General features: G+C 56.5%; 52 protein-coding genes (2 of these 52 only partly in view). 17 read left to right on the forward strand and 35 right to left on the reverse strand.

All coding sequences use genetic code 11. The annotated features are described in order from the left end of the window. Both potC and potD read left to right on the forward strand, forming a co-directional pair. On the forward strand, positions 1-632 hold the 3' portion of the coding sequence (gene potC, locus GY169_RS14475) for a spermidine/putrescine ABC transporter permease PotC (protein ID WP_065356315.1). The gene continues 160 nt to the left of window position 1, outside the view; only the last 632 of its 792 coding nucleotides appear in the window; the start codon falls outside the window, past its left edge; it ends in the stop codon at positions 630-632. A gap of 15 nt (positions 633-647) precedes the next feature. Then, positions 648-1,694, forward strand: a complete 1,047-nt coding sequence (potD, locus tag GY169_RS14480) for a spermidine/putrescine ABC transporter substrate-binding protein PotD (RefSeq protein WP_065356314.1) — start codon at positions 648-650, stop codon at positions 1,692-1,694. A 92-nt stretch (positions 1,695-1,786) separates the two neighbouring features. On the opposite strand, the gene cobB is transcribed toward potD, so the two are convergent. Genes cobB through lolC form a run of 5 tightly spaced genes read right to left on the reverse strand, consistent with a single transcriptional unit; the run spans position 1,787 to position 6,730 of the window. Then, positions 1,787-2,608 carry a Sir2 family NAD+-dependent deacetylase gene (gene cobB, locus GY169_RS14485; RefSeq protein WP_163448083.1) on the reverse strand — a complete coding sequence of 274 codons (822 nt, stop codon included), beginning with the start codon at positions 2,606-2,608 and terminating at the stop codon, positions 1,787-1,789. 12 nt (positions 2,609-2,620) lie between these two features. Next, positions 2,621-3,532: an N-acetylglucosamine kinase gene (gene nagK, locus GY169_RS14490; RefSeq protein WP_065356372.1), complete on the reverse strand. Its 912-nt coding sequence runs from the start codon at positions 3,530-3,532 to the stop codon at positions 2,621-2,623. A 60-nt stretch (positions 3,533-3,592) separates the two neighbouring features. After that, the gene (lolE, locus tag GY169_RS14495; protein ID WP_163448084.1) at positions 3,593-4,837 is read right to left on the reverse strand and encodes a lipoprotein-releasing ABC transporter permease subunit LolE; all 1,245 of its coding nucleotides are present in this window, start codon (positions 4,835-4,837) and stop codon (positions 3,593-3,595) included. Then, complete coding sequence (lolD, locus tag GY169_RS14500; RefSeq protein WP_064549182.1) at positions 4,837-5,538, reverse strand: lipoprotein-releasing ABC transporter ATP-binding protein LolD; 702 nt, start codon at positions 5,536-5,538, stop codon at positions 4,837-4,839. Before lolD ends, lolE begins: the two co-directional genes overlap by 1 nt. After that, entirely contained in the window at positions 5,531-6,730 is a 1,200-nt protein-coding gene (gene lolC / locus GY169_RS14505; protein ID WP_167576178.1) for a lipoprotein-releasing ABC transporter permease subunit LolC, read from the reverse strand. Before lolC ends, lolD begins: the two co-directional genes overlap by 8 nt. Before the next feature lie 174 nt (positions 6,731-6,904). Between lolC and GY169_RS14510 the strand changes: the two genes are divergently transcribed. Then, positions 6,905-7,522: a DUF2238 domain-containing protein gene (locus GY169_RS14510; RefSeq protein WP_167577312.1), complete on the forward strand. Its 618-nt coding sequence runs from the start codon at positions 6,905-6,907 to the stop codon at positions 7,520-7,522. 49 nt (positions 7,523-7,571) lie between these two features. On the opposite strand, the gene GY169_RS14515 is transcribed toward GY169_RS14510, so the two are convergent. The 3 genes from GY169_RS14515 to GY169_RS14525 all read right to left on the reverse strand — a co-directional run bounded on the left by GY169_RS14515 (position 7,572) and on the right by GY169_RS14525 (position 10,704). Next, positions 7,572-7,826, reverse strand: a complete 255-nt coding sequence (locus GY169_RS14515) for a SemiSWEET transporter (protein ID WP_163448086.1) — start codon at positions 7,824-7,826, stop codon at positions 7,572-7,574. Positions 7,827-7,828: 2 nt separating this feature from the next. Beyond that, on the reverse strand, positions 7,829-9,259 hold the full coding sequence (gene melB, locus GY169_RS14520; protein WP_167576179.1) for a melibiose:sodium transporter MelB: 1,431 nt from the start codon (positions 9,257-9,259) through the stop codon (positions 7,829-7,831). An 89-nt stretch (positions 9,260-9,348) separates the two neighbouring features. Next, positions 9,349-10,704, reverse strand: coding sequence for an alpha-glucosidase/alpha-galactosidase (locus tag GY169_RS14525; protein WP_167576180.1), 1,356 nt, complete (start codon positions 10,702-10,704; stop codon positions 9,349-9,351). Between the two features lie 269 nt (positions 10,705-10,973). Between GY169_RS14525 and melR the strand changes: the two genes are divergently transcribed. The 3 genes from melR to fhuE all read left to right on the forward strand — a co-directional run bounded on the left by melR (position 10,974) and on the right by fhuE (position 17,893). Continuing rightward, positions 10,974-11,900: a transcriptional regulator MelR gene (gene melR / locus GY169_RS14530; protein WP_163448089.1), complete on the forward strand. Its 927-nt coding sequence runs from the start codon at positions 10,974-10,976 to the stop codon at positions 11,898-11,900. Between the two features lie 117 nt (positions 11,901-12,017). Beyond that, positions 12,018-15,464: a transcription-repair coupling factor gene (gene mfd / locus GY169_RS14535; RefSeq protein ID WP_167576181.1), complete on the forward strand. Its 3,447-nt coding sequence runs from the start codon at positions 12,018-12,020 to the stop codon at positions 15,462-15,464. A gap of 251 nt (positions 15,465-15,715) precedes the next feature. After that, positions 15,716-17,893 carry a ferric-rhodotorulic acid/ferric-coprogen receptor FhuE gene (gene fhuE / locus GY169_RS14540; RefSeq protein WP_167576182.1) on the forward strand — a complete coding sequence of 726 codons (2,178 nt, stop codon included), beginning with the start codon at positions 15,716-15,718 and terminating at the stop codon, positions 17,891-17,893. Positions 17,894-18,095: 202 nt separating this feature from the next. On the opposite strand, the gene ptsG is transcribed toward fhuE, so the two are convergent. The 6 genes from ptsG to pabC form a co-directional block, all read right to left on the reverse strand. After that, entirely contained in the window at positions 18,096-19,529 is a 1,434-nt protein-coding gene (gene ptsG, locus GY169_RS14545) for a PTS glucose transporter subunit IIBC (RefSeq protein ID WP_064549167.1), read from the reverse strand. A gap of 302 nt (positions 19,530-19,831) precedes the next feature. Beyond that, positions 19,832-20,626 carry a metal-dependent hydrolase gene (locus GY169_RS14550; protein WP_065356304.1) on the reverse strand — a complete coding sequence of 265 codons (795 nt, stop codon included), beginning with the start codon at positions 20,624-20,626 and terminating at the stop codon, positions 19,832-19,834. Positions 20,627-20,636: 10 nt separating this feature from the next. Beyond that, positions 20,637-21,641: a DNA polymerase III subunit delta' gene (holB, locus tag GY169_RS14555; protein WP_167576183.1), complete on the reverse strand. Its 1,005-nt coding sequence runs from the start codon at positions 21,639-21,641 to the stop codon at positions 20,637-20,639. Beyond that, a complete protein-coding gene (gene tmk, locus GY169_RS14560) occupies positions 21,638-22,279 on the reverse strand; it encodes a dTMP kinase (protein ID WP_167576184.1) in 642 nt (213 codons plus the stop codon). Before tmk ends, holB begins: the two co-directional genes overlap by 4 nt. Beyond that, a complete protein-coding gene (yceG, locus tag GY169_RS14565) occupies positions 22,269-23,291 on the reverse strand; it encodes a cell division protein YceG (protein ID WP_163448095.1) in 1,023 nt (340 codons plus the stop codon). The genes tmk and yceG overlap by 11 nt, the downstream gene beginning before the upstream one ends. Position 23,292: 1 nt before the next feature. Further along, positions 23,293-24,102: an aminodeoxychorismate lyase gene (gene pabC / locus GY169_RS14570; RefSeq protein WP_167576185.1), complete on the reverse strand. Its 810-nt coding sequence runs from the start codon at positions 24,100-24,102 to the stop codon at positions 23,293-23,295. 557 nt (positions 24,103-24,659) lie between these two features. Here pabC and GY169_RS14575 point away from each other — a divergent pair. The 6 genes from GY169_RS14575 (at position 24,660) to GY169_RS14600 (ending at position 30,583) form a co-directional block, all read left to right on the forward strand. After that, on the forward strand, positions 24,660-25,208 hold the full coding sequence (locus tag GY169_RS14575) for a fimbrial protein (RefSeq protein WP_167576186.1): 549 nt from the start codon (positions 24,660-24,662) through the stop codon (positions 25,206-25,208). A gap of 79 nt (positions 25,209-25,287) precedes the next feature. Continuing rightward, positions 25,288-25,956, forward strand: a complete 669-nt coding sequence (locus GY169_RS14580; protein WP_167576187.1) for a molecular chaperone — start codon at positions 25,288-25,290, stop codon at positions 25,954-25,956. A 24-nt stretch (positions 25,957-25,980) separates the two neighbouring features. Continuing rightward, positions 25,981-28,518, forward strand: a complete 2,538-nt coding sequence (locus tag GY169_RS14585) for a fimbria/pilus outer membrane usher protein (protein ID WP_167576188.1) — start codon at positions 25,981-25,983, stop codon at positions 28,516-28,518. A 24-nt stretch (positions 28,519-28,542) separates the two neighbouring features. After that, a complete protein-coding gene (locus GY169_RS14590) occupies positions 28,543-29,511 on the forward strand; it encodes a fimbrial protein (RefSeq protein WP_223882103.1) in 969 nt (322 codons plus the stop codon). Between the two features lie 12 nt (positions 29,512-29,523). Beyond that, a complete protein-coding gene (locus tag GY169_RS14595) occupies positions 29,524-30,045 on the forward strand; it encodes a fimbrial protein (RefSeq protein WP_167576189.1) in 522 nt (173 codons plus the stop codon). 13 nt (positions 30,046-30,058) lie between these two features. After that, positions 30,059-30,583, forward strand: coding sequence for a fimbrial protein (locus GY169_RS14600; RefSeq protein WP_167576190.1), 525 nt, complete (start codon positions 30,059-30,061; stop codon positions 30,581-30,583). Positions 30,584-30,646: 63 nt separating this feature from the next. Here the strand turns inward: GY169_RS14600 and fabF are convergent, their stop codons facing one another. From fabF to yceD, 8 genes are all read right to left on the reverse strand, one after another. After that, positions 30,647-31,888 (reverse strand): beta-ketoacyl-ACP synthase II, encoded by a 1,242-nt coding sequence (fabF, locus tag GY169_RS14605; RefSeq protein WP_167576191.1) that lies wholly within the window; start codon positions 31,886-31,888, stop codon positions 30,647-30,649. An 88-nt stretch (positions 31,889-31,976) separates the two neighbouring features. Continuing rightward, a complete protein-coding gene (acpP, locus tag GY169_RS14610) occupies positions 31,977-32,213 on the reverse strand; it encodes an acyl carrier protein (RefSeq protein WP_000103754.1) in 237 nt (78 codons plus the stop codon). 209 nt (positions 32,214-32,422) lie between these two features. Next, positions 32,423-33,157, reverse strand: coding sequence for a 3-oxoacyl-ACP reductase FabG (fabG, locus tag GY169_RS14615; protein WP_064549143.1), 735 nt, complete (start codon positions 33,155-33,157; stop codon positions 32,423-32,425). An 11-nt stretch (positions 33,158-33,168) separates the two neighbouring features. After that, positions 33,169-34,098 carry an ACP S-malonyltransferase gene (gene fabD, locus GY169_RS14620; protein ID WP_163448098.1) on the reverse strand — a complete coding sequence of 310 codons (930 nt, stop codon included), beginning with the start codon at positions 34,096-34,098 and terminating at the stop codon, positions 33,169-33,171. A gap of 17 nt (positions 34,099-34,115) precedes the next feature. After that, the gene (locus tag GY169_RS14625) at positions 34,116-35,069 is read right to left on the reverse strand and encodes a beta-ketoacyl-ACP synthase III (RefSeq protein WP_163448099.1); all 954 of its coding nucleotides are present in this window, start codon (positions 35,067-35,069) and stop codon (positions 34,116-34,118) included. A 63-nt stretch (positions 35,070-35,132) separates the two neighbouring features. Beyond that, on the reverse strand, positions 35,133-36,188 hold the full coding sequence (gene plsX, locus GY169_RS14630) for a phosphate acyltransferase PlsX (RefSeq protein ID WP_163448100.1): 1,056 nt from the start codon (positions 36,186-36,188) through the stop codon (positions 35,133-35,135). 80 nt (positions 36,189-36,268) lie between these two features. Beyond that, positions 36,269-36,442 (reverse strand): 50S ribosomal protein L32, encoded by a 174-nt coding sequence (gene rpmF, locus GY169_RS14635; protein WP_064549135.1) that lies wholly within the window; start codon positions 36,440-36,442, stop codon positions 36,269-36,271. A gap of 16 nt (positions 36,443-36,458) precedes the next feature. Then, positions 36,459-36,980, reverse strand: a complete 522-nt coding sequence (gene yceD, locus GY169_RS14640; RefSeq protein WP_064549133.1) for a 23S rRNA accumulation protein YceD — start codon at positions 36,978-36,980, stop codon at positions 36,459-36,461. 142 nt (positions 36,981-37,122) lie between these two features. On the opposite strand from yceD, the gene GY169_RS14645 reads away from it, so the two are divergent. The 3 genes from GY169_RS14645 (at position 37,123) to GY169_RS14655 (ending at position 40,352) form a co-directional block, all read left to right on the forward strand. Next, entirely contained in the window at positions 37,123-37,707 is a 585-nt protein-coding gene (locus GY169_RS14645) for a Maf family protein (protein WP_167576192.1), read from the forward strand. A 190-nt stretch (positions 37,708-37,897) separates the two neighbouring features. Then, entirely contained in the window at positions 37,898-39,013 is a 1,116-nt protein-coding gene (locus tag GY169_RS14650; RefSeq protein ID WP_223882177.1) for a dienelactone hydrolase family protein, read from the forward strand. A gap of 106 nt (positions 39,014-39,119) precedes the next feature. After that, entirely contained in the window at positions 39,120-40,352 is a 1,233-nt protein-coding gene (locus GY169_RS14655; RefSeq protein WP_223882104.1) for an MFS transporter, read from the forward strand. A gap of 28 nt (positions 40,353-40,380) precedes the next feature. On the opposite strand, the gene rluC is transcribed toward GY169_RS14655, so the two are convergent. After that, on the reverse strand, positions 40,381-41,334 hold the full coding sequence (gene rluC, locus GY169_RS14660) for a 23S rRNA pseudouridine(955/2504/2580) synthase RluC (protein ID WP_167576194.1): 954 nt from the start codon (positions 41,332-41,334) through the stop codon (positions 40,381-40,383). A gap of 781 nt (positions 41,335-42,115) precedes the next feature. Here rluC and rne point away from each other — a divergent pair. Continuing rightward, positions 42,116-45,343 carry a ribonuclease E gene (rne, locus tag GY169_RS14665; RefSeq protein ID WP_167576195.1) on the forward strand — a complete coding sequence of 1,076 codons (3,228 nt, stop codon included), beginning with the start codon at positions 42,116-42,118 and terminating at the stop codon, positions 45,341-45,343. Positions 45,344-45,408: 65 nt separating this feature from the next. Here the strand turns inward: rne and GY169_RS14670 are convergent, their stop codons facing one another. Further along, positions 45,409-46,347 carry a LysR family transcriptional regulator gene (locus GY169_RS14670; RefSeq protein ID WP_167576196.1) on the reverse strand — a complete coding sequence of 313 codons (939 nt, stop codon included), beginning with the start codon at positions 46,345-46,347 and terminating at the stop codon, positions 45,409-45,411. Positions 46,348-46,455: 108 nt separating this feature from the next. On the opposite strand from GY169_RS14670, the gene GY169_RS14675 reads away from it, so the two are divergent. Beyond that, the gene (locus tag GY169_RS14675) at positions 46,456-47,670 is read left to right on the forward strand and encodes an MFS transporter (protein WP_163448106.1); all 1,215 of its coding nucleotides are present in this window, start codon (positions 46,456-46,458) and stop codon (positions 47,668-47,670) included. Positions 47,671-47,757: 87 nt separating this feature from the next. Here GY169_RS14675 and flgL read toward each other — a convergent pair whose 3' ends face one another. The 11 genes from flgL to flgB all read right to left on the reverse strand — a co-directional run. Further along, complete coding sequence (gene flgL, locus GY169_RS14680) at positions 47,758-48,693, reverse strand: flagellar hook-associated protein FlgL (protein ID WP_163448107.1); 936 nt, start codon at positions 48,691-48,693, stop codon at positions 47,758-47,760. Positions 48,694-48,707: 14 nt separating this feature from the next. Beyond that, positions 48,708-50,372: a flagellar hook-associated protein FlgK gene (gene flgK / locus GY169_RS14685; protein ID WP_167576197.1), complete on the reverse strand. Its 1,665-nt coding sequence runs from the start codon at positions 50,370-50,372 to the stop codon at positions 48,708-48,710. A gap of 63 nt (positions 50,373-50,435) precedes the next feature. After that, positions 50,436-51,386, reverse strand: a complete 951-nt coding sequence (flgJ, locus tag GY169_RS14690; protein ID WP_163448109.1) for a flagellar assembly peptidoglycan hydrolase FlgJ — start codon at positions 51,384-51,386, stop codon at positions 50,436-50,438. Continuing rightward, on the reverse strand, positions 51,386-52,483 hold the full coding sequence (locus GY169_RS14695; protein ID WP_163448110.1) for a flagellar basal body P-ring protein FlgI: 1,098 nt from the start codon (positions 52,481-52,483) through the stop codon (positions 51,386-51,388). The genes flgJ and GY169_RS14695 overlap by 1 nt, the downstream gene beginning before the upstream one ends. 11 nt (positions 52,484-52,494) lie before the next feature. Next, positions 52,495-53,193: a flagellar basal body L-ring protein FlgH gene (gene flgH / locus GY169_RS14700; RefSeq protein ID WP_167576198.1), complete on the reverse strand. Its 699-nt coding sequence runs from the start codon at positions 53,191-53,193 to the stop codon at positions 52,495-52,497. Positions 53,194-53,271: 78 nt separating this feature from the next. Further along, positions 53,272-54,054, reverse strand: a complete 783-nt coding sequence (gene flgG, locus GY169_RS14705; protein ID WP_035894201.1) for a flagellar basal-body rod protein FlgG — start codon at positions 54,052-54,054, stop codon at positions 53,272-53,274. An 8-nt stretch (positions 54,055-54,062) separates the two neighbouring features. Then, positions 54,063-54,818, reverse strand: a complete 756-nt coding sequence (locus tag GY169_RS14710; protein WP_163448112.1) for a flagellar basal body rod protein FlgF — start codon at positions 54,816-54,818, stop codon at positions 54,063-54,065. A gap of 18 nt (positions 54,819-54,836) precedes the next feature. Continuing rightward, the gene (gene flgE, locus GY169_RS14715; RefSeq protein WP_167576199.1) at positions 54,837-56,117 is read right to left on the reverse strand and encodes a flagellar hook protein FlgE; all 1,281 of its coding nucleotides are present in this window, start codon (positions 56,115-56,117) and stop codon (positions 54,837-54,839) included. Positions 56,118-56,144: 27 nt separating this feature from the next. Then, the gene (gene flgD, locus GY169_RS14720; RefSeq protein WP_163448114.1) at positions 56,145-56,840 is read right to left on the reverse strand and encodes a flagellar hook assembly protein FlgD; all 696 of its coding nucleotides are present in this window, start codon (positions 56,838-56,840) and stop codon (positions 56,145-56,147) included. Between the two features lie 12 nt (positions 56,841-56,852). After that, a complete protein-coding gene (gene flgC / locus GY169_RS14725; RefSeq protein WP_163448115.1) occupies positions 56,853-57,257 on the reverse strand; it encodes a flagellar basal body rod protein FlgC in 405 nt (134 codons plus the stop codon). A gap of 3 nt (positions 57,258-57,260) precedes the next feature. Continuing rightward, a protein-coding gene (gene flgB, locus GY169_RS14730) for a flagellar basal body rod protein FlgB (RefSeq protein ID WP_163448116.1) crosses the window boundary here: on the reverse strand, positions 57,261-57,671 show its 3' portion. It continues 3 nt past the right edge of the window; the window shows 411 of its 414 coding nt (coding positions 4-414); the start codon falls outside the window, past its right edge — the gene reads right to left on this strand; its stop codon occupies positions 57,261-57,263.

A 57,671-nucleotide genomic window follows, 5' to 3' on the forward strand; every position in this document is an offset into this window, starting at 1 on the left:
ACAGCCTGCTGCAGGCGGCCCAGCACTCGCTGACGATGGCGATTTTCTCCGCCACCGCCGCGACGCTTATTGGTTCGCTGACCGCTGTGGCGCTCTATCGCTACCGTTTCCGCGGTAAACCGTTTGTCAGCGGGATGCTGTTTGTGGTGATGATGTCGCCGGATATCGTCATGGCTATCTCCCTGCTGGTGCTGTTTATGCTGTTAGGGATCCAGCTCGGCTTCTGGTCGCTGCTGTTTTCACACATCACTTTCTGCCTGCCATTCGTGGTGGTCACCGTCTTCTCGCGCCTTAAAGGCTTTGACGTACGGATGCTGGAGGCGGCGAAAGATCTGGGGGCCAGCGAGTTGACCATTCTGCGCAAAATTATCCTGCCGCTGGCCATGCCGGCGGTCGCCGCGGGCTGGCTGCTGAGCTTCACCCTGTCGATGGATGACGTGGTGGTTTCGTCGTTCGTCACCGGGCCAGGCTACGAGATTCTGCCGCTGAAGATCTACTCGATGGTGAAGGTTGGCGTATCGCCGGAAGTGAACGCGCTGGCTACCATTCTGCTGGTTCTGTCGCTGGTGATGGTGATTGCCAGCCAGCTGATTGCACGTGATAAAACGAAGGGCCTGAAGGTCAGGCACTAACTCAGGGGACGTAAAATGATGAAATGGTCACGCCACCTGCTCGCGGCAGGTGCTTTAGCGCTCGGTATGAGCGCAGCCCACGCGGACGATAGCAAAACGCTGTACTTCTATAACTGGACGGAATATGTTCCGCCCGGACTGCTGGAACAGTTCACCAAAGAGACCGGCATTAAGGTTATCTATTCGACATACGAATCGAATGAAACCATGTACGCCAAGCTCAAGACCTATAAAGACGGCGCCTATGACCTGGTGGTACCGTCCACCTACTTTGTCGATAAAATGCGCAAAGAAGGGATGATTCAGAAGATCGATAAAACGCAGCTGAGCAACTTCAAAAATCTCGATCCGGAGATGCTCAATAAGCCGTTCGACCCGAATAACGACTATTCCATTCCGTACATCTGGGGTGCCACCGCCATTGGCGTCAACAGCGACGCGATTGACCCGAAAACCGTCACCAGCTGGGCCGATCTGTGGAAACCGGAATACAAAAGCAGCCTGCTGCTGACCGACGATGCTCGCGAAGTGTTCCAGATTGCGCTGCGCAAGCTGGGCTATTCCGGCAACACCACCGACCCGAAAGAGATTGAAGCGGCCTATAACGAGCTGAAAAAACTGATGCCAAACGTGGCCGCCTTCAACTCTGACAACCCGGCCAACCCGTATATGGAAGGCGAAGTGAATCTCGGCATGGTGTGGAACGGCTCGGCATTCGTCGCCCGTCAGGCAGGTACGCCGCTGGAAATCGTCTGGCCGAAAGAAGGCGGTATCTTCTGGATGGACAGTCTGGCGATTCCGGCCAACGCCAAAAACAAAGCGGGCGCGCTGAAGCTGATTAACTTCCTGCTGCGCCCGGACGTGGCCAAACAGGTTGCAGAAACCATCGGCTACCCGACGCCAAACCTGGCGGCGCGCAAGCTGCTGAGCCCGGAAGTGGCCAACGACAAGTCGCTCTACCCGGACGCAGAAACCGTGCAGAAAGGCGAGTGGCAGAACGATGTGGGCGCTGCCAGCACGCTGTACGAAGAGTATTATCAGAAGCTGAAGGCCGGACGTTAATCCCGCCACCCGGTTGAGCGAAGCGACACCGGGATAACGGCCACAAAAAAGCGGAGCCCAGGCTCCGCTTTTTCATTATCGACACCGCGAGATTACAGTTCTTTCAGCAGTTTCGCCACATACGCTGGCACCACTTCGCTCGCCAACCCGTAGTGCTTCTCTTCAAACTCACTGCCAACCTGGCTGGGTTCGAGGTTGAGTTCCACGGTATGAGCGCCGTGTAGCTTAGCCTCGTGGACGAAGCCAGCAGCCGGGTAAACGTGGCCTGACGTACCAATGGCGATAAAGATGTCGGCCATCGACAGCGCGAGATAGATATGGTCCATCTCAAACGGCATCTCGCCAAACCAGACGATATGCGGACGCAGCGGCGCCGGGAACTGGCAGCAGTGGCAGCGTTCGTCTACCGGCAAATCGCCCGGCCAGTCGAACACCTGGCCGCTTTGGGTGCAGCGCACCTTTAGCAGCTCACCATGCATGTGCAGCACGTTTTTGTTGCCCGCGCGCTCGTGCAGATTGTCGATGTTCTGCGTGACCAGCATAAAGTTCTCGCCGAGCGCCTCTTCCAGCCGGGCCAGCGCCAGGTGCGCCGCGTTAGGCGCAATCTCCGGCTGCTGGAGCTGACGGCGACGAGCGTTGTAAAAGCTCTGCACCAGCTCAGGATTACGCGCGAAGCCTTCCGGCGTCGCCACGTCCTCAACCTTATGCTCTTCCCATAGCCCATCGGCCGCCCGGAAAGTCCGAATCCCCGACTCTGCCGAAATCCCCGCGCCGGTTAACACCAACACTCTTGGTTTATCCATCTCTTCTGGCATCACCCTGTCCGTGAAAAAAATCCGCTGGCGCAGACGCTGGCGCAGCTGACGTTTATTCCGACGAAAACGGCTCAATCGATGTAAGCGGCGCGACTGCATATCTACTCCATGTTAGTTGGTCAGATGAAGGAACGCAGCGCCGCGCATCCCCCCTGCATCACCGTGGCGTGCGCGTTCAATGCGCGGCGTGCGGGCTACAGGCAGTAAATGACGCGGTAAGCGGTGCGCAAGTCCATCGGCGATCGCTGAAAAATTTGATAACCCACCGCCGAGCACCAGCAGATCCGGGTCGACAATGGTCAGTATATTCCCCAGGCACACGGCAAGCAGATCCAGATAAAGCTCAACGTGCTCGCGCGCCCTTTCGTCTCCCTGCTGCCAGAGGGCAACAATTTCCGGCGAGGTCAGCGGCTGCTGGTAGACATGGTTGTACAGCCACGCAAACCCACGACCGGATAAATAGTTTTCGATACAGCCGAGCTGGCCGCAGCCGCAGCGCACCAGCGGGAAATCACGCCCCACCACTTCCAGCGCGTCGACCGGCAGGCGAATATGACCAAACTCGCCGGTAATATAACTGTGACCGGTAATCGATTTACCGTTCAGCACGATACCGCCACCGACGCCGGTGCCAAGAATCAAGCCCATCACCAGCGGGTACTGGGTAAACTCATCGTCCCAGGCCTCGGAGATGGCAAAACAGTTAGCGTCGTTATCCAGACGCACGTCGCGGTCGAGCAAACGGCTAAGATCCGCACGGAGCGGTCGACCGGTCGCCGCCGGGACGTTCGCCGCATACAGCGTGCCGTCTTCGGTTTCCGGCATACCGGGAATGCCGATACCCACAGTGCCACGGCAGTTAAAACGTGCGTCGGCTTCCGCCACCAGCCCGGTTACCGCTTCAAGGAAGCTTTCATAGCTCTCTTTCGGCGTCGGGATACGTTTTTCCCATTGAAGCTGGCGCGATGAATCAAATACGCCCAGCGCGATTTTGCTGCCGCCAATGTCAAATCCATAATGCATCATTGTTCATTCCTCTAACTGACGCACGCAGCAGCAACGCCGCGCGGTCAGGACGTCAAATTACTGGCCACTCAGCACCCTCGCAGGGTCGATACGGCTGGCGCGGCGGGCGGGATACCAGCTTGCCAGCAGACTCAGCAACAGTGCCGTGACCAGCACATAAACGACATCCAGCCAGTGCAGTTCAGACGGCAGGAAGTCGATAAAATAGATGTCACCCGATAAGAATTGATGACCAATAATCTTTTCAATCACCTTAATAATGTCGGTGAGGTACAGCGAAGCGAACACGCCGATAACCACACCACAAAGACTGCCCAACAGGCCAGCCAATAAACCATACCACACGAAAATTGCGCGAATCAGCCCGTCTTTGGCACCCAATGTGCGCAGGACCGCAATATCGCTACTTTTATCTTTCACCGCCATCACTAACGTCGACACGATGTTAAAACAGGCCACGCCGATCACCAGCACCATCGCCAGATACATAATCGCGCGGATCATCTGAATGTCGCGATACATATAGCCGTAGGTGCCAATCCAGCTCTTGATATAGACGTAGTTATTGGTGACCTCGCCCGCGTCGCGCACCAGCTTGTTGGCGTTGAACACGTCGTTCACTTTAATGGCGATACCGGTGATGCTTTCTCCCATATCCAGATACTGCTGGGCATCCTGCATCGGAATCATGGCGAAGCTGTGGTCAAGCTGACCGCTCAACTGAAGAATACCGATGACGTGCAGGCGCACGCGTTTCGGTTGCAGCAGCTTATGCTCGGGGTTCGAGTTGGGGATCATGATCGACACCCAGTCTCCGGCTTTCACCTTCAGCGCATCGGCGACGCCTTTGCCGAGGATAATTTGCTGCTCTCCGGCCTTAAAATTCGCCCAGGCATTCGCCTGAACAAAGCGCGGCAGAGCGCTCAGTTTACTCTCTTGCTGCGGATCGACGCCTTTGACCTGAATGGCGCGCAGATTGCTACCGCTCTCCACCAGGCCGGTAAAGTTGATGTACGGTGCCGCGGCCTCAATGCCTTTCACGGCTTCAACTTTCGGCAGTACGTTTTGCCAGTGGTTCCACGGCGGGTTGACCGCTTCGATTTCGCCGTGCGGCACCACCGCAAGAATGCGGTTGTTCAGCTCGCGCTCGAAGCCGTTCATCGCGCTCAGGCCGACGATCAGCACCGCCACGCCCAGCGCAATCCCCACGGTGGAGATAACCGAAATCAGCGACACCATGCCGCTGCGCCGACGCCCGCGGCTAAAGCGCAGGCCAATCAGTAACGACAGCGAAGGAGCCATTAATGTGCTCCCATCAGGGTAAGTTGGTCGCTCAGGTGACCGTCGCGCATTTCCAACTGACGCCCCATGCGTTTCGCCAGCTGCAGATCGTGAGTAACCACCAGGAAGGCCGTTCCCTGCGACTGGTTCAGCTCGCCGAGCAGTTTAAAAATGCTGTCGGCGTTTTTGGCATCGAGGTTACCGGTGGGTTCATCCGCCAGCACCAGGCGCGGGTTATTGACCAGCGCACGGGCAATCGCCACGCGCTGGCGCTCGCCGCCGGACAGCTCCGACGGACGGTGATTCGCACGGTGGGCCAGCCCGACCGCTTTCAGCATCTCCAGCGCGCGCGAGTTGATCTCAGCGGCTTTCTTTTTGCCAATCAGCAGCGGCATCGCCACGTTTTCCAGCGCGGTAAAGTCCGGCAGCAGGTGGTGGAACTGGTAGATAAATCCAAGCTTCTGGTTACGCAGCTCGGCCTTCGCTGCCGAAGAGAGCTTGCTCATCGGCTGGCCGCTGAAAATGACGTCGCCGCTGGTTGGCGTATCCAGCCCGCCCAGCAGGTGCAGCAGCGTACTTTTCCCGGAACCCGAGGTACCGACGATAGCCATCATTTCACCCTCGCCCACGCTGAAGCTAACGTTGTGCAGCACGTCAGTCTGCACCGAGCCTTCCTGATAGCGTTTGCACAGGTTGTCGCATTGCAACAGGATCTTATTCATAACGTAAAGCCTCAGCGGGTTGAGTGGCGGCAGCGCGCCAGGAAGGGTACAGCGTTGACAGCAGCGCCAGGGCCATCGCCACCAGCGCAATCACGATAACCTGCAGCGGCTCGATGGCAACCGGCAACGCCGCACCGTCGAGGAACGCGCCGATAATCGGCATTAAATTATTGAGCTGGCTGGCGAGCAGCACGCCCAGCAGCGCGCCAAGCACCGCGCCGATGATGCCCGCACTGGCCCCCTGCACCATAAAGACGGTGAGGATTTGCCGCGGCGTCAGCCCCTGCGTTTGCAGAATCGCCACTTCGCCCTGCTTCTCCATCACCATCAGCCCCAGCGAGGTGATGATGTTAAACGCGGCGACCGCGACGATCAGGCTCAACAGCAGCCCCATCATGTTTTTTTCCATGCGCACGGCCTGGAATAGCTCGCCTTTACGCTCGCGCCAGTCCTGCCATTTGGTGCCTTCCGGCAGCGTTTGCTGGCTGAGGGTGTCGACCTGCAGCGGTTTATCCAGCCACAGACGCCAGCCGGTAATGTTGCCCTGCGGATAGAGCATCAGACGCGAGGCATCCTGAATATTGACCAGCATCTGATAGCCATCGACTTCGCTGTTGGCGGCGAAGGTGCCAATCACCGTGAACAAGCGCTGGCTCGGCAGACGCCCCATCGGGGTGAACTGGCTGGCAGACGGCACCATCACGCGGATTTGATCGCCGCGATTGACGCCTAACTGGCCCGCCAGTTGCTCGCCAAGAATCACGTTGTATTTCCCGGCGGTGAGATCGGTTTGCTTGACGTTCACCAGATACGGCGTCAGCGGATCTTTTTGCGCCGGGTCAATACCCAGCATGACGCCCACCGAGACGCTACGCGCGCTTTGCAGCACCACATCGCCGGTGGTCAGCGGTGCAATACGGGCCACGCCCTGGAGCTTCACGCTCGCTTCCGGGATTTTTTGCGGATTCAGGGAACCCTGTTCAGCGCTCAGAATGGCCTGCGGCATCAGCCCCAGAATGTTGTTTTGCAGCTCGCGTTCAAAGCCGTTCATCACCGAAAGGACGGTGACCAGCGCCATCACGCCAAGCGTAATGCCGATTGTCGACAGCCAGGAAACAAAGCGACCGAAGCGGTCCGCTGCTCGCCCACGCATGTAGCGCAGGCCGATAAATAGTGCGACAGGTTGATACATGTAATCCGTCTGGTTGCTGATAGCAGAAGCACGAGTATATAAGCGAAAGCAGGATGGGTAAATGACTGAACCGTAAGCGCAAGGCTGACAATTCATCACAAGGGAATACGAATGTTGAAATTTTCAGCGACACGGTCAATAGTGATGTTTTCCATAACTCTTCGCGAAAGCCTGATGAACCGCACCGTTAACCCTCTGATATTGCGCACGGGGGCGCTGCTGCTAGCCCTCTTTCTGGTTTACACCGGCGTTAACGCCGCTGAAAAAGTGACCTGGCTGATGGAGGTCACGCCGGTGATTATCATCGTCCCGTTGCTGCTTTTCACCGCCCACCGTTATCCACTCACCCCGCTGCTTTACGCGCTGATTTTCTGTCACGCCATTATTTTGATGGTCGGCGGTCAGTATACCTACGCTAAGGTGCCCATCGGCTTTGATGTCCAGCAATGGTTTAACCTGAGCCGCAACCCTTATGACAAGCTCGGCCACTTTTTCCAGGGCCTGGTACCTGCGCTGGCGGCACGCGAAATTCTGCTGCGCGGGAGTATCGTCAAAGGTCCTAAAATGCTGGCATTTCTGGTGTGCTGCGTGGCGCTGGCCATTAGCGCCACCTACGAGCTGATTGAATGGTGGGCCGCCTTGGCGATGGGGCAAGGCGCGGATGATTTCCTCGGTACTCAAGGCGACCCGTGGGATACACAATCGGATATGTTCTGCGCCCTGCTGGGCGCGCTGACCACGGTGCTGCTGCTTGCTCGCTGGCATAACCGACAGTTAAACGCGGACAGATGACACCAATGCCGATCCGGCCTACAGGATGGCTCCTGCAGGCCGGTTTTCCCTACCCTCGACGCAGCTTAATGACAAGGATTGGCATCGCGAACACCAGCGTCAGAAAATTCGCCATGCTCACGGCCTTGTCTTCAATCATCAAACCGTAAACCAGCCACATCACCAGCCCGCAGACAAACATCACGTACATCAGACCCGAAATACCCTGGGTGTTGCGAGTGACAATAACCTTAATGGCCTGCGGCAAAAAAGAGAGCGTGGTGAGACAGGCTGCCAGATAGCCAATCCATGATGTCCATTCCATGATTACGCCTTTACATCCCGTACAACGCTCGCCACTGGGGCTGGATTGTCCAGCGCCACGGCAGGCGATGGCGTTTTGCGATACTTATCCAACAGGTGAATCTGAATTTTCCGCAAGGCATCGCCATTCAGGCGGTAATAACGGAAATAGAGCACCAGCGTCATGATGAAAAACAGTGCTGGTAACGCAATCATAATAAACTGCATGCCCTGAACGGTTTGCGCCGACTGCACCACATTTGGGGTATAGCCGATGATGCCCAACACCACGGCGATAAAGAAAGCCGCAAATGCCGAACCGCCCTTCACCACCATCGTCTGCACCGAGTAAGCAATACTTTCGCAGCGAACGTTGAGCTTGTACTCGCCATAGTCGACGGTATCCGCCACCATGATGACCTGCAGAACCCAGAACAGCGCGGTTCCCACGTTAAGGAACACTCCGGCCACGATAATCAGCGGCGCGTTGTGATATCCCGCCAGCGCCATCGCAAACAGCCCGATGCAGCTGATCACCGGCAGAATTGACGCCCCGGCCCACAGTACGCGTCTCGACAGCGCGTTCACCAGCCTCGGGAAGAGAATCAGAGTGAGTAAATTCGCCGCGCCCGCGTAGGAAAGGTAGTACGGGAACAGTGCCGCATCACCAATCACGTAGGTGAAGTAGTAAATCGCAAAGCCAGTAATGATGTTAGAGGCAATGTTGTAAGCCAGCGCCATCCCCAACAGGCAGGAGAGCTGATCGTTTTTGTAAATCAGCGCCACAATCCCTTTTAACGTCAGACGAGCACTATCGGAAGCCGCGTCGCTGTCGGAGGAGAAAACTTCGTGCACGTTGCGCAGCGTGACAACGGTCGAGACGATAAAGAAAGCAATCAGCACCAGCGTAAACATCTGGAAACCAAACCCACGATCCGCGCCGCCGACGGCGTCCACAAACGGTAGCGTAATGCCTGCCGTGACAAATCCGGCCAGGCTGGCGAAGAAACGCGGATACGGAACCAGTTGTTCGCGTTCGCGCTTATCAAGGGTAATCGTCGGCACCAGCGACCAGAAAGGAATATCCATAATGGTGTAGGTCATTCCCCACAGGATATAGGTGACGCAGACAAAAACGACCTGCGCGGTGCCTTCAAACAGATGAGCGCTGAACAGTAAAAATAGAATCAGCGAGTTCGCAAGCGTACCGATAAGGATCCACGGTTTGAATTTGCCCCATCGCGTTCGCGTGGCGTTCACTATCCATCCCATGATGGGGTCGTTAATCGCATCCCAGATACGCGCCACAAGGAACAGCGTGCCCACCAGGCCAACCGACAGCCCGACGACGTCGGTGTAGTAATACATCAGATACATATAAACAATGCCGATGGCGAAATCTTTACCAAACGCACCGAATCCGTAACTGAGTTTTGTTGTCAGAGAGATGCTCATAGGGTACCGGGTCACTGTTACCAGTGCCCGCCTTCTGTTATTAGCGAGAGGTAAAGCGCCGGATACTTTGCCCGGCGCCGTCATTTTTTTTAGCGGTGCAACCAGGCTGGCAACCAGTCGCCGTGGGCGGTAATCAGGTCATCCACCAGCGCATAGATTTCGTCGATGCCCAGTACGGCTGCGGTATGCGGATCCATCATCGCCGCGTGATAAACACGATCGCGATTTTCCGTCAGAATGGCCTCCGTCAGCAGCGTCTGCACGTTAATATTGGTCTGCATCATCGCCGCAAGGTGCGCGGGAATCGCCCCCACTTTTGTCGGCTGAATGCCGTTCGCATCGACCAGGCAAGCAACCTCCACGCAGCTGCCCTGCGGCAGGTTATCAATCAGACCGTCGTTACGTACGTTGCCATAAATAACGCTCGGCTCGCCGGTCCACAGCGCGTTCATGATGGTGCTGGCATACTCTCTCGACGGTTTAATATCAATACGTTCAGCGGTTTTGTACTCTTCCAGCTCCTTATGCCAGTTTGCCAGCTGTTCAACGCAACGTTTCGGGTATTCGTCCAGCGGTACCTTGTAGCGTTCGATCAGATCTTCGCGTCCGGGCTTAATAAACCACGGTGTATATTCGGCGAAATGCTCGGACGATTCGGTGACGAAGTAGCCCAGCTTTTTGAACATTTCATAGCGCACGATGTTCTGGCAGCGCGTATTGCCATGAATATTTGGCTTCGGGGCCTCGCCTGCGGCATAGGCAGCCAGCAGTTCCGGGTAGAGATTGACGTACTCGCCGTCGGCGTTTTTGCGTTCCAGTTCAAGATAGAACGCCATGTGGTTAATACCGGCGCAGCGATAACGCAACGAAGCGGGATCAATACCGAGATCGCGAGCCAGTTCTTCCGCCGTTCCTTGTACCGAATGGCACAGCCCCACCTGTTTGATGTGCGGGTAGCGAGCGTACATTGCCCAGGTGTTCATCGCCATCGGGTTAACGTAGTTAAGCATGGTGGCATTCGGGCAGAGTTCGCTCATGTCCTCACAAATTTGCCAGAGATGCGGGATGGTCCGCAGCGCGCGCATAATGCCGCCAGGCCCAAGCGTATCGGCGATGGTTTGTTCCAGCCCGTGGCGTTTACACACCTCGAAGTCGGTCACGGTACAGGGTTCATAGCCGCCAATCTGGAAGGCGACGACCACAAAGTCCGCGCCCTGCAATGCCGCGCGCTGGTCGGTATGACAGGTAATATGGCCAGATGCTCCGGCCGAATCCATCAGCTTGCGCACCACAATGTGCGACTCTTCCAGCCGCGTGGCATCGATATCCATCAGCGCAATATGCGCCGACTTCAATGCTTCACGATGAAAAACATCGCCGAGGATATTTTTGACAAAAATCGTCGACCCGGCGCCGATAAAAGTAATTTTTGGTGCTGTCATCATGACTCTCCAGAACAATAAGTGGACAAGAACATGGTGGCATGCGGTACTCGGGAAAACTTCCACCTTCCGCGATGAGCATTCCCATAAACTCAGATCGGCGACCGGGCAGCGGGTGATCTGAGCTTTTGGGAATAAATGAGCGCAAAAGCAGAGTATACGGCCTGAATTAGCGGTTACTATTAGACTAAGCGATGGGTTTTACAGCCGACTTCCCGGTTGTTAACTCCCCGCTCTGACGTCATTCTGATAAATCAGGAAATGGAGCCGCCATGAGCAACGAGCCAATCCCACTTCTTCCGCCCGACCCGCACATGTGCAATGGCGATGAAAAACAGACCCGTAGCCCACTCTCACTCTATTCGGAATACCAGCGTCTTGATGTTGAACTCCGTCCACCGCACGCCATGCCCGCCAGCCACTGGCACGGACAGGTCGAGGTGAACGTGCCATTTGATGGTGACGTCGAATACCTGATCAACAATGAAGTCGTGCAGATAAAACAAGGGCATATCACCCTCTTCTGGGCCTGTACGCCGCACCAGCTCACCCGTCCGGGACATTGTCAGCAGATGGCGATTTTCAGCCTCCCTATGCATTTGTTCCTCTCCTGGCCGCTGGACCGCGAACTGGTCAACTACGTCACCCATGGCATGGTGATAAAGTCGCTCGCCACTCAGCAGCTGAGCGCCTTTGAAGTGACCCGCTGGCAGCAGGAGCTTGCCAGCCCGAATGAACAGATTCGTCAGTTGGCCATCGATGAGATAGCCCTGATGCTTAAGCGTTTTAGCCTCTCCGGCTGGCAGCCTATCCTGCTGAATAAAACCTCACGCACGCACAAAAACAGCGTCTCGCGCCACGCGCAGTTTTACGTCAGCCAGATGCTTGGTTTTATTGCCGATAACTATGATCAGGCGTTAACCATCAATGACGTCGCGGAACATGTGAAGCTGAATGCCAACTACGCGATGGGCATTTTCCAGCGCGTCATGCAGCTCACCTTAAAGCAGTACATTACGGCGATGCGCATCAACCACGTCCGCGCGCTGTTGAGCGATACGGATAAAACCATCATTGACGTTGCCATGACCGCGGGTTTTCGCTCCAGCAGCCGTTTTTACAGCACCTTCAGCAAATTGGTCGGCATGTCGCCACAGCAGTACCGCAAGCTCAGCCAGCAGAAGCGGCAAATGATCTGAAACGCGCCTTCCCCGCATTTTCAGCGGTTGCACTCCGGCCACCATCACGGATAATAAGTACAGCAAATTTATATTATTACCGTGGAAATACGGCCTTCTGGAGAACGTGCGCTGACTATGCCTGAACTTGCCCGTTATGCCCTACCGACAAAACCCGGCGACCAGCGCCTGCTTGGCGAACTGACCGGCGCGGCCTGCGCGACATTGGTGGCGGATATCGCCGAGCGTCATGCGGGGCCGGTGGTGTTAATCGCCCCGGATATGCAGAACGCCCTGCGCCTACACGATGAAATTGCTCAGTTTACCGACAGCCTGGTGATGAACCTCGCCGACTGGGAGACGCTGCCCTATGACAGCTTCTCGCCGCATCAGGATATTATCTCCTCGCGCCTGTCGACGCTCTACCAGTTACCCACCATGCAGCGCGGCGTGCTGATCGTGCCGGTTAGCACGCTGATGCAGCGCGTCTGCCCGCACAGTTTCCTGCACGGCCACGCGCTGGTGATGAAAAAAGGCCAGCGCCTGTCGCGCGACGCCCTGCGCAGCCAGCTCGACAGCGCGGGTTATCGTCATGTCGATCAGGTGATGGAGCACGGTGAATACGCCACCCGCGGCGCGCTGCTGGATCTCTATCCAATGGGCAGCGAGCAGCCCTATCGCCTTGACTTCTTCGACGATGAAATCGACAGCCTGCGCGTCTTTGACGTCGACAGCCAGCGTACGCTGGAAGAGGTGGAAGCCATTAACCTGCTGCCCGCGCACGAATTCCCGACCGATAAAACCGCTATCGAACTGTTCCGCAGCCAGTGGCGCGATAAGTTTGAGGTCAAACGTGACGCCGAACATATCTACCAGCAGGTCAGTAAAGGCACGCTGCCTGCCGGGATCGAATACTGGCAGCCGCTGTTCTTCAGCGAGCCGCTGCCCGCGCTGTTCAGCTATTTCCCGGCCAACACTCTGCTGGTGAATACCGGCGACGTCGAGGCCAGCGCCAACCGTTTCCAGGCTGATGCACAGGCACGTTTTGAAAACCGCGGCGTGGATCCGATGCGTCCGCTGCTGCCTCCCGCCCAGCTGTGGCTGCGTACCGAAGAGCTGAACAGCGAGCTGAAAAAATGGCCGCGTATCCAGCTTAAAACCGAGCATCTGGCAGACAAAGCGGCGAATACCAACCTCGGCTTCCAGCCGCTGCCGGACCTTTCCGTCCAGGCGCAAAATAAATCGCCGCTGGATAACCTGCGTAAGTTTATCGAGTCCTTTAGCGGGCCGGTGGTCTTCTCGGTAGAGAGCGAGGGCCGCCGCGAAGCGTTAGGCGAACTGTTGGCGCGGATCAAGCTGTCGCCAAAACGGATTCAGCGGCTCGATGAAGCAAGCGCTAAAGGTCACTATCTGATGATCGGCGCCGCCGAGCATGGCTTTATCGATACGCAACATAACCTGGCGCTGATTTGCGAAAGCGATCTGCTGGGTGAGCGCGTGGCGCGTCGCCGTCAGGATGCCCGTCGGACCATTAACCCGGATACCCTGATTCGTAACCTGGCGGAGTTGCACATCGGCCAGCCGGTGGTGCATCTCGAGCACGGCGTAGGACGCTACGGCGGCATGACGACCCTGGAAGCAGGCGGCATCACCGCCGAGTATCTGATCCTCACCTACGCCAACGACGCCAAGCTGTACGTACCGGTCTCCTCATTGCACCTGATTAGCCGCTACGCCGGCGGCGCGGAAGAGAACGCGCCGCTGCACAAACTGGGCGGCGATGCCTGGAGCCGCGCGCGACAAAAAGCGGCGGAAAAAGTGCGCGATGTGGCCGCGGAGCTGCTGGATATCTACGCCCAGCGGGCAGCGAAAGAGGGCTTCGCCTTCAAGCACGATCGTGAACAGTATCAGCTGTTCTGCGACAGCTTCCCGTTTGAAACCACGCCGGATCAGGCCCAGGCGATCAACGCGGTGCTCAGCGACATGTGCCAGCCGCTGGCGATGGATCGTCTGGTGTGCGGCGATGTTGGCTTTGGTAAAACCGAAGTTGCTATGCGCGCCGCCTTCCTCGCGGTCGAGAACCATAAGCAGGTTGCGGTTCTGGTGCCGACGACCCTGCTGGCGCAGCAGCACTATGATAACTTCCGCGACCGTTTCGCCAACTGGCCAGTGCGTATTGAGATGCTTTCCCGCTTCCGCAGCGCCAAAGAGCAGACGCAGATCCTGGCGGAAGCCGCCGAGGGCAAAATCGATATTCTGATCGGTACCCACAAGCTGCTGCAAAGCGACGTGAAGCTGCGCGATCTGGGGCTGCTGATCGTCGATGAAGAGCATCGCTTCGGCGTGCGCCACAAAGAGCGCATTAAAGCGATGCGCGCCGACGTCGACATTCTGACGCTCACCGCCACGCCTATTCCGCGAACCCTGAATATGGCGATGAGCGGTATGCGCGATCTGTCGATTATCGCTACCCCACCTGCCCGCCGTCTGGCGGTCAAAACCTTTGTGCGTGAGTACGATAGTCTGGTGGTGCGCGAAGCGATCCTGCGTGAAACGCTGCGCGGCGGCCAGGTGTACTACCTGTACAACGATGTCGAGAATATTCAGAAAGCCGCCGATAGACTGGCGGAACTGGTGCCGGAAGCGCGTATCGCCATCGGCCACGGCCAGATGCGCGAGCGCGAGCTGGAACGGGTGATGAACGATTTCCACCACCAGCGCTTCAACGTGCTGGTGTGCACCACCATCATCGAGACCGGTATCGACATTCCGACCGCCAATACCATCATCATCGAGCGCGCCGACCACTTTGGTCTGGCGCAGCTGCATCAGCTGCGCGGCCGCGTGGGGCGTTCGCACCACCAGGCCTATGCCTGGCTGCTGACGCCGCATCCTAAAGCCATGACCCCGGACGCCCAGAAACGTCTGGAAGCCATCGCCTCGCTGGAAGATTTGGGCGCAGGTTTTGCGCTGGCCACCCACGACCTCGAAATTCGCGGTGCGGGCGAACTGCTGGGCGAAGGGCAAAGCGGGCAGATGGAATCCATCGGCTTCTCGCTGTACATGGAGATGCTGGAAAACGCCGTCGATGCGCTAAAAGAGGGTCGCGAACCGTCGCTGGAGGATTTAACCAGCCAGCAAACCGAAGTTGAGCTGCGTATGCCGTCGCTGTTGCCGGATGATTTTATCCCGGACGTTAACACGCGCCTCTCCTTCTACAAGCGTATTGCCAGCGCGAAGAACGAAAACGAGCTGGAAGAGATCAAAGTTGAGCTGATCGATCGCTTCGGCCTGCTACCGGATGCAGCGCGTAATCTGCTGGATATCGCCCGTCTGCGTCAGCAGGCGCAAAAGCTGGGGATCCGTAAGCTGGAAGGCAACGAGAAAGGCGGCGTGATTGAATTTGCCGAGAAGAATCACGTCAACCCAACGTGGCTGATTGGCCTGCTGCAAAAACAGCCGCAGCACTTCCGCCTCGACGGTCCGACACGGTTGAAATTCTTCCAGGAGCTCGGCGAGCGTAAGACGCGCATGGATTGGGTTCGTCAGTTTATGCGTCAACTGGAAGAAAACGCCCTCGCCTGAACGAAATAACAGACTGATTATTTTTTTATTTTTTCATCCTTATACGGCCGCTGATGCGGCCGTATTGTTTTCTCTCCACTCCTGAAATCCCGTTTCATTCTTTCCCAATCGCATTCTTACTTTTGTTTACATTGTAATAAAAATGCGTATATTTCTCATTTGCATTCATTATATGCATGCGCGTTGGCCTATAACACGACCGTCACCACAGAGCGGCGGACAAAAATAATGACGATTGATTAAGGGTTTATATGTCTCACACTTCCAATATCCGCAACGTCCGTCTGGCGCCGTCAATGCTGGCGATGGGCATCGCGCTCGCGTTGTCCCCAGGCTTAAGCTTTGCCGCCAGTGAAGATACGATTATCGTTGATGGCACCAGCAATACTGGCAACGATAGCGAAACGCAGGACTACAGCGTGAAAACCACCACTGCTGGCACGAAGATGCAGATGGTCCAGCGCGATATTCCGCAGTCGGTCACCATCGTCAGCGAGCAACGTATGCAGGATCAGCAGTTGCAAACGCTGGGCGACGTGATGAACAACACCATGGGCATTACCAGCAGCCAGGCCGATTCCGACCGTACCAGCTACTTCTCTCGCGGTTTTGAAATTGACAACTATATGGTCGATGGCATTCCGACCTATTTTGAATCCCGCTGGAATCTGGGCGATGCCCTTTCCGATACCGCGCTGTTTGAACGCGTGGAAGTGGTCCGCGGCGCGAACGGCCTGATGACCGGCACCGGTAACCCTTCCGCCTCGATCAACATGGTTCGCAAACACGCCACCAGCCAGACGTTTAAAGGCAATCTCTCTGCCGAATATGGTAGCTGGAATAAGCAGCGCTACGTTGCCGACCTGCAAAGCCCACTGACCGAGGACGGTAAAGTGCGTGCGCGTATCGTGGCCGGCTATCAGAACAACGACTCCTGGCTTGACCGCTACAATAACGACAAAACCTTCTTCTCCGGCATTCTCGATGCCGATCTGGGCGACACCACCGCGCTCTCCGTTGGCTATGAATATCAACGTATCGATATCAATAGCCCAACCTGGGGCGGCCTGCCGCGCTGGAATACCGACGGCAGCACCAACCATTACGATCGCGCGCACAGCACTTCACCGGATTGGGCCTACAACGATAAAGACATCAATAAGGTCTTTATGACCCTGACGCAGCGTTTCGCCGATACCTGGCAGGCAACGCTGAACGCCACCCACTCCGAGGTGAAGTTCGACAGTAAAATGATGTACATCGATGCTTACGTCAATAAAGCCGACGGTACGTTAGTCGGCCCGTACGGCAGCTACGGCCCGGGCTATGACTATGTAGGGGGTACGGGCTGGAACAGCGGCAAGCGTAAAGTAGACGCGCTGGATTTGTACGCCGACGGCAGCTATGACCTGTTCGGGCGCCAGCACAACCTGATGCTCGGCGGCAGCTATAGCAAACAGAATAACCGCTACTACAGTTCGTGGGCCAACGTCTTCCCGGATGAGATTGGCAGCTTCTATAACTTCAACAGCGCCAGCTTCCCGCAAACCAGCTGGGATCCGCAAAGCCTGGCGCAGGACGACACCACGCGCATGAAGTCGCTGTACGCCGCGACGCGTATCTCGCTGGCCGACCCGCTGCACCTGATCGTCGGCGCGCGTTACACCAACTGGAGCGTTAACACGCTGTCCTACACCATGGAGCAGAACCACACTACGCCGTATGCGGGCCTGGTGTATGACATCAACGAAAACTGGTCTACCTACGCCAGCTATACCTCTATCTTCCAGCCGCAAAACGACAAAGACAGTTCCGGTAAATACCTGAAGCCGATTACCGGCAACAACTACGAGGTGGGCCTGAAATCCGACTGGATGGACAGCCGCCTGACCACCACCCTGTCCGTGTTCCGTATCGAGCAGGATAACCTGGGACAGTCTACCGGCGTGCCGATTGCCGGCAGCAACGGCGAAATCGCCTACACCACCGTCGACGGCACCGTCAGCAAAGGCGTAGAGTTTGAAATTAACGGCGCGCTCACCGATAACTGGCAGATGACCTTCGGGGCGACCCGCTACGTCGCAGAAGACAGTGATGGCAAGGCGGTAAACCCGAACCTGCCACGCACATCCGTGAAGCTGTTTACCCGCTATCGTCTGCCGGTGATGCCGGAGCTGACCGTCGGCGGCGGCGTGAACTGGCAGAACCGCGTGTATAAAGACACGGTAACATCGTACGGCACTTTCCGTGCCGAGCAAGGCAGCTATGCGCTGGTGGATTTGTTCACCCGCTACCAAGTGACGAAAAACTTTGCCCTACAGGGCAATATCAACAACCTGTTTGATAAAACCTACGATACCAATATCGACGGTTCTATCGTTTACGGTGAACCTCGCAACGTAAGCATTACCGCAAGCTATCAGTTCTGATTTAATTGCCAGACAAAACCAAGGGAGCCATAAGGCTCCCTTTTTTGTCTGCCTGAGCATCGCGCTCCCCGGCGCCTGAGCTACAGGTTCCAGGTAGCCCGTCCAGGCGAAGCGCCGCCGGGACCAGTCCCCATCCGTCAGACGTAAAAAAGGCAGCCATTCGGCTGCCTTAGTCTCCCCAAATTTTCGACTTCGAAATAACTTAGTTATTGCGAATATAGTCGTCCATCTCGGTTTTCAGGTTATCGGATTTGGTCCCGAAAATCGCCTGAACGCCGGAACCTGCGACAACCACACCCGCAGCGCCCAGTTTCTTCAGGCCAGCCTGATCCACTTTGGCGACGTCGGCTACGCTCACGCGCAGACGGGTGATACAAGCGTCGAGGTTGGTGATGTTTTCTTTACCGCCGAAGGCTGCAATCAGCGCCGGAGCCATTTCACTGGTTGCGCCCGCTTTGGATTCTTCAGTGGTGTCTTCACGACCCGGCGTTTTCAGATCCAGTGCTTTAATCAGCACGCGGAAGATAACGTAGTACACGATCGCATAGCAGATACCGACAATCGGGAACAGCCACAGCTTGCTGCTGTTACCGGACAGAACGATAAAGTCGATCAGACCGTGAGAGAAGGAAGTACCGTCACGCATACCCAGCAGGATACAGATCGGGAACGCCAGGCCAGCCAGAATCGCGTGGATAACGTACAGGATCGGCGCAACGAACATGAAGGAGAACTCGATCGGCTCGGTGATACCGGTCAGGAACGAGGTCAGCGCTGCGGAGATCATGATACCGCCCACTTTGGCGCGGTTTTCTGGTTTAGCAGAGTGCCAGATAGCGATAGCGGCTGCCGGCAGACCGTACATTTTGAACAGGAAGCCACCGGACAGTTTGCCCGCAGTCGGGTCGCCCGCCATGTAACGCGGGATATCGCCGTGGAAGACCTGACCTGCTGCGTTGGTGTATTCGCCAATCTGCATCTGGAAAGGAACGTTCCAGATATGGTGCAGACCGAACGGCACCAGGCAACGCTCGATGAAGCCGTAGATACCGAACGCGACAACCGGGTTCTGGTAAGCAGCCCACTGAGAGAAGGTCTGGATAGCAGTACCGATTGGCGGCCAGATGAAGGACAGGATCACGCCAGTGAAGATAGCGGCCAGACCGGAGATAATCGGTACAAAGCGCTTGCCCGCGAAGAAGCCCAGGTATTCTGGCAGCTTGATGCGGTAGAAGCGGTTGAACATGTACGCAGCGATGGCACCGGAGATGATACCGCCGAGAACACCGGTATCAGCCAGGTGTTTAGCAGCAATTTCTTCAGCCGGTAAGTGCAGTACCAGCGGCGCAACCACAGCCATGGTTTTCACCATGATGCCATAAGCGACGACTGAGGCCAGTGCGGATACGCCATCGTTATTGGTGAAGCCTAACGCCACACCGATAGCGAAGATAAGCGGCATGTTAGCAAAAACAGAACCGCCTGCTTCTGCCATAACATGAGAAACGACGGCTGGCAGCCAGCTGAAGTTTGCGGAACCGACGCCCAGCAGGATACCTGCGATAGGCAGCACGGAAACCGGCAGCATCAGCGATTTACCGACCTTCTGCAGGTTAGCAAATGCATTCTTAAACATAATAAGGAGTGCTCCTGAGTTTTTTGTACTTTTATCTACGTTTTCACGCATCGGTGAGAGGGGAGGAACTCACCAGGGACAGGACATCTAAGTGCCCTTTTTATTTATTACACAGAGTAAAATAATTCCCTGTGATTTTGTTTGACGGCTATCACGTTTCAAAGAGCTATGGCGCAAAAACTGAATAATCTTTACATAAAACATGTCCGCATGTTGCAAGATTAACATTCACCGCCACTTTTACGGCGGTGAACTGTACTCGCTTTAACCATTAATTACGAGCATTAAAATAAGCTCTGAAATCAGGCGGATTGCAGACGGGCGGGATCAATATGGAAGAGCGTCGAGAAGTTCTCGGTGGTCTGCTGCGCCAGCTGTTCAACGCTAACGCCTTTCAGTACCGCCATGTATTCAGCGACGTCACGCACCATCGCCGGCTGGTTCTCTTTACCGCGATGCGGCACCGGCGCCAGATAAGGCGAATCGGTCTCAACCAGCAGCCTGTCCAGCGGGACATAGCGTGCGGCTTCGCGCAGTTGCTCCGCGTTACGGAAGGTCACAATCCCGGAAAACGAGATATAGAAACCCATATCCAACAGCTTTCCTGCCGTCTCCACGTCTTCAGTGAAACAGTGTAGTACACCGCCGCAATCCGTCACTTTTTCTTCCCGCAGGATTGCCAGCGTATCAGCGCGGGCATCGCGGGTATGGACGATTACCGGCTTATTCAGCTCACGGCCAATCTGAATATGGTGGCGGAACGACAGCTGCTGCTGCGGTTTGGTTTCCGGCGTATAGAAGTAATCAAGGCCGGTTTCGCCCATCGCCACCACGCCCTCTTCTGCCGCCAGACGGCGCAGCTCTTCAACATCGTACGGTTCATCCTGATTGAGCGGATGCACACCGCAGGAGAAGACCACTTCCGGGCGATTGCCTACCAGCTCACGCATACGATGATAGCCAGGCAGCGTCGTCGCCACCGCCAGGGCAAAACGGACGTCACGCGCGGCGGCTTTCGCCATCACGTCATCCACGTCTTTATGTAGGGATTGATAATCAAGGCCATCGAGATGGCAGTGCGAGTCGACTAAAAACATAATGTCTCTCTTAGAGGTGGGATACCGGCAGCACCGCACCAGGTTGCAGATATTGTTCCCAGCGCAGAAGGCGCTCGGTGAGAATAAGTTCGCGGTTCAGACCCGTGACGCTTTGCAGCTGTTCACGACAGGCGCAAGCATCGGCGACAATCGCCTGCAGGCGCGCGGCGGACAGCGTTTGCGCCAGCTGGGCGACCAGCGGCAGGCTATCGGCATTGGTCAGCCGCGTAATGCGCTGCTGATATTTGAGGGCATCGAGCAGTAATGACGACAGCCAGTGTAAACGCTGCACGACTGAATCATGGTTCAGCGAGGGCAAAAACGCCAGCCAGTCGCCGCTGTTGAGCGTCACGCCCAGCGCCTGACAAAATTTTTCGCGCGTGGCCCAGGTCTCTGGGGCCAACAGCTCCAGCGCCGCGGCGGGCGCATGATCGGACAAACGCAACGCCGTCAGCAGCGCATCGCGCGAGGCGCTGTTTTCTCTCTCCAGCCACGCCAGCGCGTACTGTTCGCTCGGCGGCGCCAGATGGAAAAAACGACAGCGGCTACGCAGCGTTGCCAGCAGCCGCGCAGGCTCCTGACAAGCAAGGAAAAACCAGGTATTTTTCGGCGGTTCTTCCAGCGTTTTCAGAAGCGCGTTGGCGGCAGCTTCGGTCAGCAGCGTAGCATCCGCTATCCACACCACCTTTGCCCCGCCCAGGCGAGAATGCTCGTACAGCTTTTCGCTCACCTCACGTACCGCGTCGATGCCTAACGTACTTTTGCCCTTCTCGGGCTGCAGCGCGTAGTAGTCAGGGTGCGTTCCCGCCTGCATCAGCTGACAGCTATGGCACTGGCCGCAGCTTTTATGGCCGTCCGGGTTCTGGCACATCAGAAAACGGGTGATGGCGTAGACCAGCGAGTCAGCCCCCATTCCGCTGCGCGCCTGAACCAGCAGCGCATGGTGACCACGTCCGGCCTGATAGCTCGTGACGAGCTGTTCAAACGGCGGGCGTAACCACGGATACCATTTCATGCCTGCTGCTCCGCTACCCACCCGGTGACCGCGGCGCGAATATCGCTCATCACTTTCTCCAGCGGTTGGGTCGCGTCAACGGTGATAATGCTGTCATCCGCCGCCGCCAGTTCAAGATAGCGCGCGCGGGTGCGGTTAAAGAAGTTCAGCGACTCTTGCTCGATGCGATCGAGATCGCCACGAGCGCGGGCGCGCTTGAGGCCCACTTCCGGCGTCACGTCGAGATAAATGGTCAGATTCGGGCGAAAATCCCCCAGCACCGCGTCGCGCAGGGTCGCCAGCATCGTGCGATCGATACCGCGGCCGCCGCCCTGGTAGGCCTGGGTGGAAAGGTCATGACGATCGCCAATCACCCACTGCCCGCTTGCCAGCGCCGGTTTGATCACCGTTTCAACCAGCTGCACGCGGGCGGCGTAGAACATCAGCACTTCCGCTTTATCGGTAATCACTTCGTCGCCGACCGATTTAATGTCCAGCACCAGGCTGCGCAGCTTTTCCGCCAGCACGGTGCCGCCCGGCTCGCGGGTAAACAGCAGGTCGTTCACGCCGAGGTCGCGCAGTGTTTCCACAACCACATCCCGCGCGGTGGTTTTGCCCGCCCCTTCCAGTCCTTCAATGACGATGTAATTACTGCGCATTTTTATCCTTTAGCACTTTCAGGTAACCCTGCACCGACCGGTTATGGTCTGCAAGATTGGTATTAAACGTATGCCCGCCTTTACCATCGGCCACAAAATACAGATATGGCGTTTTAGCCGGATGCGCGGCCGCATTCAGCGACGCTTCGCCCGGGCTGGCAATCGCGCCCGGCGGCAGACCGGAAATGGTGTAGGTATTATACGCGGTTGGGGTCTCAAGATCTTTACGCGAAATCTTGCCGTCGTAGCTCTCCCCCATCCCGTAGATGACCGTTGGGTCAGTCTGCAGGCGCATGCCGAGGCGTAATCGATTGATAAACACCGACGCCACGCGATCGCGCTCCTCCGGCACCGCCGTCTCTTTTTCTATGATCGACGCCATGGTCACCAGCTGGTTTTTATCCTGATACGGCAGGTTGTCCATGCGGCCTTCCCAGACTTTATCGACCTGGGTCACCATCTTCTGATGCGCGCGTTTGAGGATGGCCACGTCGGTGGTATTGGCGGTATACATCCAGGTATCCGGCCAGAACCAGCCTTCAATCCACTCAGGGTTATCCAGCGCCAACGCTTTAGCGACGGTGGCGTAGCTGTCATCGCTGAGCGTGTGCTTGATATAAGGCGCCTCACGCAGCTGCTTCAGGTAATCGCTCAGGCGCATCCCTTCCACGAAGCGCAGCGGGAACTGGGCTTCTTTGCCGCTTGCCAGCAGTTGCAGCATCTCACGGACGGTCATCTGTGGGGTAAAGCGATAGGTACCAGCCTTAAAATGCGAGAGTTCTGGCTCCAGGCGCAGCAGCCACTGGAAAACGCGCGGACGGTTTATCACCTTGTCGGCATACAGCTGGTCGCCCAGCGCCAGGCGACCGGTCCCCGCTTTCAGGGTAAAGACGGTATCTTCTTTAATCAGCAGCGCGCTATCCGCCATCTGACGCACCTTCCACATACCGACGCCAGCGGCAATGCCGAGAACAATCAATACCAACAGAACAAAGCGTAACAGTTTCATCATGCTAATCAGACGACTCACAAATTGGGGCTAAAAATTGGTAAAGCTCGCGGGCTGACCAGTGCAAATCCGCATAGCGTTGAACAGGGACTACCGGCATCAGCGCGTTGCATATCAGCACTTCATCCGCCTGTTCCAGCGCCGACAGCGGCGCATTCACTTCGACCACGCGATAGGCCGTCGGTGCCAGTTGGGCGATAATAAATTGCCGCATAATACCGTTCACCCCCGCCTGATCGAGGCGCGGGGTATACACATCGCGGCCGCAGCGCCAGAACAGATTGGCGGCACAGCATTCCGTAAGCCACCCGTCGCTGTCAAGGACAAGGGCCTCATCGGCGTTTGTCTGCTCAAGATGAGAACGAATCAGCACCTGTTCAAGGCGATTGAGGTGTTTAAGCCCGGCCAGGTAAGGATTACGCCCGAGCGGAACCGGGCTCAACGCCAGCGTCGCCCCTGTCTCCTTCCAGCGGGCATAGTGGGCAGGAGCGGCAGAAATGCTGAGAATTCGTGTCGGCTGCTGGCAGTCTGCCGAGCTATAGCCGCGACCACCCGCGCCGCGGGTGATCGTCACCTTCAGCACCCCGTCCGCATGCGGCAACGCCATGCGCCGCATCTCTTCATCAAGCATCTCCCACGCGTCGAACGGAATTGCCAGCCGAGCGCAGGCCTGCTGTAGCCGCGCGAGATGTGCGGCCAGCAAAGCGATGCGCCCTTCCCTCACCCTCGCCGTTGTAAAACAGCCATCGCCAAACTGTAGCCCACGGTCGGCGACGGGTAAAAGGTCAGAGGCTTTACCGTTGATCAAATACATTTGCGCTCCTGATTTTTAATATAAGGGTATCAGGCGGGGTGAATAATTCACAGCCCGTCCGGACCTTTACGGCACAGAACCGCCCGTTCTGCGTTCGGCGCATCCTACACACAGTCATAACAGGATTAGGTCATTGCCGAGAAATATTTCAGCCACTGATTACAAAACAAACAATTTTACAAAAAAATATTTTACTCTATTCGTTCCCTATAGACATATTCTCCCGAATGCTTCAGAATCGAATTAAATAATTTTAAATTAAAGACATGATTTCATCCATTCAATTTAATCATTAAGTTACCAACCATTGACGCCACCCTCCACATAATTAACACATCAATATAATTATTAGCATGGATTTATTAACCCTAATTTAATATACCTTTTAGATTAAATTAATTGTTGTCAATAACATATTCATTAAATATTCCTGCCGGGTTCATTCGTTTATCAACAACGATTAATCTCATTCACAATTAATACGTCAAAAATGTTATCACTCTTATTAAATATATTAAGAGTGGAAGTATGCTACCTCATGTAATAGGGAATATGTAATGAAAGGAAAATTGGCCGCAGTCGCATTTTTCACCTCTATGGGCATTGCTTCTTCAGTCATGGCTCAGGATGGTACCGTTAATTTTACCGGGAAAATCATCGAAGCCGGTTGCCAGGTTAACAGCACCGTCGCCAACCCGCAGACCGTTGAGCTGGGCGAAGTGGCAAAAACCGCTTTTGCTGCGCCAGGCGATACGGCAGCCACGACCGAATTCACCCTGGTGTTAAGCGGCTGCCCAGCTGATCTGCTGGGCAAACCGGTTTCCGTTAAATACGACGGTAAGCCAGATACCATCAATAACGACTACCTGCAGTTGACCGGCTATGGCACCGCGAGCGTCGCCAAAGGCGTCGCCATTCAGTTGCTGAACGCAGACAGCTCCGCGCTGCCGCTGGGCGCCAAATCCAATGAAGTCACCATCAAAGGAACGGCCGAGGCACCGGCTGACACCAGCCTCGACTTCTTCGCTCGCTATATTGCGACCGAAGCCACCATTAACGGTGGTGACGCGAATGGTTCCGTTAACTTTACGCTGACCTACAACTAAGCCTCTGAGTACGGCATGACGCGTTATTAATAATGAATAAAGCCGGGTATTTCCGGCTTTATTTTTCGAGGTATAAGCAATGAATAAATATATTCCAATCGTTGTCGTCTCGTTGCTATCAGCATCCGTGCAGGCAGGCGTTATTGTCGGGGGGACCCGTGTCATTTATAACGGTGAAAAAAAAGAAACCTCGATTAGCGTCAAAAATCCCGACAAGTCATCCTTTTTAATTCAGTCATGGAGCGATGCCGGAGAATCCAGCGCGGATAAATCACCGTTTATGGTCACGCCACCGCTATTTCGCCTTGGCGGCGGGCAAGAAAATACCCTGCGGATTATTCGCACCGGCGGCAATCTTGCCGAAGACCGTGAATCGCTTTACTGGCTGAATATTAAGTCGATCCCGGCGACCGAAAAGAAAGATAACGTCAACACCCTGCAAATAGCAGTGAAAACGCGCATCAAATTAATTTATCGCCCGCAGTCTCTGACGCAACAACCGGAAGATCTTACCGGGAAACTCAGCTGGCAGCGCAGTGGCAACAAGCTCACCGTCAGCAACCCCACAGCCTATTACATGAACTTCAGCACGTTAAAGGTCGGCGCCAGTACGGTGAAGGATGCTACCTACGTGGCGCCCATGAGCTCCGCCAGTTTTAGCATCCCCAACGGCGCCAGCGGCGATGTGAGCTGGACGCTGATTAACGACTTTGGCTCCATCGGCGACGAGCACCGCGCGCGCCTTTAACACCAGCACCGAAAGGAAATCGGGATGAATGCAGACGCATACAAAAAAAGAATGACGCTGAGTCAGATCGCCTGCTTTATTGCCTTACAGTGCGCCTTACCGCTGTGCAGCAGCGCGCTGGCCCGCGAATACTTTAACCCGGCGCTGCTGGGGATTGACGGGCCGGGGAAAGATCTGACCGACCTCTCCGCCTTTGAAGAAGGCGTCGGCCAGATGCCCGGCACCTACCGGGTTAACGTCATGCTCAACAAAACCGCCCTCGGCGTGTATAACGTTGAGTTTGTCACGCAAAAAGACGCCGCAGGAAATACCACGCTGCAACCGTGTCTGAGCGTCGCCACGCTGAAGGAATTTGGCGTTCGCACCGACCAGTTTCCCCGCCTTGCGGGTAACTGCGCCGATCTAAGCGTCATCCCACAGGCGAGCGCGGAATTTATCTTTGAGCGTCAATTGCTGCAGCTTTCGGTGCCACAGGCCGCTGTCAGCAATCACGCTCGCGGCTACGTCGCGCCGGAACGGCTGGATGAAGGCATCAACGCTCTGCTGCTCAACTACAGCTTCAGCGGCGATAACACTGAAGCCCGCCATAGCGGCATGTCGGACTCCGACAGTTACTATTTGAGCCTGCGTCCAGGATTGAACGTGGGCCCGTGGCGTATTCGTAACTACAGCACCTGGAACCGTAGCGACAACGGCGGCAATGCGCAGGAGAGCTGGGATTCTCTCTATACCTACGCGCAGCGCAACATTATCGCGCTTAAAAGCCAATTGACGCTGGGCGACAGCACCGCGCCGTCGGATATGTTCGACAGCGTGCCGTTTCGCGGCGCGCAGTTGGCCTCCGACGACGATATGCTACCGGACAGCCTGCGCGGCTATGCCCCGGTAGTGCGCGGCATCGCCCGAACCAACGCGCAGGTGATCGTCAAGCAAAACGGCTACACCATTTACCAGAGCTATGTCTCGCCTGGCGCTTTTGAAATTACCGATATGTACCCAACCGGCAGCTCCGGCGACCTCGACGTAATCATTAAAGAGGCCGACGGCAGCGAGCAGCATCAGACGGTGGCCTTCGCGTCCTTGCCGGTGTTGCAGCGTGAAGGACGGTTCAAATACAGCCTGACCAGCGGCCAGTATCGCCCCTATGACGGCGATATCGACAAAGAAATGTTTACCCAGGCCACCGCGATTTACGGCCTGCCCGCAGGTTTCACTATCTATGGCGGCGGACAATTCTCTCAACATTATCAGGCTTTGCTCGGCGGCGTGGGGAAAAACTTTGGCGAGCTGGGCGCGGTGTCGATTGACGGCACGCAGGCGTGGTCGACGCAGAAAGACCGGGATAAAGAAGGCGGTCAATCCTGGCGCGTGCGCTACAGCAAAAACATCCTTGAAACCGGGACCAACGTCTCTATCGCGGGCTATCGTTACTCCACTTCCGGCTACTACACGCTGTCAGAAGTACTGGACACCTGGCGCGAAGATGAATGGCGCACCAACGATGACCGTCGTCGCAACCGCGCTGAATTTCAGCTCAACCAGAATATCGGCGAGCACTTTGGCTCGCTGTCATTGACCGCCATGAGCGAAGACTACTGGAACAGTGACCGCCAGATGCGCTCTATCGGCGTGGGTTACAGCAATAGCTGGGCAGGCGTAACCTATAACCTGAACTACAGCTATAACCGCAATACCACCGATACCGACAGCGATAAGGTCTACGCCGAAGATCAGATCTTCTCATTAAGCATTAACGTGCCGCTCGACCGCTGGCTCAGCAACAGCTACGCCTCCTACAGCCTGAATGCCAGCAAGCGCGGCGACACCAGCCATAACGTGGGTTTAAATGGTTCGCTACTGGAAGACCGTAACCTCAACTGGAACGTGCAGCAGAGCGAAACCAACCACGGCGAAGGCAGTGGCGGCTACGCCAGCCTGGATTATCAGGGCACTTACGCGCGGCTCAACACCGCCTACAGCTATGACCACGATCAAAAGCGCGTCAACTACGGCATTGAAGGCGGCGTCGTGGCGCATGCGCACGGCGTAACGTTAAGCCAGGCGCTGGGTGAAACCGCTGCATTGGTGGAAGCGCCCGGTGCCGGCGGCGTGACCATCAGTAACCAAACCGGGGTCAGAACCGATTTTCGCGGCTACACCGTAGTGCCGTACGTCACGCCCTATCGTGAATCAACGGTATCGCTGGACACCGCCACCCTGCCCGACGGTGCCGACGTCGAACTGACCAGCAAAATCATTACGCCAACCCGCGGTGCGATTGTGCGCGCGCATTTTGATACTCGCGTGGGCAAACGGGTGCTGATGACGTTAACGCGCAGTAACGGCGAACCCGTACCATTTGGGGCGATAGTCTCTGATAGTACCGCAGGTAGTGCCATTGTCGGCGACGGTGGACAAGTTTATTTGACAGGGATGGCTGATAAAACGGCGCTGCAGGTGCGATGGGGCCAGCAGGATGGCCAACATTGCATGGCTAATTTACAACTTCAGAGCACCGTTTCGGAAAGCGGAATTATTGAGCTGAATTCAGTGTGCCGATAACATAAAAATAAGGATATTAAATTTATGAGAGCACTTTTATTAAGTCTCATCATTACCCATTTAATAGTCAATAATGCAAATGCGCATTACTTTAGCAATATCAACATCCGTGACATGGGCTATGATCTTGATAACTTTACCATCCCAGCCAACGTTGGTGAAAATACTGGGGGATTTCATGATAATAGTTCCATTAGTTATAGCGTAGCAGCTAGCAGTGGCACCACGGCCTATGTTGAACTGTCGATCAACGGTACGCTGCTAAGCGACAACAAAACCTGGGCTACCAGCAATCCCGGTATCGGGATCCAGTATCGTTTCGAGGGGGTTGCTGACTTTGAGCCACCAGAAAGCGAGACCGCACCAACTTATCGTTTGAATATGCCCCACAGTCCTGGCGTTACATATTCGTACTTTCATTTACGCTATCGGCTCGTCAGATTACTGGAAAAAATCCCCGCGGGAAAAATAACCAGCCTGCCGCAAGTCACGTTAATGGCGCATAACCCTGAGGGGGAAGGCACCAGTCTGATATCAGGGGTTATCCTTTCAAAAATTACCAGTGATATCAAGGTAACTGCGTGTGGTATTGACGCCCCCACTGAAATCACGCTGCCCACGCTTTATGGTAATACGATCCAAAATGGAGCCCTGAATGTAACAGAAGCGCCTGTCGTAACGTTGACCAATTGCCCCGGTGCTGTTGACCGTATCTCTTACAATTTTTCAGCTGTGTACGGTACTCATAACGCTGCCAATGGTGTGATCAATACGGTGAGTGGCGATGGTTATGCGCAAAATGTGTATATCCAGGTACAAAACGCCGACGGCACGCCTCATCAGATAAATACCGCCATCCCAGTGAGCAATTACGATGGCTCCGGTGACTATACCCTACCCAATTTTAAAGTGGCCTATTTCGTTGACGATGCCAATAACGTCAGGCCTGGCAACGTCAAATCAGCCATTGAACTCAAAGTGACCTACAACTAATAAGGACAATTTATGCATATCGTAAACGGAAACAAAATGGCGCTGAGTCTGCTGGTCTGCACGGGATTGTTCTCAGCGGCCAGTCAGGCAGTGAATATCGATATTACAGGTAAGGTTGTCGCTTCCCCTTGCATCGTCAACGGCAATAACGACTCTCTGGCCGTCAGCTTAGGCGATAATATTCAGGCGGATTCGCTGGCGACTAGCGGCAGCGCCACCACGTGGGCTGACGTGACGCTCAGGCTCACCAGTTGCCCGGCCTCTACGACCTCGTTTAGCGTGGCGTTCGCCGGGACCGCCGACACCGACACCAACTACTACAAAAATACCGGCACTGCCACCAATCTGAAGCTGGAACTGACGGACAGCAGCAGCAACAGCGCCTATAAGAATGGCGCAAAACTAGAAAACGTCGCGATTCCCACCGCCACTCATGCCTATGACCTGGTGATGCGCGCCCGTGCGGTATCGAACGGTAGCGTAATGCCAGGGACCATTGTCGGTCAGGTACAAGCCACCTTTACCTATCAGTAATTCAGGAGAGACAATGGCGCACCGGATAAGCAAACTGCTGCCTGCCCTGGCCTGCCTGTGGGCGGTGAGCGGCCTTCATGCTGTGCAGGCTACCGATATTAATCTGAGCGGCACCGTAGTGGCTTCCGCCTGTACGGTGGATACGGGAACCAAAGAACAGACGGTCACCTTTGAACAGGCGCGCGCCGTTGACTACCCAAACGTTGGCGATACCAGCGAATGGCAGGATTTCACGCTGACGCTCTCCGCTTGCCCGCCGTCAACCACCCAGGTCACGGCGCTGTTCAGCGGCGATGCCGATTCCGTTGACACGACCAAGTTCGCCAACGCCCAGGGCAGCGCCAGCGGCATGGCGCTGCAAATTATGACCCGCGACCATCTCAGCGAGATATCACCGGCAGGAAGACTGGTAACGCCCGTCGATAGCACCAGCCGCCGGGCGGTCTTCCCGCTCTCGGCGCGGATGTACACCCCGACGGGCGCGGTCACCGCCGGTGAGTTTAAGGCCACCGTTCAGCTCACCTTTACTTACCAGTAGCCGTATTCATGGCATAAAAAAACGGAGCGCTTAGCGCTCCGTTTTTATTGGCTTTGCGACCAACTACACGCGTTTGAAAATCAGCGAGCCGTTGGTGCCACCGAAGCCGAAGGAGTTACACAGCGTGTACTCCATCCCGCTTACCTGGCGTGCTTCGTGCGGTACGAAGTCCAGGTCGCAACCTTCATCCGGGTTATCCAGGTTGATGGTTGGCGGAACGGCCTGATCGCGCAGCGCGAGGATAGAGTAGATAGATTCTACTGCACCCGCCGCGCCCAGCAGATGGCCGGTCATGGATTTGGTGGAGCTGACCAGTACGCGGCTGGCGGCGTCGCCGAAGACAGACTTCACGGCCTGCGCTTCTGCTTTATCGCCCGCTGGCGTAGAGGTACCGTGGGCGTTAACGTAGCCAATCTGGCCCGCTTCAATACCCGCGTCACGAATAGCGTTAACCATCGCCAACGCTGCGCCCGCGCCGTTTTCCGGCGGTGACGTCATGTGGTACGCATCGCTGCTCATACCAAAACCAACGATTTCAGCATAGATTTTCGCACCGCGTTTTTTCGCGTGCTCGTACTCTTCGAGTACCACCATGCCCGCGCCGTCACCCAGCACGAAGCCATCACGATCTTTATCCCACGGACGGCTTGCCGCCTGCGGGTTATCGTTACGCGTAGACAGCGCACGCGCGGCACCAAAGCCACCGACACCCAGCGGGGTACTGGCTTTTTCTGCGCCGCCGGCAACCATCGCATCCGCATCGCCATAAGCGATAATACGTGCTGCCTGACCGATGTTATGCACACCAGAAGTACAGGCGGTCGCGATAGAGATGCTTGGCCCACGCAGACCGAACATGATGGTCAGGTGACCCGCCACCATGTTAACAATCGTGGACGGAACGAAGAAGGGGCTGATCTTACGCGGCCCGCCGTTTACCAGCGAACTGTGGTTTTCTTCGATCAAGCCGAGGCCGCCAATACCGGAGCCGATAGCGGCGCCAATACGGTGAGCGTTCTCTTCCGTCACTTCAAGGCCAGAATCCTGCATGGCCTGAACGCCAGCGACAATTCCATATTGAATGAAGGCATCCATCTTGCGCTGTTCTTTGCGCGAGATAATGTCATCACAGTTAAAATCCTTTACTAAGCCAGCAAATTTGGTTGCATAGGCGCTAGTATCGAAATGGTCGATCAGGCTGATGCCACTCTGACCGGCAAGGAGAGCTTTCCAGGTAGACTCTACGGTATTGCCGACAGGAGACAACATGCCCAGTCCGGTCACAACTACACGACGCTTAGACACGTTTGTCCTCCAGGGAGGGATTAAATAGATACTTGTGGGACAAAAGGATAAAACTCAGGCGGTCGAATGACCGCCTGGAGATGTTCACTTACGCCTGGTGACCGTTGATGTAATCAATGGCAGCCTGAACGGTGGTGATTTTCTCAGCTTCTTCGTCCGGAATCTCAGTATCAAACTCTTCTTCCAGAGCCATTACCAGCTCAACGGTGTCAAGAGAATCTGCGCCCAGGTCTTCAACGAAGGAAGCATTGTTGGTCACTTCTTCCTGCTTAACGCCCAGCTGTTCGCCGATGATTTTCTTAACGCGTTCTTCGATAGTGCTCATACTCTTAAATTTCCTATCAAAACTCGCTTTCGCGATGGTTTTCGTAGTGTATAAAATGTTGAAAAATTTGCAACTAAATCCCGGCAGGTCATACCACGATTTTACGCTATTTTGCGGGTTTTTGCCCTCATAACGCAAATGATTTTGCACTAATCATACTCAGACATACGTAGATTGCCCGTTGTCTGAGCACTTTGTGCAAAACACGATCAGACCATGTACATCCCGCCGTTTACGTGCAACGTTTCACCAGTGATGTAACTTGCTTCGTCGGAGGCCAAAAATGCAACCGCACTGGCGATTTCATTTGGAGAGCCGAGGCGCCCCGCAGGAACTGCCGCCAGTGTACCCGCACGCTGCTCATCGGTCAGCGCACGCGTCATGTCCGTTTCAATAAAGCCCGGAGCAACAACGTTCACAGTAATTCCGCGTGACGCAACTTCACGCGCCAGTGATTTACTGAAGCCGATCAGACCTGCTTTCGCCGCAGCGTAGTTAGCCTGACCCGCATTTCCCATGGTACCAACCACAGAACCGATAGTGATGATACGCCCATGACGCTTTTTCATCATAGCGCGCATTACCGCTTTTGACAGACGGAAAACAGATGACAGGTTGGTTTCGAGGATATCGTTCCACTCGTCATCTTTCATGCGCATTAACAGGTTATCACGAGTAATCCCGGCATTATTGACCAGAATGTCGACTTCGCCAAATTCCGCGCGGATATTTCCCAGAACAGATTCAATAGATGCCGGGTCGGTCACATTCAACATCAGACCTTTACCATTGGCACCCAGATAGTCGCTGATCGCCTGCGCGCCGCTTTCGCTGGTCGCAGTGCCGATAACTTTTGCGCCGCGAGCGACGAGAGTTTCAGCGATTGCGCGGCCAATACCGCGGCTTGCACCTGTTACCAGGGCAATTTTTCCTTCAAAGCTCATGCTTTCCTCTTTTATTGCGCAAGTGCCGCTGACAGGGCAGCCGGCTCATTGATGGCCGATGCAGTCAGGGTATCTACAATACGTTTGGTCAGGCCGGTGAGAACTTTACCCGGGCCAACTTCATACAGGTGCTCTACGCCCTGGGATGCCATAAACTCAACGGTTTTGGTCCACTGAACCGGGCTGTACAGCTGGCGAACCAGCGCGTCGCGAATCGCGTCGCCGTCGGTTTCGCACTTCACGTCGACGTTGTTCACTACCGGAACGGTCGGCGCGTTAAAGGTGATTTTCTGCAGCTCAACAGCCAGTTTCTCCGCAGCTGGCTTCATCAGCGCGCAGTGAGACGGCACGCTGACCGGCAGCGGCAGCGCACGCTTAGCGCCAGCGGCTTTACAGGCGGCACCTGCACGTTCAACCGCTTCTTTATGACCGGCGATAACCACCTGGCCCGGCGAGTTGAAGTTAACCGGAGAAACAACCTGCCCTTCAGCAGATTCTTCACACGCTTTAGCAATAGAGGCATCGTCGAGGCCGATGATCGCCGACATGCCGCCGGTGCCTTCCGGAACCGCTTCCTGCATGAATTTGCCGCGCATCTCAACCAGACGTACCGCGTCAGCGAAAGCAATTACGCCCGCGCAAACCAGCGCGGAGTATTCGCCCAGGCTGTGACCGGCCATCAGCGCCGGTGCTTTACCGCCCTGCTGCTGCCATAAACGGTACAGCGCAACGGAAGCAGTCAGCAGCGCAGGCTGAGTCTGCCAGGTTTTGTTCAGCTCTTCAGCAGGCCCCTGCTGGGTCAGCGCCCACAGATCATAGCCCAGAGCTGCGGAAGCTTCATGAAAAGTTTCTTCGATAACCGGGTAGGTCGCTGCCAGTTCAGACAGCATGCCTACCGCCTGTGAACCCTGCCCCGGGAACACGAAAGCGAATTGCGTCATGTTTTTTATCCTTATACTTAGAAACGAACCAGCGCAGAGCCCCAGGTGAAACCGCCGCCGAAGGCCTCCAGCAGCACCAGTTGACCGCGCTTAATGCGGCCGTCGCGGACAGCTTCGTCAAACGCGCACGGCACGGAAGCGGCCGAGGTATTACCGTGACGGTCAAGGGTCACTACGACGTTGTCCATGGACATGCCGAGCTTTTTCGCCGTCGCGCTGATAATACGTAAGTTCGCCTGGTGCGGCACCAGCCAATCCAGCTCAGAACGGTCGAGGTTGTTAGCTTCCAGCGTTTCATCAACGATGTGCGCCAGCTCGGTCACCGCGACTTTAAAGACTTCGTTACCGGCCATCGTCAGATGGATGGAGTTTTCCGGGTGGACGCGATCGGCGTTCGGCAGCGTCAGCAGCTTACCGTAGCTACCGTCTGCATGCAGATGGGTAGAGATAATCCCCGGTTCTTCGGATGCGCCCAGCACGACGGCGCCCGCGCCGTCACCGAAGATAATGATCGTGCCGCGATCGGTTGGATCGCAAGTACGCGCCAGCGTATCCGCACCGACAACCAGCGCGTATTTCACCGCGCCGGACTTCACGTACTGATCGGCCACGCTCAGCGCATAGGTAAAGCCTGCGCATGCCGCAGCGATATCAAATGCCGGCGCGCCTTTCACACCCAGCATGTCCTGAATCTGGCAGGCCGCGCTCGGGAACGCATGGGTAGCGGAAGTGGTCGCAACCACAATCAGCCCCAGTTCGCTTGCCTCGATGCCCGCCATATCCAGCGCGCGTTTGGCCGCTTCGTAACCCAGCGTAGACACGTTTTCATCAGGGCCAGCAATACGGCGCTCACGGATACCTGTACGGGTGACAATCCACTCGTCAGACGTATCAACCATTTTTTCCAGATCGGCGTTAGTCCGCACTTGCTCAGGCAGATAGCTGCCGGTACCAATAATCTTCGTATACATGTACGCTCAGTCACTTTTCGCTAATATAGCCGCCCAATTTGACTCACGGCGCTGCTGGCTTGATTACCTGCCAGATTCCGCTCTGTCAAACCCTGCGGGGTATACGGATTCCAGGCGAGCGGCAATTCGCTGAGGAACTTGTCGCTGCACCGCCTGCACTGCCTGTTCAATGGCGATCGCAAAGGCACGCTGATTAGCAGCGCCGTGGCTCTTAATCACCGTGCCGCGCAATCCTAACAGACAGGCGCCATTATACTGGTCGGGGTTGAGGTGACTGAATCGCCTTGTCAGGCTTTTTTGTAACCAACGCTTTAATAAAATCAGCCACCACGACCGTTTTTTCCCCTCGCTCTGCGATTTCAGCAGCGAAAGGAACATACGCACTACCCCTTCCATCGTCTTTAAGGTGACGTTTCCTGTAAAGCCGTCGCAAACCAGAACGTCGGTTTTGCCCGTTAACAGCTCATTGGCTTCAAGATAGCCGATATAGTTCAGAGAAGAGATTGTTTTTAGCACTAATGAGGCGTCACGAATACTATCATGACCCTTAATCTCTTCTTCGCCGATGTTAAGCAAGGCCACGCGCGGGTTAGCAATCCCCAGCACTTCCTCCGCCATCACCGACCCCATGACGGCAAACTGCACCAGCATGGTACTGTCACAGTCGACGTTAGCGCCGAGATCCAGCACTACCGTCTTGCCCTTCTGCTGATGCGGTAACACCGTCACCAGCGCCGGGCGCTCAATTCCCTGAATGGGCTTGAGCAGCAATTTAGCGAGCCCCATCAGCGCGCCGGTATTTCCTGCACTGACACAGGCTTCAGCCCGCCCTTCTTTCACCATCTCCAGCGCCACACGCATTGAACTACCGCGACTGTGGCGGATAGCATGCGATGGCCGCTCATCACTGGCAATAACCGACTGGGCAGGAATAATCTGCAAACGCGAACGTTGTTCGAAGTCAGCTCTGGCAAGTAATGGCGTAATGTCGTCGGGATTACCGACTAATAGAAGTGAGAGTTGCGGATTAGAACTCAGTGCCTGCAATGCTGCAGGCACCGTCACGGAAGGGCCAAAATCGCCCCCCATGACATCTAACGCCAGGGTTAGACGTGTCAAGGTATCTTCGCCGCCTGGTTCGGTGTTTCCCCGCGTGAACGGGGAAATTCCTCACTAAGCATAATCACGCTTGCGCGTGATTACTTAGCGATTACCTTACGGCCACGGTAGTAACCGTCGGCAGTGATGTGGTGACGCAGGTGTTGTTCACCAGAGGTTTTGTCTACAGACAGGCTGGTGACTGCGGTCAGAGCGTCATGAGAACGACGCATGCCACGTTTGGAACGGGTTGGTTTATTCTGTTGTACGGCCATGGACCTTACTCCTCAATTACTTTTGCTTTAAGCTGGCTAATACGGCAAATGGGTTTGGTTTCTTCGCCTCTTCAGGCAGTTCGCCAAAGACCATGTCCGCCTCGGACACTTCACAGTGTTCAGAATCATGCACCGGAACTACCGGCAAGGAGAGGATGATTTCATCTTCAACCAACGCCAGCAGATCGATTTCACCGAATTCGTTAACCTCAATCGGCTCATACGCTTCCGGGAGTGCCTCAACCTGATCGTCATTCTTGACCGGGCTGAAACAATACTTTGTGTAAACATGATGAGTAAACGGTTTCCCGCAACGCTGACATTCCAACGATACCGTGACCTTCGCATCACCGGTAATGACCGCGAGGCGTTGGTTATCGATAGCGAAGGACATTTCGCATTCCACATCACTGTCTACACTGACTACGGACGCGGCGACGCGCTCCGCCTGATCGGGGGTATAGATACCCTGGTAATCAAGGCGTTTTTGAGCCGTACGAACCGGATCGAGAGTCAGGGGTAATTTTACCTTTTGCATAGGGCGCGCATATTAACTTTGTAACGTCATAGAGTCAAAGAAAAAGGCAGCCTCAGGTTGCCTTTTGCCAATAATTCGCACACATTGCGGCCTATAGTTTAAAATGTCGGAATCTAATTCGCTACAGTCTATTTGAAAAATTATGCCTGATTTGATTCTTGCCTCCACCTCCCCCTATCGCAAACAGCTGCTTGAGAAGCTCGGTATCACCTTCGAATGTGCCGCACCGGAGGTTGATGAACTGCCGCTGCCTGGCGAAACCCCGCGCAGCCTGGTGCTGCGGCTGGCGCAGTTAAAAGCGCAGGCGCTGGCGGAACGCTTTCCGAACCATCTCATTATTGGTTCCGATCAGGTCTGTATGCTGGAAGGCGAAATTACCGGCAAACCGCATACCGAGGAAAATGCGCGCTTACAATTAAAAAAGGCCAGCGGTAATGTGGTGACTTTTTATACCGGGTTGGCGCTGTATAATTCAGCAAATGGTCATCTGCAGACGGAATGTGAACCGTTCGATGTGCATTTTCGCCATCTGAGTGAACAAGAAATCCTCACCTATATTCGCAAAGAAAATCCGCTTAACTGCGCCGGCAGTTTTAAAAGTGAAGGACTGGGCATTGCCCTCTTTGACCGTCTTGAAGGGCGCGACCCGAATACCCTGGTCGGTTTACCGCTAATAGCCTTGTGCAAAATGTTACGGCGGGAAAATCATAATCCGCTGTTAGATTAGCGTCACATCTGGCGTCGCGACGTTCTATCGGATTACGCGACGCCGGCCTTTCCCCCTATTGTTGCTTATTCCTTCTGCGATCACAGTTTATTTTCCCGGCACCGTTACAATCCCCACTCCATATTGAAACATTGTTTTGATTTAAGGAGTAAGGATGCGTGGCAACCGTAAGATATTATTTATTCTGGCAATGCTAACCGCAATTCAGGCCACTGCCGCTGATGACTGGCAGAAACAAGGGGTGGTTGAAGGCAACCTTCCTGCCAGCTGGCAACAAATGAAAACCCAGATGCAATATCCGGACTCATGGCTTTCCGGGCACTATTCTGATTTTAAGAGCTGGCAGCAGCACGCGCGCCAGGAATTCCGCCAGGCGTTGCTGACGCCGGACGCCACCAAACCGTTCGATGAGCAGATTATCGCCAGCGAAGACCGTGGCAGCTACACCGCTGAAAAACTCGCGCTCAACATTACCGACGATAACCGCATCTCCGCCCTGATGCTCACGCCAAAAACGCCCGGTCCACACCCGGCTATCGTCCTGCTTCATGACCATGGTTCAAAGTTTGATATCGGTAAGGAGAAGCTAATTCGTCCGTGGGGCAATCCGGAGCAGCTCGCCAGCGCCCAGGCGTGGGCCGATAAGTTCTTTACCGGACGTTTTATCGGTGACGAGCTGGCGAAGCGCGGCTACGTGGTGATCGCCATCGACAGCCCCGGCTGGGGCGATCGTGGTCCGATGGTTTATGAGCAGCAGCAGGCGCTGGCCAGCAACTATTTCAATCTCGGCCGTTCACTGGCCGGTGAAGTCGCCTATGAGGATATGCGTACCGTCGACTTTGTCGCCTCGTTGAAAGGCGTTGATAGCAAACGCATCGGCGTGCTGGGCTTCTCAATGGGCGGTTTCCGCGCCTGGCAGTTAGCGGCGCTTTCCGAGAAGGTGGCCGCCACGGCGGTGATTTCCTGGTTTGGCACCTATGACGGCCTGATGACGCCGGGGAACAACGTGCTGCGCGGGCAATCGGCCTTTTATATGCTGCATCCGGGAATGCCCGCGAAAATGGATATCCCCGATATTGCCAGCATTGCCGCACCAAAACCGATGCTGATTTTCAGCGGCGGACAGGACAAACTGTTCCCGGCGAAAGCGGTGAGCGACGCCTTTGCCAAAGTCCACAAAGTGTGGGCCTCGCAAAAAGCCGACGATATGCTGGTGACGAAGAGCTGGCCAGAGCTTGGACACGTCTTTTACCAGCAACAGCAGGAGGAAGTCTTCCCCTGGCTGGATAAATGGTTAAAACCTTAACCTTTTTCCCTCAGCTCACCGCGTCGGCGGGCTGAGGGGACGTAGCTTTTTAACGTCGCCCTCAGTACTCTCTTGTCATTGATAACAATGACAACAGGAGCGCACCGTGCGCACCCCATCGCAATCCGCTTCTTCTCTATGGCTGCCGATAACGCTCGCCAGCGTGATCCTGATGATCACCATGGGCATCCGCCAGACCGTGGGTCTGTTCGTCCACCCGATCGTCATGCAAACCTCGATGAGCATTGCCGAAATCAGCATGGCTCTGGCTATCGGCCAGCTAATGTGGGGCGCTTTCCAGCCGCTGTTTGGCGCATGGGCGGATAAACGCGGCGCATTCAGCGTGCTGGTACTCGGGGCCGTGATGATTGCGCTGGGGCAGTTGGGTACGCTGTGGGCCGCCTCGTTCCTGCCGTTAACGCTAGCCCAGGGGCTTCTCAGCCCGGCAGGCGCAGCGGCGGGCAGCTTTTCCGTCCTGATTGGCGTCGTGGCCAGCCGGCTGCCCACGGATAAAGGCTCAATGGCCAGCGGACTGATTAACGCCGGCGGCTCCGTTGGCCAGTTTATCTTCGCGCCGCTGGTACAATTGATTATTGGCCTGCGTGGGATGGCTTCCGGGCTGGTCTTTCTGGCAATGGCCGCGCTGGCCACCATTTTTCCGTCATGGCTGTTGTGCCGCGGCGCAAAGCGTCAGGCGGCAGCGCCCACCGTCCATGTTGCCGCCGATACGGGATTAAAGCAGCAGATCGCCCTCGCCTTTCGCAATCCCAGCTACTTGCTGCTGCACGCAGGCTTTTTAACCTGCGGTTTTCACGTGGCGTTTCTGACGACCCACCTGCCTACAGAAGCGGCCCTGTGCGGCCACGACGCCACGGTGCCCGCCATCAGCCTGTCGTTGATTGGTCTGTGCAATATTGTCGGCAGCATCGTGGCTGGGTTTCTCGGCAAGCGCTATCGGATGAAGTACATTCTGGCGGTACTTTACGCCTCGCGCGCGGTGATGATCGCCCTCTTCCTGCTGTCGTCAAAATCCGAGACGGCTTTCTATCTATTTGCCTGCGCCATCGGCTTTACCTGGCTGGCCACCGTACCGCCCACCGCCGGTATCATCGGCAAGCTGTTTGGCACGCGCTACCTGGCCACGCTGTTTGGCTTTACGCTGTTTAGCCATCAGATCGGCGCTTTCTTCGGTGCGTGGCTGGGTGGCGTAGCGATGCAATATGAAGGCAGCCTGACGTGGGTGTGGTATGCAGATATCGCGCTGGCGCTGCTGGCGGCACTGGTGAATCTGCCGATTAAAGAGAAAAGCGTTGCCGTTCGCCTTCGCGAAGCGGCATAAAAAAACGGGCCGCATGGCCCGTTTTTGCTTACTTCTGGTTGCGTAGCACCTGGAGACAGCGCTTGAGCTGGTCATCCATCGGCGCTTCCACGCGCATCACTTCGCCGGTCCCCGGGTGGGTGAACTTCAGCGCCGCCGCGTGTAAAAACAGACGATTCAGCCCGGTGCCCGCCAGTTGCTTATCAAACTCGCGGTCGCCGTAGCGATCGTCAAAAGCGATCGGGTGCCCCGCATGCTGGGTATGCACGCGGATCTGGTGCGTACGTCCGGTCACCGGGCTACAGCGCACCAGCGTGGCGAACGCGTAACGTTCTTCTATTTTAAAGCGGGTTTCCGATGGCTTGCCTTCCTGGCTGACGCGTACGATACGCTCACCGCTCTGCAGAATATTTTTCAGCAGCGGGGCCTGTACAGCCTTCACGTGGGACTGCCACTGCCCGCGCACCAGCGCCAGGTAGTCTTTCTGCATCCCCTTCTCGCGCAACTGCTCATGCAGCGAACGCAGCGCCGAACGCTTCTTCGCCACCAGCAGCACGCCGGAGGTATCGCGGTCAAGACGGTGGACCAGCTCCAGGAAGCGAGCTTCCGGGCGCAGGGCGCGCAGCCCTTCAATCACGCCGAAACTTAAGCCGCTACCGCCATGTACCGCCGTGCCGGAAGGCTTGTTCAGCACGAGGATGTGATCGTCTTCGTACAGGATCACGTCGCTCAGCGCAGCCACTTTTTGCAGATGCGGCGAAACCGCGTCCTCTTCACGCTCGGCGACGCGCACCGGCGGGATACGCACCTCATCGCCGGCTTCCAGCTTGTATTCAGGCTTAATGCGCTTTTTATTTACCCGCACCTCGCCCTTACGCAAGATGCGATAAATCATACTCTTCGGTACCCCTTTTAGCTGGGTACGCAAAAAGTTATCGATTCGTTGCCCGGCTTCGTCAGCGCTGATGGCAACCATTTTTACAGTCGGAGTCTCAGTTTTCATGGTGCGCGATTCTAAATATCCCGGCTCATTAGCGCCACTCATTTTTCTATGCTTATATTTATCATACCCCGTTTACCGCTGTTGCTTTTCCCAGCGAGCTGTTTGTTATTAGAACAATCTCAACGGACTGGTGAAGAAACTGTGAGTAACCGGGTGATAAAAGGTGAAAGTCAACTTGCTATAACCGGGTTACCAAGGAATAATGAAACTGTTTTCCGTGGTGAACCTGGAATAACAAGGATATATACACCAAATCATTCAAGCGGCATCAAGGCGGCAAGCGAGTGAGCCCGCAGGAACGTACCCGAGTACGTAACTAAGGTGAGCGCGTTCAGCCAACGCCGAGGCAGCCTGAAAGATGAAGTGTATGACGGAATGACCAGTTTTGTCTGTTCGATCATCCACGCAGCAATGGCGTAAGACGTATTGATCCCTCAGACAGTTAGCGGGCTGCGAGTTGCAGTCCTTACCGGTACATATACTGTACGAATTTTAGATGGCAGAAAAATAACGCAACGGGAAACATCCGTGCCAATCTCTACCTTCTGAAAGATGACGAGTATAAATGGAATCTTCTCTGGAGAGTTATCCCAGGCTGTTCCCCTAATAATTGCGCTGTGTTTCCGTTTGAAACACAGGCTACCGACACTCTGCGCCTCTTAAGCGAGCGACAACCGTGAGGTTGGCGACGTGAATAGTCACGAGGCCATCGGTTTACCCCGGAAAGGCAACACTCTGCTCGCAGCTTAGTCGTCAATGTAAGAATAATGAGTAAGTTACGATGAAAAGAATGTTAATCAACGCAACTCAGCAGGAAGAGTTGCGTGTCGCCCTCGTTGATGGGCAGCGTCTGTACGATCTGGATATTGAAAGCCCAGGACACGAACAGAAAAAAGCGAACATCTACAAAGGCAAAATTACCCGTATTGAACCGAGTCTCGAAGCCGCATTTGTTGATTACGGCGCCGAGCGTCATGGTTTCCTCCCCCTCAAAGAAATCGCTCGCGAATATTTCCCAGCCAACTACAGCTCTCACGGTCGTCCGAACATCAAAGATGTGCTGCGTGAAGGCCAGGAAGTCATCGTCCAGATTGATAAAGAAGAACGCGGCAATAAAGGCGCTGCGCTGACGACCTTTATCAGCCTCGCAGGTAGCTACCTGGTGCTGATGCCGAACAACCCGCGCGCGGGCGGTATCTCTCGCCGTATCGAAGGCGACGATCGCACCGAACTGAAAGAAGCGCTGGCTAGCCTCGAGCTGCCGGACGGCATGGGCTTAATCGTGCGTACCGCGGGCGTCGGCAAATCAGCCGAAGCGCTGCAGTGGGACTTAAGCTTCCGTCTGAAGCACTGGGAAGCTATTCAGAAAGCCGCTGAAAGCCGCCCTGCTCCGTTCCTGATTCACCAGGAAAGCAACGTGATCGTGCGTGCCTTCCGCGACTATCTGCGCCAGGATATCGGCGAAATCCTGATCGACAACCCGAAAGTGATGGAAATGGCGCGTCAGCACATTTCTGCACTGGGGCGTCCGGATTTCAGCAGCAAAATCAAACTGTACACCGGTGAAATCCCGCTGTTCAGCCACTACCAGATTGAATCGCAGATCGAGTCCGCGTTCCAGCGTGAAGTACGTCTGCCTTCCGGCGGTTCTATCGTTATCGATAGCACCGAAGCGCTGACCGCTATCGACATCAACTCCGCGCGTGCAACCCGCGGCGGCGATATCGAAGAAACCGCGTTCAACACCAACCTCGAAGCGGCTGATGAAATTGCTCGCCAGCTGCGTCTGCGCGACCTTGGTGGCCTGATCGTTATCGACTTTATCGATATGACCCCGGTTCGCCACCAGCGCGCTGTAGAAAATCGTCTGCGCGAGGCCGTCCGTCAGGACCGTGCGCGTATCCAGATTAGCCACATTTCCCGCTTTGGCCTGCTGGAGATGTCTCGCCAGCGTCTGAGCCCGTCGCTTGGCGAATCCAGCCACCACGTCTGCCCGCGCTGCTCCGGCACCGGCACCGTGCGTGACAACGAATCACTGTCGCTCTCCATTCTGCGTCTGATTGAAGAAGAAGCGCTGAAAGAGAACACCAAAGAAGTCCACGCCATTGTTCCGGTGCCGATTGCCTCTTACCTGCTGAACGAAAAACGTGCTGCGGTAAGCGCCATTGAATCCCGCCAGGGCGGCGTGCGTTGCATCATCGTCCCGAACGACGAGATGGAAACCCCGCACTACTCCGTGCTGCGCGTGCGTAAAGGCGAAGAAACCACCACGCTGAGCTACCTGCTGCCGAAGCTGCACGAAGAAGCCATGGCGCTGCCGGTTGAAGAAGAGTTTGTTGAGCGTAAGCTGCCTGAGCAGCCGGCGCTGGCGACCTTCGTGATGCCGGAAGTGCCTGAGCCTACCGCAGAGAAAGCCGCGCCAGCCGCCGCTCAGCCGAAAGCCGCTGCAGTTGCCGCGCCGGCGGCTCCAGGCCTGCTCTCTCGTTTCTTTGCTGCGCTGAAAAGCCTGTTTGCCGGTAGCCCGGAGAAAGCGGTTGAAGCACAGCCGGAGAAACAAGAAGCAAAACCTGAGCGTCAGCAGGAACGCCGCAAGCCGCGTCAGAATAACCGTCGCGACCGTAACGAGCGTAGCGATCGTCGTAATGACCGCAACGAGCGCAATGACCGTAACGAAAACGCCGAAGGCCGCGAACCGCGTGAAAGCCGTGAAGGTCGCGACGATAACCGTCGTAACCGTCGCGAGAAACCGCAGCAGTCTGAAGCACGCGAAAACCGCCAGCAGAACGTCGTGGATGACGCGGAGAAATCCCGCTCACGTGACGAACAGCAGCAGCCACGCCGTGAACGTAACCGCCGCCGTAGCGACGATAAACGTCAGCAGCCGCAGGAAGCGAAACCGCAGGCTCGTGAAGAACAGGCCGTTGCCGCACCGGAAGCCACACAGGAAGAACGCGTACAGACTATGCCGCGCCGCAAACCGCGCCAGCTGGCACAGAAAGTCCGCATCGAAACCCCTGAGCAGACTGCCGCTCGTGAACTGATTGCGGATGAACCGCAGCAGCAGGAAGCGCCGCGTACCGCGCTGGCGAAAGTCGATCTGCCGGCGGTCGTTGATGCGCCAGTACAGGGCGAGCAGGATGAAAATACGGAAGGTCGTGATAACAACGGCATGCCGCGTCGTTCCCGCCGTTCTCCGCGTCATCTGCGCGTGAGCGGTCAGCGTCGTCGTCGTTACCGTGACGAGCGTTACCCGACCCAGTCACCGATGCCGCTGACCGTCGCCTGTGCGTCGCCAGAACTGGCTTCCGGTAAAGTATGGATTACCTATCCGATCGCTCAGGTTCAGACCGAAGCGGAAGCACCGGTAGAGCAGGACGTAACAGAACAGCCAATCGTAGCGCAAGCTGCTGAACAGGCGGTCGTTGCCGAGCCAGCAGTTGTTGAAACCGTCGTTGAAGCGCCTGAAGTTGCCGCCCCGGCAGCCGTCGCCGAACCGGTTACCGTGGCGCAGGAAACGGCGCCAGCGCAGGAAGAAGCTCCGGTGTCGGCAGTGGAAGAAGCGCCTACCGCAGTGGTTGAAGAAACCGTTGCACAAGAGGTGGTTGTCGATGAAGCACCGGTTGTCGCTGAAGAAGTGAAAGCCGAGGCCGAAACGCCGGTTGTTGAAGCTGCACCAGTGGTTGAGGCCGCGCCGGTGATTGACAGTGCGCCTGTGGCAGAAGAACCGGTTGTTGAAGAGGCTCCGGTCGAGGAAACGCCAGTGGTTGCCGCGCCAGTTGTTGCTGAACCAGTTGTGACCGCACCGGCACCGGCTGCGAAATCTTCTGATACCAACCGTGCCTCAGCGCCGATGACCCGAGCGCCGGCACCGGCATACGTGCCAGAATCACCGCGCCACAGCGACTGGGTTCGTCCGTCCTTTAACTTCGACGGTAAAGGTTCCGCTGGCGGCCATAGTGCGACGCACACGGCTACCGCTGAACCTACCCGCCCGCAGTCGGTTGAGTAAACCGCCAGCGTGAAGTAAAAAATCGGCCCAAGTGGCCGATTTTTTTTTTACCTGACGCGATGCGTTTATCCATTCTGCTCGGGCTGCCGCATCCCGGCGATTTGCGGCATGACCTCGCGCATCAGATCGAGAAACTTACGCAGCCGGGTCGGATAATAACGCGCCCATGGATAAACCAGATGAACCGGCAGCGGCGTCGTCTGCCACTCCGGTAGCAGCTCCACTAACGTGCCATTGGCCAACTCCTCCTCCACCGTCCAGCTTGAAACCACCGCGGCCCCCACGTTCGCGAGCGCGGCATTTTTTGCCACATACAGGCTGTCGGTGCTCAGCCGCGCGGCAATACTCACGCTCTCTGTCTGGCCGAGAGTCGGATGATGTAGCACCACTTCGTGCTGATAGAAGGTACTGATTGCAATCCATGGAAGTGCCGAGAGCTGTTCAGGTGTCGTCACCTGAGGATAGCGCGCCACAACCTGCGGTGAAGCGACAATACAGCGCGGCACCTCCGCCAGAAGCACCGACACCGTCGCCGGATCCACCTCCGCGCCAACGCGAATCGCGCAATCAACGTTGTCGCTGATAAAGTCCACCGCCCTGTCGTGCAGCATCCACTCGACGGAGAGCTGCGGGTAGCGCGCGAGGAAGCCCACCAACGGCATCAGTAATTGCTGCTGGCCGAAAGCATGCGGAGCACGTACACGTAACGTGCCCACCGGCTGTTCGTCGGTCAACTGTAAGGCATCCTCCAGCGCCAGCCAGCTATCCACCACCTGACGCGCATGCTGGTAGCAGCGCTCGCCGTCGTCGGTCAGCTTCATTGCGTGCGTTGAACGCAGCAGCAGCTTGGCCCCCAGCATCTCCTCAAGGGACTGCAATCGGCGGCTAATGGTTGCCTGGGTGGTCTCAAGCTGGCGCGCTGCGGCAGACAACGAGCCTGCCTCAACGATACGGATAAACGTGCGCATCAGTTCAACGCGGTCTATACGCTCTGTTCTTTTCATCAACTCATTGCCTATACGTGAAACGTATAACTGTTTTACCACCGCGGCGGCTACCGCGCCACCGCGAAGACGCAGAGAATAGCGGCATACACCGTTGAGGATGAAACCATGAACACTGATAACCTTTCTTCCCGGGCCACCAGCCTGCTGATTTTTGTCCTGGCGCTCGGCGCCGGGTTCAGCGTTGCCGCCATTTATTACGCCCAGCCGCTGCTGCCGCTGATGGGTTCAACCCTGAATCTGAGCGTGGAAGGTATGGGGCTGATTCCCACACTGACTCAGGCTGGCTATGCGCTGGGGATCCTGTTTTTACTGCCGTTAGGCGACCGTTACGACCGCCGCACGCTGATTCTGCTGAAAAGCCTGACGCTGGCGGTTTTATTACTGCTTTATAGCCTGACTCAGCAATTTCCTTCCCTGCTGGCGATCAGTTTGCTGATCGGTATGGCCGCCACCATGGCGCAGGACATCGTTCCCGCCGCCGCCATTCTTGCCCCGGCGGGGAAACAGGGGAAAATGGTTGGCACGGTGATGACCGGCCTGCTGCTGGGGATCCTGCTGTCGCGTACCGTAAGCGGCGTGGTCGGTGAACTGTTTGGCTGGCGCGTAATGTACCAGGCCGCAGCCGTCAGCATTGCGCTGATTGGCCTGCTGCTGTGGCGCGTGCTGCCGCACTTCGCCGCTCACTCCGAACTGCGTTATCCGGCACTCATGGTGTCGATGGTGCACCTCTGGCGTCGCTACCCGACGCTGCGTCGCGCCGCCATGGCTCAGGGCTTTCTCTCCATCGCCTTCAGCGCCTTTTGGTCAACGCTGGCGGTCATGCTGGCCGAGCACTATCACATGGGCAGTGCGGTGGCGGGTGGCTTTGGTATCGCTGGTGCGGCAGGTGCGCTGGCGGCGCCGCTGGCGGGCGGTCTGGCGGATAAAGTTGGCGCGGAGAAAGTAACCCAGCTGGGTGCGCTGCTGGTCAGCATCTCGTTTGCGCTGATGTTCCTGCTGCCGGTTCTGCCGCCGATGGCGCAGATGGCGCTGATTGCACTGTCCGCCGTTGGCTTCGACCTGGGTCTGCAATCAAGCCTGGTCGCGCACCAGAATCTGGTGTACAGCCTGGAACCGCAAGCGCGCGGTCGCCTCAACGCCCTGCTGTTTACCGGCGTATTTATCGGCATGGCGCTGGGTTCAGTCCTCGGGACGCAGGTTTATTCGCTGGCTGGTTGGGAAGGCGTAGTGGCGTTAGCCACAGTAGCTGGTCTGGTCGCACTGGCGATTCGCGTCAGCGAAACCTACCGCTTACGTAGCGCTGCGCTAAACGTACAGTAAGGCAATAAAAAAAGCCCGCGACGGGGTAATGACGCGGGCGATAAAAACATACCCAGTTTCTACAGATATGTTTAAAACTACATGTTGTTATTTATTCAGTTGGAACAAAGACATACCCTGCATGTCGGTAAATGCTTTATAGGCGGCCTGCAGGGCCGTTTGCTGCATCGTGTAGTTCGAGATGGTCGAGTTCCAGTCGACGTCCACCAGATTGCTCATCTGCTGCGTCTGCGCCAGCGCCCGGTCATCCCCCAACGAATCCAGCTTATCCAGCTCATTGAGCTGGGTGCCCAGTTCAGCACGTACGGTCAGCACGTTATTAAGCGAATTACTCAGGCTACGGTTGGTTTTATCAATCGCCGCCAGCGCCGTGTCCTGGGCCGTTTCATCACCTTCAACCGGGGTTTTCAGCGCGGCAATTGCCGAATCTAACGCTGTGAAAACGTTGGTATCGGCATCCGGTTTGGCGTTGCTGGTCGCATTATCAAAGATCAGGTTGCCTGTGTGGCCAATAACCATGGTGCGTGAAGAATCGACCTGCTGTTCCACGTTGAGCGTGCCGCCAACGTACTTGCCGGTATCATCAAAAGGCGGCGTATCCGTTTTATAACCGGCGAATATATAACGCCCGTTACCGTCGGTGCTGTTCGCCAGGTTCAGAAGCTGGTCGCGAATACCCTGCAGGTCGGTGGCCAGTGAATTGCGGTCATCGTCGCTCAACGTGCCGTTACCGGCATAAACGATCTTCTCCTGCGCCGACTGGATCGCGGTTGTCACCTGCGACAACGTGCTTTCTTCAATCGACACGCGCTGAGTCGCGAAAGTCCGCGCGGTGGCGTACTGGCTATTCTGCGCCTGCGCCTGAGACAGCACCACGGCCTGTGAGGCAGCAACCGGGTCGTCCGAAGCGCGGTTAACCCGCTTGCCGGTAGACATCTGTTCACCGTACTTCAACCATGCAGACTGAGAGTCGGTAATGCCTCTCATATTCTGCTGGTACATCATGATGGTACTAACGCGCATAGCTCTCCCCTTCCTTAACGGATATTAATTAATGCGTCGAAGAGCGTGCTTGCCGTCTGCAGCACCTGCGCATTAGCCAGATAGTACTGCTGAAAAAGCTGCAGGTTGCCGTACTCTTCATCAAGGTTAACCCCGGAGATAGACTGCTGCTGGTTGCTCAGCTGCGTCACCACGTTCGCCTGGGTGGTACTGCTGCTCTTCAGGGTCGCGGTTTGGGTGCCGATATTACTGACCATCGCGGCATAGGCATCGTTAAAGGTCTTTGAGCCGCCGACCACCTTGCTGTTTTGCAGATCCAGCAGCTTCTGCCCGTTACGGTTATCGCTTTCACCCACGCTCGTGCCGGTGGTGGTATCGGCGAGGCCCATCGCAATTTGTGACTCGCTGGTGATCGCCACTTTCATGTTCACAATTGTGTTGCTCACCGGTTTCACGGTAAAGCTGTCGCCCGTGTTGGCCGCGCCGTTGCTGTTATCAACGCTGACCGACAGGCCATCGAACTGCAGTGAACCATCGGTAGCGGTCTGGAAGTTCACGTTCGTGTTATCGGAAAGGCGCGTTACCTGCCAGCCGCTGTCGGTTTTGGTGATGCGATAATCGGTAGCCTGCACAGCAGATGAATCGGTCATCGTTGCCGTCAGCTCGGCTTTGCCCCCGTTTTTGCCGTTGGCAACAACAGAGGGATCGCCGAAGTCGAAGAAGTCGACGTTGGTATTACCATCGGCATCAATGCCCCCACGATGCACCTGGTTAAAGGCATCGGCAAACGCCAGCGCCATTTGGTTCAGGCTATTGCGGGTCTGGTCAAGGTCCTGCGAACGGAAGGTCAGCAGGCCGCCCAGCGAACCGGTGGTCAGCAGCTTTTCTGGGATCTCCACGTTGCCGGCAACGTTATCCACATAGGCCACGGTGGTGCGCGTCGGATCGGCCTTGCTCGGCACCGCGGCCAGCTGGTTCGATTTGGTCCCCGCCACCAGGGTATACCCGTTGGCCATGGTGATGTTATAGGTGCTGCCGTCCTGTACGTTGACCTCAACGCCAACCAGCTTGTTAAGCTCACTCACCAGTTGGTCGCGCTGATCCAGCAGGTCGTTTGGCGATGCGCCCGCGCCTACGCCGGTCAGGCGAGAAATCTTATCGTTGAGACTGGCAATCTGTGAGGTGTAGTTATTGATCTGATCGACGGTCGAGGTAATCGACAGGTTAACCTGCTTATCCTGATCGCGCAGATACTGATCCGCCACCTTGAACTGGTTCACCACACCCGCGGCTTTGCCGAGTACGGTCTGACGCGCCGCCGGGTCTTCGGCGTTGCTCACCAGCGTTTGCAGACTGCTGAAGAAATCCTGCACCGTGGTTGAGATATTGTTGGTTGAGCTGGAGAGCATATTGTCAATTTTCGACACCTGCTCATAGCGAGTGGTCAAGCCGCTGCTCTGGTTCTGCGCCGCGCGCAGCTGATTGGTAATGAAGGCGTTGTATTCGCGCTGTACGCCAGACACGTAAACGCCATTGCCTACCCAGCCGCCCGCGCCCAGCGTGCTGTTGGCAGAAGCCAGCACCGTGGTCTGACGGGTGTAGCCGGTAACGTTGTAGCTCGCGATGTTGTTACTGGTCGTATTCAGCGCCGACTGGGCTGCGCTCAGCCCGCTCATCGCACTGTTAATTAAACTGGACATGAACGCTCCTTCTTAAGGCCATGGTATTACTTATCGGATGGCGGATGGCAAACTTGAGATAAATCAGAACAGATTTTCGATATCATTTCGGTACGCGTTGCTGACCTTATCGCTCATTGATTTCAGCTGTTGAATCATGCTGGTCAGCTTGCGCGCATACTGCGGATCGGTAGCGTATCCAGCATTCTGCAACGCCTGTGCGCCCTGCTCCGCCGTGGCCGCCGACGTTACCGCCGCATAGCGTGGGTTGCGGGTCAGCAGGCCGACGTAGTCCGACAGCGCCTCCAGATACGAGCCGTAGACGCGGAACTTCGCCTTCACCTTCTTCGCCTCGCCATTCTCAAATTCGGTAGTGGTGATTTCCGTCACCTTCCCCTTCCAGTCACCGGATGCTTTCACCCCAAACAGGTTAAAGCTCGGTTCGCCGTTTTCACGGCGGATCTGCCGCTGACCCCAGCCGGACTCCAGCGCCGCCTGCGCCAGAATCAGGTGGTGTGGGATACCGCTCTGTTCGCTCGCCAGCCGCGCGGGCAGCGACAGCTGGGCAAGGAAATCTTTGCTGTCGCCGGACAACGGCGTATCGCTGTTGTCCGGCGCTTTCGGCAACGCCTTACGCACCATCTGCGTCAGAGCGGCATTCTGGTAGCTGGTCACCGTCTGCATATCAAACTTCATCGGTACCTGACCGACGTTATCCGCCGGTTCCTGCTGCTGCGCCGACAGCTGTTTGACCATCTCCTCTGCCAGGCCAAGGCCTTTCCCGGCCGTCATCTGCTGGGCGATTTGCTGGTCATACATACTGGTGTAAAGCCGCGTCTGGTCACTGCTGAACAATCCGTCCTTCGGCAGCGTTTCGCGCATGCTTTTCAGCATCATCTGCACGAACATGCCCTCCACCTGCCGGGCAACGGGACGCAGATTCGCCTGCGGATCCTGCCCCGCTTTGGTCTTCAGTTCATTCAGTGACTGCGCGTCCCACGCGGCGCTCGCCAGTAATTTGCTGTCGGTTAGCATCAGACAATCTCCACCTTAGCGCGCAGACAACCCGCACTCTGCATCGCCTGGATAATCGACATCAGCTCCATCGGCGTCGCGCCTAAGGCGTTCAGTGCGCGTACCACGTTATTCAGATTGGCGCTGGCGCGAACGCTTTGCAGCGAGCCACCGCTCTGGCGCAGATCGATTTGGGTTTGCGGCGTCACCACGGTTTGCCCACCGGCAAACGGCGTATCCGGCTGGCTGACCTGCGCCGAACGGTTGACGGAAACGGAGAGGTTGCCCTGAGCTACCGCGCAGGTATCGAGCGTTACTTCCCGGTTCATGACCACCGAGCCGGTACGCGAGTTGATAATGATCTTCGCATCCTGCGGCGGCATGCCTACTTCCAGATTCTGGATATCCGCCAGCAGACGTACCTGCCCGCTGCCGCCAACCGGCGCGCGCACCTGCACGGTACGGGCATCCAGCGCGGTGGCGTTGCCCAGGCTGCTGCGACGGTTAATGGTGTCGGCGATCTGCTGCGCCATGGTGAAATCATCGTCGTTCAATTGCAGATTAATGGTGTTGCCCGCGCCAAACTGGCTCGGCAGTTCGCGCTCAATGGTCGCGCCACCGGTGATTCGCCCGCCGTTAAGCTGGTTCACCTGCACGCTGCTGCCGCCCGCCGACGCGCCCGCGCCGCCGACCAGAATGTTACCCTGAGCCAGCGCGTAGATCTGGCTGTCGACGCCTTTCAGCGGCGTCATCAGCAGCGTACCGCCGCGCAGGCTTTTGGCGTTCCCCATGGAAGACACCACCACATCGATGGTCTGTCCCTGACGCCCAAAAGCCGGCAGCTGCGCGGTCACCATTACCGCCGCCACGTTTTTCAACTGCATGTTGGTCCCCGCCGGAACGGTAATCCCCAGTTGGGACAGCATGTTGTTCAGGCTCTGGGTGGTGAACGGCGTCTGCGTGGTCTGGTCGCCCGTGCCATCAAGGCCTACGACCAGGCCGTAACCGATCAGCGAGTTTTCCCTGACCCCTTGCACGCTGGTCAGATCGCGGATGCGTTCGGCGTTCGCCAGCCCGGTGACCAGCACCAGCGCCAGAGTAAGCAGAGTTTTAAACATGGTTCACCTCATTACATCGGCGATAAATTAAGGAAGAAACGCTGCAGCCAGCCCATATTCTGCGCTTCATTGATATAGCCGTTGCCCACGTATTCGATACGCGCATCCGCCACCTGCGTCGACGGCACGGTGTTGCTGCCGCTGATGGTGCGCGGGTTAACGACCCCGGAGAAACGGATAAATTCGGTGCCCTGATTAATCGCGATTTGCTTCTCGCCCACCACGTGCAGGTTGCCGTTGGCCAGAACCTGATCGACGGTCACGGTCAGCGTGCCGCTAAAGGTATTGCTGGCATTAGCGCCGCCCTTGCCGTTGAAGGAGTTGCCGCCAGACGCTTCCACATCCGCGCGCTCATTACCAAACAGCCCCTGGAGGTAGCGCGGCACGGTGTCGAAGCCGAAGTTGGTTTTGCCATCACGACTCGCATTTGCCGAGGAGCTTTTGCTCGCGCTGACGTTTTCCTGCAGCACGATGGTCAGCGTATCGCCGATATTGCGCGGACGACGGTCTTCAAACAGCGGCTGATAGCCGTAGTTAATCGGCTGAGCGGTCTGGAATATCGAACCGTTCGCCACCGGCACCGGGCCGGGAATCGGTTGTGCGGTCGTCGCCCCTTCAACCAACGGTTTAGAGGGGACCCATGCGCACCCCACCACGCTGAGCGCGACGAGGGTTAAAAGCGGATAGCGAAACGCTGCAGATTTTTGCATTGCTTTCTTCTTCTGAATCTCGGGAACATCCCGACGTCGCATCGCCTCGCCAGGCGACGCGACGCCGAGGCCTTGCCTTTACAGCTGCGTCAGTTTTTGCAGCATCTGGTCAGTCGTCGATACCGCTTTACTGTTGATCTCGTACGCGCGCTGCACCTGAATCATGTTGACCAGCTCTTCCGCCACGTTGACGTTAGAGGTTTCAACATAACCCTGGTACAGCAGACCCGCGCCGTTCAGACCCGGCGTAGTGTCGTTCGGCGCGCCTGATGCCTGGGTTTCGATGTACAGGTTTTCCCCGATACTCTCGAGACCGGTGTCATTCATAAAGGTCGACAGGTTCAGTTGTCCCACCTGAACCGGGTTTGCCTGGCCCTGCTGGGTAACACTGACGATCCCGTCACGGCCAATGGTGATGCTGATGGCGTTGGCCGGAATGGTGATGGCGGGCTGTACCTGATAGCCGCTGGCGGTCACCAGTTGGCCGTTCTGGTCAACCTGGAACGAACCGTCGCGGGTGTAGGCGGAGGAACCGTCCGGCAGCAGGATCTGGAAGAACCCGTCGCCTTTGATCGCCACGTCTTTACTGTTGTTGGTCTGCGACAGGTTGCCCTGGCTATGCAGACGCTCGGTCGCCACGGGACGTACCCCGGTACCAATCTGCAGGCCGGAAGGCAGTGTCGTTTGTTCGGATGATTGCGCACCCGGCTGGCGAACGGTTTGATAGAGCAAGTCTTCAAACACCGCGCGCTGGCGCTTAAAACCATTGGTACTGACGTTCGCCAGGTTGTTGGCGATAACGTCCATATTGGTTTGCTGCGCGTCCAGACCGGTTTTGGCGATCCATAATGAACTGATCATAATTTTCCTTAGCTCATTGACAGCAACTGGTTAGCTTTCTGCGTGTTTTCATCCACGCTGCTGATAACCTTCATCTGCATTTCAAAGCGGCGTGAACTGGCGATCATGTCCGCCATCGCCGCCACGGGTTTAACGTTACTGCCTTCCAGCACACCGGACTGCAGGCGCAGCGTTGGGTCCGCCTGGAGGGCCGGCCCACGCGTTGCCACGGTCTGCGGCGTCAGGTGAAACAGGCCGTCATCGCCACGCGCGACTTCGGTGCCATTGGCCTTCACCATCTTCAGCTTGCCGACCGGCGACACCGTGTTCGGCGGGTCGCCCGGCGTCAGCGCCGAAATGGTCCCGTCGGCGGCAATCGTTACCTGCGAGCCTTCCGGCACGTTCAGCGGACCGGCCTCGCCAATCACCGGGTTACCCTGAATAGTCAACTGCCCGGTGGCGCTCACCTGAATATTGCCGTTACGGGTATATCCTTCGGTACCGTCTGCCGACCGCACCGCCAGCCAGCCATCCTGCTGAACCGCCACGTCCAGCGGACGCGCGGTATAGTCCAGCTGGCCGGGGGTCATATCCGCGCCCGGCGTGGTGGCGGCGACCAGCGTACGGGTCTCGACGCTCGGGCCGACCACCGGCACCGCGCGCATTGCCGTCAGCTGCGCGCGAAAGCCTGGCGTGGAGGTATTGGCAAGGTTGCTCGCCGTGACCGACTGCTGCTGCATGGTCTGGCTGGCGGCGCCCATTGCCGTATATATGGCGTGATCCATAACGTCACCCTGTTACGATTAACGCAGGTTAACCAGCGTGTTGAGGATCTGATCCTGGGTCTTGATGGTCTGCGCGTTCGACTGGTAGTTACGCTGCGCGACGATCATGTTCACCAGCTCTTTGCTGAGGTCGACGTTGGAGGCTTCCAGCGCGCCGTTGGTCAGCGTACCGAAGTTACCGGTGCCCGCAGTGCCCAGCAGCGCGACGCCCGAGGACTGCGTTGCCGACCAGACGTTATCGCCCTCTGACTGCAGACCTTCGTTGTTGGCGAAATTCGCCAGCACAATCTGCCCCAGCAGTTGGCTCTGCTGGTTGGAGTAGTTACCCACCACCGTGCCGTCTTCGTTGATCTGGTAGCTCACCAGGTTGCCCGGCGCGAAGCCGTTCTGGGTGGTGGCGACGATATCGTTCGAGCCGGTGTTCTGCTGCATGGAGTTGAGGAAGCTCAGGGAGAAGGTGCTACCCGCGGAACCGTTCAGTCCCGCCAGGGCGACGTCAATTTGCGGCGTTGCGTTGGCCGTGCCATTCAGCGTCCAGGTGCTCGGCGTAGTGGTCGTATCTTCTGTATAGTTGGTCACACCTGTCAGCGTACCGCTTGAAGAAAACTCCATCTGAGCCGCTTTCACCGGATTGGCACCGCTGACGCTGGAGTCCAGCGTCCAGACGTCCCATTTGTTGTTATCCGTCTTCACGTAGTAGACGTTCATGTCATGGGAGTTACCCAGACTGTCGTACACGGTCACGGTACCCTTTTTGTTATAGGTATCCGGATCGGTCGGATTGAAAGGCTTCGTCGTCTGATCAATTTTGTCATCCGTGGAGTTCAGGTTCATCTGCATCGCCGCGGTGGTGGTCGTTTTCGCCGACATCAGCGTATTCGGGATCGTCAGCGCCACCGGGTTCGCCCCCTGCTGGATGGTCGCCGGGTTACCGGTCGCCGGGTAGCCGGTGACGCTCAGCCCCTGCATGTTGACCAGATTGCGGTTCTCATCAAGCTTGAACTGGCCGTTACGGCTGTAGTAAACGGAACCGTTGCTGTCGACCAGACGGAAAAAACCGTTCTGGCTAATCGCCACGTCCAGCGCGCGTCCGGTACCGGTGGTGGTGCCGTCGGTAAAGTCCTGGGTAATCCCCGCAACTTTTACCCCCAGCCCCACTTTGGAACCGGCAAACATATCGGCAAACGATGCGGTCCCGGATTTAAACCCGTAGGTCGCGGAGTTGGCGATGTTGTTGCCGATAACATCGAGGTTGGTGGCAGCAGCGTTTAATCCGCTTACCGCTTGTGAAAAGGCCATAACGTCTCTCCTGAAATAGTTAGAGGCTTAAATAATCTGGCGAACCTGATCCAGCGTGGTGGTGCCATAGGTACCCAAATCCAGTTTGTTGCCATCGCTGCCCAGCGTAACGCCCTGCACCAGGGCGAACTGCAGCGGCTGAACCACCAGCTGCGTGGTGCCCTGGCTGGCGGCGAAGTTGATGTTGTAAGCGCCGTCCGGTGCCGCCGTGCCGTCATCCATCTTGCCGTCCCAGGTATAGGTATGAACGCCGGCGGTTTGCGCCCCCAGATTTAACGTCCGGACCACTTTGCCGGTCCCGTCGACGATGGTGGCGGTAACCTTCTCGGCGGACTGCGTCAGCTCAATGCCAAACGGCGTGGTATCCACGCTGGTCTCATCGCTGCTGTTTTTGCCAGCCAGAATGGTGCTGCCGGGAATCATCACGCCGTGGCCCACCAGGGCGCTGGCCTGCAGCGACTGGCCGCTATTAATCTGTCCGGAGATGGAACCCAGCGTGGTGTTGAGCTTCTCAATGCCGCTGAGGGTGCTGATCTGCGCCAGTTGCGAAGTCAGTTCGTTGTTTTGTAACGGGTTAGTCGGATCCTGGTTTTTCAGCTGCGCAACCAACAGCGTCAGAAAACTGCTCTGCAGGTCGGACGAACTGTTAGTGCCGGAGCTACTGATCGACGATGAGGCCGAACTGCTACTGCTGGTATCATTGATATTGGCTACGACAGACATCGGTTACCTCCCTTATTGCCCAAGCGTGAGCGTTTTGAGCATCATGCTCTTCACGGTATTCAGTACCTCGACGTTTGCCTGATAGCTGCGCGACGCCGACATGGTGTTCACCATCTCGCCCACGACGTCGACGTTAGGCATGCGCACATAGCCTTTCGCATCCGCCAGCGGATTCCCCGGCTGGTAGACCAGCTTGTCCGGCTCCTGGCTTTCAACGACATCAGCCACTTTCACGCCGCCGGTCGCCGCGCCCATCGGCGCATCCACCTGAAAAACAACCTGCTTAGCACGATACGGCTGGCCATCCGGCCCGGCGACGCTGTCGGCGTTGGCGAGGTTACTCGCGGCCACGTTCAATCGCTTGGACTGCGCGGTCAGCGCGGAACCTGCAACATCGAAGATATTGAGTAGTGCCATGGATTAGTTCCCCTGCAGGACACTCAGCATGCCCTTAATCTGTCCGCCCAGAACCGTGAGGCCGGTCTGGTACTGGAGGCTGTTATCGGCGAACTGCGTACGCTCCCGGTCCATATCGACGGTGTTGCCATCCATCGCGGGCTGATCGGGAATGCGGTACAGCAGATCGGTATTCGGCGCGGAAAGCGCCTGGGCAGGAATATGACGTTCGGAGGTCAGCGTCAGCGCAACGCCGCTGCCTTCCGCGCGCCCGCGTGACATCACCTTTTTCAGTTCACTGGAAAAATCCATATCGCGCGCCTGATACCCCGGGGTATCGGCGTTAGCGATATTGGCAGCGAGAATCTCCTGGCGCTCTGCGCGCAGGTTTAATGCCTCTTGCTGAAAACGTAATGCGGCGTCGAGTTTATCGAG

The sequence above is a fragment of the Kluyvera genomosp. 3 genome, from assembly GCF_011765685.1.
Lineage (GTDB): Bacteria > Pseudomonadota > Gammaproteobacteria > Enterobacterales > Enterobacteriaceae > Kluyvera > Kluyvera georgiana_A.

Excerpts from the sequence above, each read along its gene's own strand:
- GY169_RS14525 (WP_167576180.1), bottom strand. The coding sequence starts at position 10,704 with ATGATGACAGCACCAAAAATTACTTTTATCGGCGCCGGGTCGACGATT.
- GY169_RS14645 (WP_167576192.1), top strand. The coding sequence starts at position 37,123 with ATGCCTGATTTGATTCTTGCCTCCACCTCCCCCTATCGCAAACAGCTG.
- mfd (WP_167576181.1), top strand. The coding sequence starts at position 12,018 with ATGCCTGAACTTGCCCGTTATGCCCTACCGACAAAACCCGGCGACCAG.
- cobB (WP_163448083.1), bottom strand. The coding sequence starts at position 2,608 with ATGCAGTCGCGCCGCTTACATCGATTGAGCCGTTTTCGTCGGAATAAA.
- GY169_RS14625 (WP_163448099.1), bottom strand. The coding sequence starts at position 35,069 with ATGTATACGAAGATTATTGGTACCGGCAGCTATCTGCCTGAGCAAGTG.
- yceG (WP_163448095.1), bottom strand. The coding sequence starts at position 23,291 with ATGATGAAACTGTTACGCTTTGTTCTGTTGGTATTGATTGTTCTCGGC.
- flgL (WP_163448107.1), bottom strand. The coding sequence starts at position 48,693 with ATGCGCGTTAGTACCATCATGATGTACCAGCAGAATATGAGAGGCATT.
- rluC (WP_167576194.1), bottom strand. The coding sequence starts at position 41,334 with ATGAAAACTGAGACTCCGACTGTAAAAATGGTTGCCATCAGCGCTGAC.
- GY169_RS14590 (WP_223882103.1), top strand. The coding sequence starts at position 28,543 with ATGAGAGCACTTTTATTAAGTCTCATCATTACCCATTTAATAGTCAAT.
- ptsG (WP_064549167.1), bottom strand. The coding sequence starts at position 19,529 with ATGTTTAAGAATGCATTTGCTAACCTGCAGAAGGTCGGTAAATCGCTG.
- flgJ (WP_163448109.1), bottom strand. The coding sequence starts at position 51,386 with ATGCTAACCGACAGCAAATTACTGGCGAGCGCCGCGTGGGACGCGCAG.
- fhuE (WP_167576182.1), top strand. The coding sequence starts at position 15,716 with ATGTCTCACACTTCCAATATCCGCAACGTCCGTCTGGCGCCGTCAATG.
- GY169_RS14510 (WP_167577312.1), top strand. The coding sequence starts at position 6,905 with ATGAACCGCACCGTTAACCCTCTGATATTGCGCACGGGGGCGCTGCTG.
- fabG (WP_064549143.1), bottom strand. The coding sequence starts at position 33,157 with ATGAGCTTTGAAGGAAAAATTGCCCTGGTAACAGGTGCAAGCCGCGGT.
- fabD (WP_163448098.1), bottom strand. The coding sequence starts at position 34,098 with ATGACGCAATTCGCTTTCGTGTTCCCGGGGCAGGGTTCACAGGCGGTA.
- GY169_RS14550 (WP_065356304.1), bottom strand. The coding sequence starts at position 20,626 with ATGTTTTTAGTCGACTCGCACTGCCATCTCGATGGCCTTGATTATCAA.
- flgD (WP_163448114.1), bottom strand. The coding sequence starts at position 56,840 with ATGTCTGTCGTAGCCAATATCAATGATACCAGCAGTAGCAGTTCGGCC.
- GY169_RS14710 (WP_163448112.1), bottom strand. The coding sequence starts at position 54,818 with ATGGATCACGCCATATATACGGCAATGGGCGCCGCCAGCCAGACCATG.
- GY169_RS14580 (WP_167576187.1), top strand. The coding sequence starts at position 25,288 with ATGAATAAATATATTCCAATCGTTGTCGTCTCGTTGCTATCAGCATCC.
- holB (WP_167576183.1), bottom strand. The coding sequence starts at position 21,641 with ATGAAATGGTATCCGTGGTTACGCCCGCCGTTTGAACAGCTCGTCACG.
- nagK (WP_065356372.1), bottom strand. The coding sequence starts at position 3,532 with ATGCATTATGGATTTGACATTGGCGGCAGCAAAATCGCGCTGGGCGTA.
- lolC (WP_167576178.1), bottom strand. The coding sequence starts at position 6,730 with ATGTATCAACCTGTCGCACTATTTATCGGCCTGCGCTACATGCGTGGG.
- GY169_RS14650 (WP_223882177.1), top strand. The coding sequence starts at position 37,898 with ATGCTAACCGCAATTCAGGCCACTGCCGCTGATGACTGGCAGAAACAA.
- lolD (WP_064549182.1), bottom strand. The coding sequence starts at position 5,538 with ATGAATAAGATCCTGTTGCAATGCGACAACCTGTGCAAACGCTATCAG.
- potD (WP_065356314.1), top strand. The coding sequence starts at position 648 with ATGATGAAATGGTCACGCCACCTGCTCGCGGCAGGTGCTTTAGCGCTC.
- lolE (WP_163448084.1), bottom strand. The coding sequence starts at position 4,837 with ATGGCTCCTTCGCTGTCGTTACTGATTGGCCTGCGCTTTAGCCGCGGG.
- GY169_RS14600 (WP_167576190.1), top strand. The coding sequence starts at position 30,059 with ATGGCGCACCGGATAAGCAAACTGCTGCCTGCCCTGGCCTGCCTGTGG.
- flgE (WP_167576199.1), bottom strand. The coding sequence starts at position 56,117 with ATGGCCTTTTCACAAGCGGTAAGCGGATTAAACGCTGCTGCCACCAAC.
- rne (WP_167576195.1), top strand. The coding sequence starts at position 42,116 with ATGAAAAGAATGTTAATCAACGCAACTCAGCAGGAAGAGTTGCGTGTC.
- flgK (WP_167576197.1), bottom strand. The coding sequence starts at position 50,372 with ATGTCCAGTTTAATTAACAGTGCGATGAGCGGGCTGAGCGCAGCCCAG.
- GY169_RS14595 (WP_167576189.1), top strand. The coding sequence starts at position 29,524 with ATGCATATCGTAAACGGAAACAAAATGGCGCTGAGTCTGCTGGTCTGC.
- GY169_RS14515 (WP_163448086.1), bottom strand. The coding sequence starts at position 7,826 with ATGGAATGGACATCATGGATTGGCTATCTGGCAGCCTGTCTCACCACG.
- GY169_RS14585 (WP_167576188.1), top strand. The coding sequence starts at position 25,981 with ATGAATGCAGACGCATACAAAAAAAGAATGACGCTGAGTCAGATCGCC.
- flgH (WP_167576198.1), bottom strand. The coding sequence starts at position 53,193 with ATGCAAAAATCTGCAGCGTTTCGCTATCCGCTTTTAACCCTCGTCGCG.
- GY169_RS14670 (WP_167576196.1), bottom strand. The coding sequence starts at position 46,347 with ATGAAAAGAACAGAGCGTATAGACCGCGTTGAACTGATGCGCACGTTT.
- flgC (WP_163448115.1), bottom strand. The coding sequence starts at position 57,257 with ATGGCACTACTCAATATCTTCGATGTTGCAGGTTCCGCGCTGACCGCG.
- pabC (WP_167576185.1), bottom strand. The coding sequence starts at position 24,102 with ATGTATTTGATCAACGGTAAAGCCTCTGACCTTTTACCCGTCGCCGAC.
- melR (WP_163448089.1), top strand. The coding sequence starts at position 10,974 with ATGAGCAACGAGCCAATCCCACTTCTTCCGCCCGACCCGCACATGTGC.
- GY169_RS14675 (WP_163448106.1), top strand. The coding sequence starts at position 46,456 with ATGAACACTGATAACCTTTCTTCCCGGGCCACCAGCCTGCTGATTTTT.
- acpP (WP_000103754.1), bottom strand. The coding sequence starts at position 32,213 with ATGAGCACTATCGAAGAACGCGTTAAGAAAATCATCGGCGAACAGCTG.
- GY169_RS14695 (WP_163448110.1), bottom strand. The coding sequence starts at position 52,483 with ATGTTTAAAACTCTGCTTACTCTGGCGCTGGTGCTGGTCACCGGGCTG.
- yceD (WP_064549133.1), bottom strand. The coding sequence starts at position 36,980 with ATGCAAAAGGTAAAATTACCCCTGACTCTCGATCCGGTTCGTACGGCT.
- flgG (WP_035894201.1), bottom strand. The coding sequence starts at position 54,054 with ATGATCAGTTCATTATGGATCGCCAAAACCGGTCTGGACGCGCAGCAA.
- tmk (WP_167576184.1), bottom strand. The coding sequence starts at position 22,279 with ATGCGCAGTAATTACATCGTCATTGAAGGACTGGAAGGGGCGGGCAAA.
- melB (WP_167576179.1), bottom strand. The coding sequence starts at position 9,259 with ATGAGCATCTCTCTGACAACAAAACTCAGTTACGGATTCGGTGCGTTT.
- GY169_RS14575 (WP_167576186.1), top strand. The coding sequence starts at position 24,660 with ATGAAAGGAAAATTGGCCGCAGTCGCATTTTTCACCTCTATGGGCATT.
- rpmF (WP_064549135.1), bottom strand. The coding sequence starts at position 36,442 with ATGGCCGTACAACAGAATAAACCAACCCGTTCCAAACGTGGCATGCGT.